We start from the raw sequence: 55949 nt of genomic DNA, 5'->3' as shown, positions 1-55949 counted from the left end.
ACGGCGCAGCGTTCGAGCCGCGGCAGACCGACCGGGAGGGAGAAGGACGGTGTCTCGCTCATGCGCCCGCCCCGTTCCGCTCGGCAGGGGCCTGGGCCCGTGCGCGCCTTCCGGTGATCCGCTCGCTGCGCTCGCTCATGCTCCCCATTATCGAACGAGGCCCCCGCCGGGGATTCCCGGCAGGGGCCTCGTTCACGGCTGCGGTGCCTCAGGCGGCCTCGGTGACCTCTCGGGTCGACGGGACCGGCATCAGGCCCTCCCGCTGGCGCTTGCGGCCGAAGCGCGGCATGCCGAGGGTGATGAAGGCCTCCGCCTGCATCGCGGCGAAGCCGATCCGCGGCAGGTCGCGGGTGTTCGGGAAGACCAGGAAGCGCGGCTCCCACTCGGGCTGGAACTTGGCGTTGAACTTGTACAGCGACTCGATCTGGAACCAGCGCGACAGGAACACCAGCAGTCCGCGCCAGGCACGCAGCACCGGGCCCGCGCCGATCCGCTCGCCGCGGGCCAGGGCCGAGCGGAACATCGCGAAGTTGAGCGACACCCGGCGGACGCCCAGCGCGGGCACCGCCTGGAGGGCGGCGACGATCAGCAGCTCGTTGAGGCCGGGGTCGGCGGCGCGGTCGCGGCGCATCAGCTCCAGCGAGATGCCGTCCGGCCCCCAGGGCACGAAGTGCAGCACGGCCTTCAGGTCGTCGCCGCTCTCGCCCTCCTCGGGGTCCTTGTGCGCGGTGACCACCACGCAGTCGTCGTCGAGCGGGTCGCCGAAGCGGCCCAGCGCCATCGAGAAGCCGCGCTCGGTGTCCGTGCCGCGCCAGCGGGCGGCGGCGTCGGCGATCCGGTACTTCTCCTCCGCGGTGAGCTCGGAGACCCGGCGCACCTTGCAGGAGTAGCCGTTGCGCTCGATGCGCTTGACCATCTGGCGGACGTTGCGCATGGCCCGGCCGGCGAGCGAGAAGGTCGAGGTGTCGACGATCGCCTCGTCGCCCAGCTCCAGCGCGTCCAGGCCCGCCTCGCGGGTCCAGACCTCGCCGCCGACCTCGCTGCAGCCCATCACGGCCGGCACCCAGGCGTGCTCGCGGGCCTCGGCCATGAACACCTTGATCGCGCCCGGCCAGGCCTCGACGTCGCCGACCGGGTCGCCGGAGGCCAGCATCACGCCGGAGACCACCCGGTAGGAGATCGCGGCCTTGCCGGTGGGCGAGAACAGCACGCTCTTGTCGCGGCGCAGCGCGAAGTAGCCGAGCGAGTCGCGCTCGCCGTGCCGCGCGAGCAGCTCGCGGACCTTCTCCTCGTCCTCCGCGGTGAGCTCGGGCTTCGGCTTGCCCGGGCGCAGCGCCAGGTAGGCGGTGGTGAAGGCGGTCAGCAGCCCGAGCCCGCCGAGCAGGTAGGCGACCAGGTCGGACATCCGGATGTTGGTGTACCGGATCGGGCCCTCGAAGCCGAGGAGTCCGTAGCCGACGTGCTCCAGGCGCTGGGTCAGGCCCGGGTGGCCGATCTCGTACTTGGTCCGGGTGCTCACGATCAGCAGGCCGAGCAGCACGCTGAGGACGCCCATGACGACCAGGTTGGCCAGCGCCCGCCAGCGGGTGCGCGGGTCGGCCTTGGCGTAGAACTCGCGCCGGTGGAGGAGCATCACGGCGAGGACGACCAGCGAGACGACCGCCGGGCCGATCTGGTGCCAGCGCACGATGTGCAGCGCCGCGCTGAGCGGCAGCAGCACGCAGACCACCCGCCAGGCCCGACGCTTGCGGCGGCGCAGCGCGTGGGCGAGCGGCACCAGCAGGATGCCGACCATCAGCGTGCCGACCGCGGCCAGGCTGGTGGTACCGCCCGGCAGCTGCCCGGCGACCGTGTGCATCTTGGTGTGCCGGAGCTTGGGGAACACCGCGCTGGCGATGTCCACCAGCCCGATCAGCAGACAGGCGTAGCCGACCGCGCCCGGGAGCCAGGCCCTCGGAACAGCGGCTGCCTGGGTGCGCAGCGTCTGCAGGCCGCGGCGACGACGCGGCGGCTGCTCGGGGCTCGGCTCAACGGACACGGGAACGCTCATGGAAGCTCAGCGTAGAGGCTGCGGTGCGGTGTCCCGTCACTCCGGGGGAGGACGCGTGATGGACCTTCATGCCTATTCCTTCATCAGGCAATGCGCATACCAAGGACCCGGAAACGGTCGGTAAACCGGGGCCGTGGACGCGCTGCGGGGTTGAGCCGGCGGTGGGAGCAGGGGGGTCGCAGCAGCGTGGCGCGGCGACACCCCCCGGGACGCGTTACGTACGGTGGACGCCGCATTCTAGGGCGCCGGTTGCCTGCGACTTCCCCCCCGCCCTTCCGGCCCCCGCCCGGGCGCCCGGACAGCCTAGCTGCGGTGGCCCGATCTGATGGGCCACCAGACGATGAAGCCTGCCCCGCCAGTGTCCCACCGGAAGGCCGACCGCATGGAACTGACCAGCGACGCGTTGATGAACTCGCTGCTCGCACTCGGGACCGCGGCCCTGGTCACCACCCTGTGGGTCTGGCCCCGGCTGGCCAGGCAGCGCCCCCTGCCCGTGCTCGGCCGGATCGGCCTGCTGACGGTCGTTCAGGTCTCGATCGTGGCCGTGCTCGCGCTGTCGGTGAACAACTCCTTCGGGTTCTACACGTCCTGGAACGACCTGCTCGGCCACAGCGGCGCCAAGCTCGCCCTGACCAGCAACGAGAACCACAAGGGCGGCACCCCGGTCGCCGACGCGCTGATCCAGCCCACCACCGAGGGCGGCCTGGAGACCGTCACCAACCTGCCGAAGGGCACCCCCGAGGAGGTCGGCAAGGTCGAGTCGGTCCAGGTCAGCGGTAAGGAGACGGGCTTCTCCGACCAGATGTTCGTCTACCTGCCGCCCGAGTACTTCGACCCGAAGTTCGCCCTGGTCCGCTTCCCCGTCCTGCTGGCCATCGCGGGCTACCCGGGCACGGCGCTGAACCTGGTCAAGGACCTCTCCCTCCCCCAGACGGCGTACGAGCTGGAGCGCTCCGGCAAGATGCCGCCGACCGTCCTGGTGATGGTCCGCCCGGGGGTGGTCCCGTCCCGGGACACCGAGTGCGTGGACGTCCCCGGCGGGCCTCGCACCGAGGCCTGGTTCGCCAAGGACGTCCCGGAGGCCGTCCTGAGCACCTACCGGGTCGGCCGCACGGCCGGCTCCTGGGCCACCTTCGGCTACTCCACCGGGGGCAGCTGCGCGCTGCGCCTGGCGATGCGCTTCCCGAACGTCTTCGGCACCGCGGCCAGCCTGCACGGCGACTTCACCGTGCGCCAGGACGGCTACACCGGCGGTGACCTCTTCAGCGGCGACAAGGCGCTGACCCAGCAGCACGACCTCGGCTGGCGGCTGCAGAACCTGCCGGTGCCGACGCTCAACGTCCTGGTGGTCTCCACCCGCAAGGAGTCGGACTACCCGCAGACCGTCCAGTTCGTCGACCAGGCCACCCAGGTCGCGGCGGCCAACCCGCAGTTCAAGGTCGACTCGCTCTACCTGGAGGACGGCGGGCACAACATCGACAGCTGGACCAAGGAGCTGCCGGCCTCGCTCGAATGGCTGGGCACGCACCTCGGCTAGCGCGTGTGAGTGATTACCCGCCGGTCGGCCCGGGCGGCCGACGGCCGGGGGGAACGCATCGAGGCCGTCCCGCCCGCCGCCCAGGCGGGCGGACGTCCCGGATCCGCGCAGGAGGCGCAGTGCTGAGCACCCGATCGCTCTTCAACGAGATCTACCGGAACGACCAGGCCTACCAGCTGTTCTGCAGCATCGCGGCCGGCGGTGAGGACCAGGGCGGCTGGGAGAACGAGCGGATCACCACGCTCACGCGGGACCCGGTCCTCGCCCCGAAGGTCGCCCGGCACGGCGCCGACGAGCGCAAGCACGGTCGGATCTTCACCCAGCTGCTGGCCAAGCGCGGCCTGCCCAAGGTGCCGGTCCCGGACGAGGCCGACTACTGCATGCTGCTGGAGCGCCAGGGCGTCGGCCTCTCCCACGAGCGGCTGAACAGCGACCTCCCGCTGACCGAGCGCGAGATCATCACCTACCTCGCGCACAGCCGGGTCACCGAGCAGCGCGCCGCCGAGCAGATGCGCCAGCTGGTCAAGGTGTACGGGGACAACCCCGACCTCGGCCGGGCGATGAGGATGATCTCCGCCGACGAGGACAACCACCTGGCGTACTGCCACGAGGAGCTGCTGCGGCTCCGGGCCGAGGGGCACGGCCCGTACATCCGGCACACCCTGGAGACCAGCGCCCGCGGCGAGATCCGCACCCACCGGGACGTCGGCCTCGCGGTCACCTCCCGGATGGCCCGGATCCTGCGCTGGCCGCGCTGGCAGCTGGCCCTGGTCACCCTCGGGGTGCACGCGCTGTACCTGTACGACCGCGCCTACGGCTGGCGCCGGATGGTCACGCTGCGGATGCCCGAGCGCCGCAACGCACTGGGCACCCCGGCTCCGCCGCACGCGGAGCACGAGGTGCCCTGAGAGCCGTTCCCGGCCGCTCGGCCGGCCCTACCGGCGCTACCGGCGCTACCGGCCGATGATGAGGCTCATCGCCTCGGCCCGGGTGGCCGGGTCGCGCAGCTGGCCGCGCACGCAGGAGGTGATGGTCTTGGCGCCGGGCTTGCGGATGCCGCGCATCGACATGCACATGTGCTCGCACTCGACCACGACGATCGCCCCGCGCGGCTCCAGGATCCGCATCAGCGCGTCGGCCACCTGGCTGGTCAGCCGTTCCTGCACCTGCGGCCGGCGGGCGTAGACGTCGACCAGCCGGGCGAGCTTGGACAGCCCGGTGATCTTGCCGCTGGGGGACGGGATGTACCCGACGTGCGCCACACCGCGGAACGGCACCAGGTGGTGCTCGCAGACCGAGGTCAGCTCGATGTCCTTGACCAGCACCATCTCGTCGTGACCGAGGTCGAAGGTGGTGGTCAGGACGTCCTCGGGCTCCTGCCACAGGCCCGCGAATATCTCCTTGTAGGCCCGTGCGACCCGGGCCGGGGTCTCCAGCAGGCCCTCGCGGTCCGGGTCCTCCCCCACGGCGAGCAGCAGCTCACGGATGGCGTTCTCGGCCCGCTTCTGGTCGAAGGTCCCGACGGCGGGCGGACCGTCGAGCGTCACCGGGTCGATCATGCGGGCCTCGCTTACATGTGGGAAGACTCTGGCTGAACAGCACGGATGCCGCGCCTCCAGGGTACAAACCCTGGTGACGCGGCATCCATTCCCTACGGAACCGGGGGTCAGCCCTCGACCGGCGGCTCGGAGGCCGGCAGCGGCGGGAGCTTCACGACGTCCACCGGAGCGGTGTCCCCGGAGACGGCGCCGTTGGTGAGCGCCAGCTCCTTGGGGGACTGCACCGGAGGCCGGGTGGACGGCGTGCGACGGGTGGAACCCGTCCAGGCCGGCCGGGTCGGGCGCTTGACGATCGGGGCGAAGATCTCGGCGATCTGCTCCTTGTTGAGGGTCTCCTTCTCCAGGAGCTCCAGCACCAGGTTGTCGAGCACGTCGCGGTTCTCGACCAGGATCTCCCAGGCCTCGTTGTGCGCGCTCTCGATGAGCTTCTTGACCTCTTCGTCGACCAGCGCGGCGACCTCTTCCGAGTAGTCGCGCTGGTGGCCCATCTCACGGCCCAGGAACGGCTCCGAGTTGTCGGAACCGAACTTGATCGCGCCCAGGCGCTCGGTCATGCCGTACTGGGTGACCATGGCCCGCGCCGTGGCGGTGGCCTTCTCGATGTCGTTCGAGGCGCCGGTGGTCGGGTCGTGGAAGACCAGCTCCTCCGCCGCGCGCCCGCCCAGCATGTAGGCCAGCTGGTCGAGCATCTCGTTGCGGGTGGTGGAGTACTTGTCCTCGTCCGGCAGCACCATGGTGTAGCCGAGGGCCCGACCGCGGGACAGGATGGTGATCTTGTGCACCGGGTCGCTGTACTGGCAGGCCGCCGCGACCAGGGCGTGACCGCCCTCGTGGTACGCGGTGATCTTCTTCTCCTTGTCGGACATGATCCGCGTGCGCTTCTGCGGACCGGCCACGACGCGGTCGATCGCCTCGTCCAGGATGCCGTTGTCGATCAGCTTCTTGTCCGAGCGGGCGGTCAGCAGCGCCGCCTCGTTGAGGACGTTCGACAGATCGGCACCGGTGAAGCCGGGGGTGCGCTTGGCGACGGCCGACAGGTCGACGTCGGGCGCGATCGGCTTGCCCTTCTGGTGCACCTTGAGGATGTCCAGTCGGCCCTGGAGGTCGGGGCGCTCCACCGCGATCTGGCGGTCGAAGCGGCCCGGGCGCAGCAGCGCCGGGTCCAGGATGTCGGGGCGGTTGGTCGCGGCGATCAGGATCACGCCGCCCTTGACGTCGAAGCCGTCCATCTCGACCAGCAGCTGGTTGAGGGTCTGCTCGCGCTCGTCGTGGCCGCCGCCGAGACCCGCACCGCGGTGCCGGCCGACGGCGTCGATCTCGTCGACGAAGACGATCGCCGGGGCGTTCGCCTTGGCCTGCTCGAAGAGGTCGCGGACGCGGCTGGCGCCGACACCGACGAACATCTCGACGAAGTCCGAGCCGGAGATGGAGTAGAACGGCACCCCGGCCTCGCCCGCGACGGCGCGCGCCAGCAGGGTCTTGCCGGTCCCGGGCGGGCCGTAGAGCAGCACGCCCTTCGGGATCTTGGCGCCGACGGCCTGGAACTTGGCCGGCTCCTGCAGGAACTCCTTGATCTCGTGGAGCTCCTCGACCGCCTCGTCCGCGCCCGCGACGTCGGCGAAGGTGGTCTTCGGGGTGTCCTTGGTGAGCAGCTTGGCCTTGGACTTGCCGAACTGCATGACGCGGGAGCCGCCGCCCTGCATCTGGTTCATCAGGAACAGGAACACCAGGACGATGATCACGATCGGCAGCATCGACAGCAGCAGGCTGACGAAGGTGCTCTGCTTCTCGGGACTGACGGTGTAGCCCTCGGCGAGGGTGTTCGAGTCCTTGTCGTTGACCTGGGCCTGCAACTTGTCGGCGATCGCGACACCCTGGTCGCCGATGTACGAGGCCTGGAACTTGGTGCCGGACGGGGTCTTGCCCGTACCGGCGCTGGGCAGCGTTGCGCCGTCCTTCAGCTGGATCTTGATCGTGTTCGAGTCACCGGTGGTGATCTGCGCCGACTTGACGTTGTGCGCGTCGATCGCCGCCACGACCTGACCGGTGTCCACCGTCTTGTAGCCGTTCGAGTCCGAAACGACCTGCATCAGTACGATGACGGCGAGGACGGCCAGCACGATCCACATGATCGGCGCACGGAAGTATCGCTTGACGTCCATCCATGCGGGGCGTTGCCGCCCCGTCCCTCCTGCCACTCAACGGCGCCGTGTGGCTGTCGGCCGCGGCGCATCCGGTCGGTGCTCATGTGAAGAGCGGTTTTATTGGACCGTACCGCAGTCGGACCCACCGATGGCGGGAGCGCAGCGACACGGCTTGGTTCTTCGATCCCCCGGTCCAACGGGCGGGAACGACCCACTGTTCCCGCCCATAGCCCGAACGGAGCCCTCAGCCGCCGTAGACGTGCGGGGCGAGGGTGCCGATGAAGGGGAGGTTACGCAGCTTCTCCGCGTAGTCCAGGCCGTAGCCGACCACGAACTCGTTCGGGATGTCGAACCCGACGTACTTCACGTCGATCTCGACCTTGGCCGCATCCGGCTTGCGCAGCAGCGTGCAGACCTCCAGCGAGGCCGGACCGCGCGAGCCCAGGTTGCCCAGCAGCCAGGACAGCGTCAGGCCGGAGTCGATGATGTCCTCGACGATCAGGACGTCACGGCCGGCGATGTCGGTGTCCAGGTCCTTCAGGATCCGCACCACGCCGGAGGACTTGGTGCCCATCCCGTACGAGGAGACGGCCATCCAGTCCATGGTGACCTGCGAGTGCAGGGCCCGGGCGAGGTCGGCCATGACCATGACGGCACCCTTGAGGACGCCGACGATCAGCAGGTCCTTGCCTGCGTAGTCCCGGTCGATGCGCTCGGCCAGCTCAAGGAGCTTGGCGTCGATCTCGTCCTTGCTGATGAGCACCTTCGCGAGGTCAGCGCCCATGTCGTTCTGGTCCACCGGGGATACGTCCTCAAACGTTCGGGGTCTGTGTGGCCGGCGGCCGGCTCCCCCGGGGCATGCCTCGCCCCTCAGTCGCCCTGCCGCCGAAAGACCAGCGTGCCACACCTGCGGGTGGCCTCGACGCCCCCGGGTAGGTGCAGCGGCCCCTGGCCGCGCCATCCGGTGACCAGCAGGTCGATCGTCTCCAGGTGCCGGGCGAAGAGGTCCCCGGCCGGACACCCCGCGCGCAGCGCGGCCCGGCGCAGCACCCGGCGCCGGACGGCCGGCGGCAGTTCGGCCAGTTTCACGGCGTCCAGGGCGCCCTCGCCCGTACGGAGGTCGCGTTCGGCCAGGGCGGCCCACTGGTCGAGGGCGTCGGCGTCGTCGCGGAACAGCCGGGCCGTGCGGGCCAGCGCCTCGACCACGCCGCCGCCCAGGTGCTTCTCCAGCACCGGCAGCACCTCGTGGCGGACCCGGGAGCGGGTGTAGGCGGGATCACAGTTGTGGGGGTCGTCCCAGACCGGGATCGACTGGGCGGAGCAGGCCTGCCGGGTGGCGGCCCGGTCCAGTTCCAGCAGCGGGCGGCGGTAGCGGCCCTTCTGGGCCGGCATCCCGGCCAGCGAACGGGCGCCCGAGCCCCGGGCCAGGCCCAGCAGCACGGTCTCGGCCTGGTCGTCCCGGGTGTGGCCGAGCAGCACGGCGACGGCGCCGTGGCGTTCGGCGGCCTCGTCCAGGGCGGCGTAGCGGGCGTCCCGGGCGGCCGCCTCCGGGCCGCCGGCCCGGCCGACGCGCACCGGGACCGCCTCGACCGGGTCCAGGCCGAGCGAGCGCAGCCGCTCCGCCACCTGGTCGGCGCGCTCGGCGGAGCCGGGCTGCAGGCCGTGGTCGACGGTGACGGCGCCGACCCGCAGGCCGATCTTGGGGGCTTCGAAGGCGGCGGCGATGGCCAGCGCCATGGAGTCCGCGCCGCCGCTGACGGCGACCAGGACCAGCGGCGAACCGGGCGCGGCCGGGGTGCGGGGCAGCCCGGACGGGTGGCGCGCGGCGTTGCCGATCAGGGTGGTGCCGACGGCGGCACCCACCAGCGGCGCCCCTGCCGGGCGCTCGCGGGCCTCGCGCACGGGCGCGGTGAAGGTGGTACCGGCCTCGGCGGCGAGGTCGGCGAGCGTGCGGCGAACGGCCAGGCGTATCGCGGCGACGGCGGGGTGAGGGCCCACGGCGAAGTCTCCTCGACGGAGGGGGACAGGACTGCGGCGGGCGGCGGGGACCGCACACTGCGTGCGCGCCCTGTTACCGGGCGCTCACAGATGGTGGCAGAAAGGAGCGACCCGCTACGCCACCCGCGCCACCGGTACGACCACCGTCCCACGTTCGGGTGAATGAAGAAACGCTTCTTCACGCACCATCTGCCCGATTGGACCACTCGTACGAGCGGGTTTGACCGCCGCGCGCCGCTTGCCGTCCGGCTCGCGGCGCGCCTGCGTCACGACGGGGCGCTCAGCGGGCCACCCGGGCCACCCAGGCGGCCGGATCGTGGATCTCCTCCTTGGTCGGCAGGGTGTTCGGCGAGGTCCACACCCGGTTGAACCCCTCCATGCCGACCCGCTCCACCACCCCGCGCACGAACACCGCACCGTCCTGGTACTGGCGCAGCTTGGCGTCCATGCCCAGCAGCCGGCGCAGCAGCAGGTCGAGCCGGTTCGCACCGCGGTCCCGGCGCTGCTGGAACTTCTCCCGGATCTCCGCCACCGTCGGCACCACGGCCGGGCCGACGCCGTCCATCACCACGTCCGCGTGGCCCTCCAGCAGCGACATCACGGCCGTCAGCCGGGCCAGGATCTCGCGCTGCGCGGGCGACTGGACGATCTCCATCAGGTTCGACGAGGAGCCCTCCCGGCCGCCGACGCCCGGCAGCCCGCCGAGCGAACCCGCCGCGTCCCGCAGCCGGTCCAGCAGCGCACCCGGGTCGACGTCCGTCTCGGCGAGGAAGGACTGCACCTCGGACTGGATGTGGTCGCGCAGCCACGGCACCGCGGTGAACTGCGTCCGGTGCGTCTCCTCGTGCAGGCAGACCCAGAGCCGGAAGTCGGACGGGTCGACGTCCAGCTCCCGCTCGACGTGCACGATGTTCGGCGCCACCAGCAGCAGCCGGCCCGGCCCGGGACCGTCCGGCCCCAGCCGCGGCTTGTCGAACAGCGCCGCCGGACTGTCCGGCGCCTCCAGCGAGGGCTCCGCCGGCGCGAAGGTCTCGTACTGGCCCAGCACCTTCGTCGCCAGGAACGCCAGCAGCGCCCCGACCTCGATGCCGGTCGCCTTCTCCCCCACCGTGCCGAACACCCCGGCCGCCGCGCTGTTCGCCCGGCGCGCCTGCAGCTTCTCCACCAGCGGCTGGACGACCGTGCGGAAGCCCGCCACGTTGGCCCGCACCCACCCGGGGCGGTCCACCACCAGCACCGGCGTCGCCGCGGCCCGGGCCAGGCTCGACGACTGCATGCCGGTGAACGCCCGAACGTGCTCCTCCGCCTCCAGCGCGTGCCGGCGCAGCTCGGCGACCACCGCCGCCGCCTCCTCCCGGCTCACCTCCGGGCCCGGCCTCACCAGCCTGGTCGCAGTCGCGACCGCGAGGTTCCAGTCGACCATGTCAGCACCGCCACTCGCGCTCGTCATGCCCTCACCGTACGTGCTCCCCACCACCAACGGCAGCCACCCACCCGGAACACCTCGCCCCCGGCACCCCGGGGCGTGGCTGCCCGGCACCGGCCCCGACCCGGTCGGCACGCCAACTCCCGTGCCGCCCGGGAGCCGTGACGCTCCGCGCCGGGTGGACGGTGGGCACTCCGGGGGGCGCGGCGGGGGCACCCGGGGCCGCGCGCGGGAGGGGCGGCCCCGCGCCTGGTCGCCGCCGTCCGCGCGGGAGGACCACGGCGACCCGGGGGCCGGCGCCGGGCGGCACCGGCGGGGCGGGGACGGGCGGGTGGATCAGTGGCAGCCGCAGCCGGCGAGGTGGGCGGCTATGCGGTCCATGGCGGCGCGGGCGGTGTCGGCCGGGGCGGGTGTGCGGGTCATGACGGCGAAGGCGAGGAGGCGGCCGTCGGCGTCGACGACCGTGCCGGCGAGGGTGTTGACGCCGCGGAGGGTACCGGTCTTGGCGCGGATCAGGCCGGCCGCGTCGGCGGCGCCGGAGCCGGAGCCGTAGCGCTTGCCGAGGGTGCCGGTGAAGCCGGCGACCGGGAGGCCGGTGAGCACCGGCCGCAGGGCGGGGTGCTCCGCGGAGGCCGCCAGGGAGAGCAGCCGGACCAGCACGGCGGGCGGGATCGCGTTGCCCGTGTGCAGGCCGCTGCCGTCGTTGAGGACCACGTCGTCCATCGGCACGCCGAGCCGGGTGAGTTCCCGGGTGACGGCGGCCGCCGCCCCCTCGAAACTCGCCGGCTGGTGGGCCGCGAGCGCGGCCTGACGGGCGATCGCCTCGGCCAGCTGGTTGTCGGAGGTGGTCAGCAGGCGCTCGACCAGGCGGTCGAGCGTGGGCGAGTCGACCCGGCCGAGGACGGGCGCGTCGGCGGCGGCCGGCGCGGCGGCGGGCCCGGGCCCGCCCTGCACGGTGATGCCCTGGGCCTTGAGCAGGGCGGCGAAGGCCCCGGCGGCCGCGCCGGCCGGGTCGGGGACGCGGTCCGGCGCGTCCTCACGGCTCTTCGGGTCCGCCTTGGCCTCGTCCACCATCAGCGGGACGACCAGGGCGATGTTCTGCCCGTCGTGGTTGTTGTGCTGCGGGTTGCCGGCGTACATCGCCAGGTCGTAGTCCAGCTTGACCGTGGTGGTGCCGGCCGCGGCCAGGGCGGCGGCGGTCTGCCGGGCGAGGGCGTCCAGCGAGGCGGGGGCGGTGTCGGCGTCGACGGGCTGGCCGCCGATCTGCACCTGGTCGGCGGGCAGTGCGGTGAGCGTCGGGTCGCCGCCGCCGACCAGCGTGATCGTGCCCGGATCCGCGCCGCGGACCACCTTGGTGGTCAGCCGGGTGTCGCCGGGGAGCAGGGACAGGGCTGCGATCGAGGTGGCCAGCTTGGTGGTGGAGGCGGGGGTGGCCGGGGTGTTCTCGCCCGAGCCGTACAGGAGTCGGCCGTCGGCGGCGTCCGCGACGGCGAAGGTGACGTCACCGAGGTTCGGGTCGGCGACGGAGCCGGCGAGCGCCTGCCGGAGGCCCTGCGCGGTGGGGACGGCAGCCGTCGGAGCGCCGTCGGCGGAGGCCAGGACGTTGCCCGCCGCGGGGGCCGGGCGCGCGGCGGACGGGTCGCCACCGGTGTTTGCGGGCGCGGGGGCCGCGGAGGGCCCGGACCGGCGGGCGGGTGCGGCGCTCGGACTGTCGCCCGGCCCAGGCTTGGCGCCGCCCTTCCCGTGGTCACCCTTCTTGCTGCCGTTGCCGTCCCGGCCGCCGTCGCGGTCGTCGTCCTCGCCGTGCCCGGTGCTGTGCCCGCCCGGGGGCGGTGAGGGCTGCGCGTACGCACCGCCCGAGGTCAGGACCGTTCCGGCGACCAGCAGCGCCGCTCCGAACAGCCCCGCGGCCGTCCCCCTGCGGCGGCGGACCGCCCCTCCCCCAGCGCTCACCGACCGGCCCCTTTCCCGAGCACCCACTCCCGTAGGAGACACTTGGATTCTGTCAGTCCCTACCTTGGAGGAACCGTTGGAGTTCGACGTCCTTATCGAAATCCCGAAGGGCTCTCGTAACAAGTACGAGGTCGACCACGAGACCGGTCGCCTGCGGCTCGACCGGATGCTCTTCACCTCGACCCGCTACCCGGCCGACTACGGCTACGTCGAGGGCACGCTCGGCGAGGACGGCGACCCGCTGGACGCCCTGGTCATCCTGGACGAGCCGACCTTCCCGGGCTGCCTCATCAAGTGCCGCGCCATCGGCATGTTCCACATGACCGACGAGGCCGGCGGCGACGACAAGCTGCTCTGCGTCCCGGCGACCGACCCGCGCTGGGAGCACCTGCGCGACATCCACCACGTGTCGGAGTTCGACCGCCTGGAGATCCAGCACTTCTTCGAGGTCTACAAGGACCTGGAGCCCGGCAAGTCCGTCGAGGGTGCCAACTGGGTCGGCCGCGCCGAGGCCGAGGCCGAGGTCACCGCTTCGATCAAGCGCCTGGCGGAGCAGGGCGGCCACTGAGCCGTCGTTCCGATCTCGATCGATCAGGACCGTTCGAGGTAGGTCGGGACAGCCTGGGGCCGGGGTTCGCGGATTCGTCCGCGGGCCCCGGCCTCTGTCGTGCCCGGGGCCGGGCCGATCACTTCCGCTCGGGCCGTTCCGAGCCGTTCCGACCGGGGCCGTTCCGTTTCGCGGAGCGGTGGCCGGGCCGGCTTGCCAGACTGGTTGCCGACAGACTGTCGGCACGATGTGAAGTCAGGCTAGCCTAACCAAAACTGTCGGGGCCGGATCCGACCCGGCCGCATCCGATCGCTGGAGGCCGCATGCCCGCGCCCGCGCCCGTCCCGTTCTCCACCGTGCTCCGCACCGCCAGCAGCGAGGAGCACGAGGCCGCCGAACACTCCTCGTTCATGAGCCACCTGCTGAACGGGCGCCTCGGGATCGAGGCGTACGCCGACCTCACCGGCCAGCTCTGGCACGTCTACCGGGCGCTGGAGAGCCGGACCGGGCAGCTCGCGGAGCACCCGCTGGCCGGCCCCTTCATCGACGGCGCGCTGCTGCGCACCGCCGCCATCGAGCGCGACCTGGCGCACCTGCGCGGGCCCGGCTGGCGGGACGGACTGGCGCCGCTGCCGGCCACCGCCGCGTACGTCGCGCGCGTGGAGGAGCTGGCCGCCGAGTGGCCCGCCGGGTACATCGCGCACCACTACACCCGCTACCTGGGCGATCTGTCGGGCGGCCAGATCATCCGGGGCGTGGCCGAGCGGACCTGGGGCTTCGCGCGCAAGGGCGACGGCGTGCGGTTCTACGTCTTCGAGGAGGTCGACAACCCGGCAGCCTTCAAGCGCGAGTACCGGGCCAAGCTGGACACGGCCGGGGCCGCGATGGACGAGGTCGAGCGGCGCCGGGTGGTCGAGGAGTGCAAGCGGGCCTTCGTGCTCAACGGAGCGGTCTTCCGCGACCTCGACTCGCGCTACCCGCTCAGCGCGTAGGCGCCGCCCTCCGACGGCACCGGAGGCGGACCGGCCCCGGCGAGCGACCGCCCGCCGGGGCGACGGTCACGGACGGGGCCGGCCGCCGAGGTGCTGCGCGCACCGCTGCCCGGCCGGGTGGGCGGCCACCCGGTGGAGGTGCCGGCGCACCCGCGCACCGGGGTGCCGCCGGTGCTGCCGCGGCACGGCTGAACCGGGTCAGTCCTCCAGCCGGAAGCCGACCTTGATGCAGACCTGGTAGTGCTTGATCCGGCCGTCCTCCAGATGCCCCCGGACCTGGGACACCTCGAACCAGTCGAGGTTGCGCAGCGTCCGGGCGGCCCGCTCCACCCCGTTGCGGATCGCGGCGTCGATGCTCTCGGTCGAGGACCCGACGATCTCGGTCACCCGGTACACGTGGTCGGTCATGGCGGACTCCCTCAGCTGTGCGACGGTCCCCCGGTCCACCGTGCACCGCCCCCGCCCCGCCCGCACCCCGACGGGCCGCCGCCGCCCCCGAGCCGGGCCCCGGGACTCCGGGGCCCCCGCCCGGGCGGGGGCCCCGAGGGCTCCCGGAGTGGGGCGCGGACGACCGGCCCCCGGGCGTCGGGCCGGGCTCCCGGGCGCCGGGCCTAGAAGGCCGCCCGCACCTGTCCGACCGGCGCGCCGCCGCCGAACAGCGGGGCCGCGCCGATCCGCTCGACGGTCTCGTCCGCCCCGGCCACCCCGAGCCGGCGCAGCGCGGCCGCCAGCACCGGGCCGCGGGCGCGCTCACCACCGTCGTCGATCTTGAAGGCCAGTGCCCGCCCGTCCGGCAGCGCCACCACCTGAACGGCCTCGGCGCCCATCTTGGACAGCGCGCCCGGGATCGCCCGCATCAGCCAGGTGTCGGCTCGGCGCGTGCCGGCCACGTACTCGGGGTGGGCGCGCATCGCGTCGGCCACCCGGCGCGGCGCGGACCCCTCGGCGGCCAGCACCAGGCCGCGGTAGCCGCGGGCCAGGCCGGTCAGCGTGACGGCCAGCAGCGGGGCTCCGCAGCCGTCCACCCCGGCGTGCGCGGGCGTCTCGCCGGTGCCCTCCTCCAGGGCCTCGCGGGCCAGCAGCTGGATCGGGTGGGACGGGTCGAGGTAGCTCCCGGTGTCCCAGCCGTTGGCGACGCAGGCGGCCAGCCAGCCGGCGTGCTTGCCCGAGCAGTCCATCAGGATCGGGGCGCGCCGACCGCCGGCACCGAGCAGCAGCTCCGCCTCGGTCTCGTCCAGCGGCAGGTCGGCCGGGGTCCGCAGGGCGGACTCGTCGAGCCCGGCGGCGCCGAGGATGGCTCTCACACCGGCCAGGTGAAACGATTCTGCAGAGTGGCTGGAGGCGGCCAGCGCCAACAGCTCGGCGTCGATCGACAGCCCGGCCCGCAGGGTGGCCACCGCCTGGAACGGCTTGGCCGTCGACCGCGGGAAGACCGGTGCGTCCGGGTCGCCCAGCGCGAACTCGACCGAGCCGTCGGCGGCGAGCAGCACCAGGGAACCGTGGTGGTGGCCCTCGACGAAGCCCGATCGTATGACCTCGGCGAGCACGGGCACGGTGGCGAGCTGGGGCATGGGGTTGAGCCTTCCGGGGCGAGGGTGAGCCGGGAGCGAGCCGGGCTCCACCCGCCCGCAGCGACTCACCCGGTCAGAGCGGCCCCCCTGCGAGCAGGTCGTCGACCCGTGCTTCCCCATCACGGTACCTGCGGGTGATCTCGGCATTGCAACCGTCGGCCGTGCGCAGCAGCAGCTGTCGCCGTCCGGACACCTCCCGCTCGTGCGCCCGCAGCCGCTCCAGGGCGGCCAGCAGTTCCTCGGCCGGGTGCGCCGCCAGGTCGGCGAGCTGGACGTCGCCCATGAGCGCGTCCGCCTCCAGCCCGGACTCCCGGGTGCGCGGCGGGCCGAGGGTCACGTGCCGGGCCGAGCGCCGCACGGTGGAGGGCGCGTCGGTCAGGATGGCCGGCAGCCGGTCCAGCAGGTCGCCGGGGGCCGGGTCGGGGCCGGGCACGCCGGCCGCCCGGACCGGGCCGCCGCCGGGGCGCCAGTCGAGCTCGGCGCGCAGGATGTCCATCCGCCCGTGCAGCAGCCGCCGCAGGTAGGACAGGTCGGCCTCCTGCTCCAGGGTCTCCCGGCGCAGCACCCGCAGCTGGTCCAGGCCCAGCCCCTCCAGATCGGGCTCGTCCCCCGCGTCCGCCACCGGACCGCACGGGCCCCCGGGGGCCGGCGCCATCCGCCCGGACCGGTCCCGCGCCGCGCTGCTCGCGTCCATCACCCAACCCACCTGCCGTCGTCGATCCCGCCCGCTCGCGGCAACCCCGTCCCTGCCGCCGGTCCGGCCCGTCCCCAGACGGGCTCGGCGTTCCGTCCCCCGGCACGCCCGGGAGCCCCCCGGAGGTTCCGCTCCCCGGTCGCGACCACCCGTCGGGGCGACACCACCAGAACGCCTGACCCACCGACTCGACCGCCCGGCCGAACCCGGGCCCGGCGCGGCGGACCTCCTGGCGCCCCGGACCCTTCGTACGGTCCACAGCGTGCCACCCCACCCGGCGCGCGCGCACCGCCCGTGCACCCGAACGGCCCCCTGGCGAACGGGGGTGGCTGATATGACCGGCCCTTTCCGCAGGAAGAGCAGCGCCCGAACCGGCGCAGGCGCCTGCCTAGCAGCGCGCGCAACCACCGCACGCGCCCCTCGTCTGCGCCCAGGGACGACCTCTGTGACGCACGTGGGGGATGCGGCGCGACGGGCGGCGGCCGCACGGGCAGCGGCGTGCGGAAGCGGATGCCGAGGGACGGGCGGACCGCCCGCGCAGCGCCCGTGGGGGCGCGCGACCGCAGGCGGAGCGCAGGACGGCAGGGCGGGCGCCGTCTCCGCACCGCCCACACCGCCCGGCCGTCGCCCAGCCGCCGGGAGCGCCCGGGAGCCCCGTACCGGGGCCCCTCCGGTGGCGGCACCGCCCTCCGGCACAATGGCGGCATGCGAGCAGTGGTGCAGCGAGTGACCGAGGCCCGGGTGACCGTGGCCGGTGAGACCGTCGGCGCGATCGAGGGGCCGGGGCTCTGCGTCCTGGTCGGCGTCACCCACGACGACACCCCCGCCAAGGCCGCCCAACTGGCCCGCAAGCTCTGGACGCTGCGGCTGCTGCCCGCCGACGAGGAGGGCGTCGAGCAGAGTTGCTCCGACCTCGGCGCCCCGCTGCTGGTGATCAGCCAGTTCACGCTCTACGGCGACGCCCGCAAGGGCCGCCGCCCCACCTGGAACGCCGCCGCCCCGGGCCCGGTCGCCGAGCCGCTGGTGGACGAGGTGGTCGGGGCGCTGCGGGCGCTGGGCGCCAAGGTGGAGACGGGCCGGTTCGGCGCCGACATGCAGGTGGCGCTGGTGAACGACGGCCCGTTCACCGTCCTCGTCGAGGTCTGAGGCCGGAGCCCCGCTCCGGCTACTGCGGGACGATCACGTCCTGGGTGCCCGGCACCGTCCCGGCCAGCAGCACCGCGTCCACCGGGACGTTCCGCTTGACGATCGCCAGCGCGATCGGCCCCAGCTCGTGGTGGCGGGCCGAGGAGGTCACGAAGCCCAGCGACCGCCCGTCCGGGTCGGTGGCCAGCCGGACCTCGGTGCCGTGCGGGGGCAGCGACTCCTCGGTGCCGTCCAGGTGCAGGAAGACCAGTCGGCGCGGCGGCCGGCCCAGGTTGTGCACCCGGGCGACGGTCTCCTGGCCGCGGTAGCAGCCCTTCTGCAGGTGGACGGCGGTGCGCAGCCAGTCCACCTCGTGCGGGATGGTCCGGTGGTCGGTCTCGAAGCCGAGCCGGGGCCGGTGGCCCTCGATCCGCAGGGCCTCGTACGCCCAGATCCCGGCCGCCGGACCGTACCCGGCGGTGAGCTTCTCCAAGTCGGCACGCGGCACGAACAGGTCGCGCCCGTAGGGGAGTTCGCGGACGGCCGCGGCGCCCTCGACGGAGCCGGTGGAGCCGGCCGGCAGGTGGACCACCGCGTACTCGGCGGTCGCGTCGGCGACCTCCACCCGGTAGAAGAACTTCATGCTCTCCAGGTAGGCGACCAGCGCGCCCTGGGTGCCCGGCTCGACGTGCGCCCAGGTGGTGGTGCCGTCGTCCACCAGGTAGAGCGCGTGCTCGACGTGCCCGTTCGGGGAGAGCACCAGCGCCTCGGCGGCCTGCTGCGGGGGCAGCTCGCTGACGTGCTGGGTGAGCAGCAGGTGCAGCCAGGCGAGGCGGTCGGCGCCGGTGACGGTGAGGACCCCGCGGTGCGAGAGGTCGACGAAGCCGGTGCCCTGCGCGAGGTGGCGTTGCTCGCGGAAGATGTCGCCGTAGTGGGCGGCGACGCCCTCGTCGGCCCCCTCGGCGGGGACGGCTCCGGGCAGGGCAAGCAGCGGGCTCTTCACACCGGTCATACCGGCCAGCTTACGACCGGCCCTCGGCGAGCTTGGCGGTGCAGTCGGCGCAGCGGCCGAAGATGGCGAAATGCTTGAGGTCGGTGTCGAAGCCGTGCTGCGCGCGCAGGCTGTCGATCAGCGGCTGGGCGATCTCGGTGCCGGTCTCGGTGACCTTCTCGCAGTCCCGGCAGACCAGGTGCAGGTGGTGGTGGCGGCCGGCCAGGTGGTAGGTCGGGGCACCGTGGCCGAGGTGGGCGTGCGAGACCAGGCCCAGCTCCTCCAGCAGCTCCAGGGTCCGGTAGACGGTGGAGATGTTGATGCCGCTGGCGGTCCGCCGGACGTGGCAGAGGATGTCGTCGGGAGTGGCGTGGTCGAGGACGTCGACGGCCTCCAGCACGAGCTGCCGCTGCGGGGTGAGGCGGTAGCCGCGCTCGCGCAGGTCGGCCTTCCAGCCGTCGGAGAGGTGCCAGTCGCCGGAGAGCTGCCAGTCGGTGGTGCCGGTGTCCGCCACGGTGCTGTCCCTGCCAAGGAAAGATGGAAAGTCGGGGGTCCTGATGCAAGTGTAGGGACCGGCCCGGGGCCGGTCCCTACACTTGCACGGACTGCGCTGTCGCCGGAGCCGTGCCTACTTGAAGAACGCGATGCCGTCGTCCGGCAGGTCGTTGATGTCCTTGATCAGCTGGGCCGGGCTGAGCACCTTCTTCAGCTGCGCGGACATGTACGGGCGCAGCGGCACGCTCGGGGCGGCCTTCTCGCCGACCCAGAGCAGTTCGCCGTTGACGAAGCCGTACAGCCGCTTGCCGCCCGAGTACTCCGGCGAGCCCTCGATCCGGGCGACCGCGTCGGTCGAGACGTCGACCTGGGGCTTGCCGTCGGCCAGCTCGCCGTACCAGATCTCGACCGTGCCGTCGTCGCGGACGGAGGAGATCTCGATCCCCCGGGCGCCGCTGGTGCCGTCGGGGTTGCTCGTGATGCGCCAGAACGCGTGCTCGTTCTCCAGCGGGCGGACCTTCTCGCCGTCGTTGTCCAGCACCCAGGTGCGGGAGCGGAACTCCAGGAAGGGCCGGCCGTCGTGGCGGATCACGATCTCCTGGCCGAAGTTGCACTTCTCCGCGCCCGGGCCCCCCTCACCCGGCAGAGGGGCGTAGACGCCCGCGCCCTCCCAGGTGCCGAGGAGGAAGGCGAGCGGCACGACGTCCTTGTGGAGGTCAGAGGGGATCTCGATCATGTTCCTGGTCGCTGTCGTCGTCGGTGTGGGGCTGCCTCAACCGTACGGCAGGCTCAGCGCTGACCCTGGTACAGCTTCATCACCGAGAAGATGGCGAACCAGGTGATCAGCACGGCCATGAGGGCCAGCAGACCGTCGAAGAACATTTCCAGACCGGACACGGGGGGCTCCCAGGCGGCGACAGTGTGGTGGATTTTGCTCCGCTCACTCTATCCGTCGGGCTACGGCCGGTCGCGGTGAGCCCCACCACGTCGCTGTTCGCGCCGGGGTTACCACGCCGCCCGAGCTTTCCCCACGGGTTCCCGGGATGACGGCCGACGGGGGTGGCGGGACCTCTAAGGTGGCGCCATGTCGAAGAAACTGGTCATCAAGGTCACCGCAGGGGCGGACGCGCCGGAGCGGTGCTCGCAGGCGTTCACGGTGGCGGCGGTGGCCGTCGCCAGCGGGATCGAGGTCTCGCTCTGGCTGACCGGCGAGTCCTCCTGGTTCGCGCTGCCGGGCCGCGCCGCGGAGTTCGAACTGCCGCACGCGGCGCCGCTGCCGGACCTGCTGGATTCGATCCTGGCGGTCGGTTCGGTGACGCTCTGCACCCAGTGCGCGGCCCGGCGCGGGATCGAGCAGAAGGACACCGTCGAGGGTGTCCGGATCGCGGGCGCGCAGGTCTTCGTCAGCGAGATCATGGCGGACGGCGTCCAGGCGCTCGTCTACTGACCGCTCCCGCACCCACCGACCGATGGCGGACGGCGTCCAGGCGCTCGTCTACTGACCGCTCCCGCACCCACCGACCGATTCCGGGCCGGGGGTCACGGACGCTGTTCGTGGTCGGGGCGGTCCCGGTCGTGGCCGGGCTCGTCCCACTTCGGGTCGTCCCAGCGCGGGTCGTTCCACCAGTCGTCGTCCGGGTCGCGCTTGTTGGCGAACACCGCGGCGGCCGGCGGGATCACCATCGCGACCAGGCACATGCCGATCGCCGCGCCCACCGAGAAGAACCGCACCACGCCCCAGGCCATGACGAACAGGCCCACGCACACGCCCATCATGGCGAAGTAGTAGCGACGCCGCCGTCTTGCCTGCACCCCTCCACGGTACGGCCGAGGGCCCCTGCTCGGCAGGGGCCCTCGGGGTGTCGTCCGCACTCCGGTCGACGCGCTCGCTCCGGAGCGGCCGACCCGGTCGGCCGCTCCGATCGACCGATCCGGTCAGACCGCGATCGCGACCTCGACGGCGGTGCCCTGGGAGGCCACCACCTGGCGGTCCACGGTCTGGCCCGGCACCAGCGCGCGCAGGGTCCACTTGCCCGGGCGGGCGAAGAACCGGAACTGGCCGGTCGCCGAGGTGGGCACCTCGGCCGTGAACTCACCGCCCTCGTCCAGCAGTCGGACGTAGCCGTTGACCGGCTCACCGTCGCGGGTCACCGAACCCTGGATGATCGTCTCGTTCGCCACGTCAACTCCTGCCAGGTCCGGGCCGCCGGCCTTCGCACCGCACATGTCTGTCTTCCCTTCTGACTTACGGGTCGAGCCGGGGCTCAGTTGCCGAGCTCGATCGGCACGCCGACCAGGCTGCCGTACTCGGTCCACGAACCGTCGTAGTTCTTGACGTTCTCCTGGCCGAGCAGCTCGTGCAGCACGAACCAGGTGAGCGCGGAGCGCTCGCCGATGCGGCAGTAGGCGATGGTGTCCTTGGCCAGGTCGATGCCCTCGGCCTCGTACAGGGCCTTGAGCTCGTCGTCGCTCTTGAAGGTGCCGTCGTCGTTGGCGTTCTTGGCCCACGGGATGTTGCGGGCGCTCGGCACGTGGCCCGGGCGCTGCGACTGCTCCTGCGGGAGGTGGGCGGGGGCCAGCAGCTTGCCGGAGAACTCGTCGGGCGAGCGGACGTCGACCAGGTTGAGGTTGCCGATGGCGGCGATCACGTCGTCGCGGAAGGCGCGGATCGACGAGTCGGCGGCCTGCGCCGTGTACTCGGTGGCGGGGCGGGCCGGTACCTCGGAGACCAGGTCGCGGGAGTCGAGCTCCCACTTCTTGCGGCCGCCGTCCAGCAGGCGGACGTCGCCGTGGCCGTACAGCTTGAAGTACCAGTAGGCGTACGAGGCGAACCAGTTGTTGTTGCCGCCGTACAGGACGACGGTGTCGTCGTTGGCGATGCCCTTGGCGCTGAGCAGCGCCTCAAAGCCGGCCTGGTCGATGAAGTCGCGGCGGACCGGGTCCTGGAGGTCCTTCTTCCAGTCGATCCGGACGGCGTTGCGGATGTGGTTCTTGTCGTAGGCGGAGGTGTCCTCGTCGACCTCGACGATGACGACCTTCGGGTCGTCCAGGTGGGCCTGGACCCAGTCGGCGTCGACCAGGACGTCGCTGCGGCTCATGGTGGTGTTCTCCATCCGAGGGCGGTTGGCGGAAGGTGCTGCTCAGGAGGTGCTGCAGGGGCACCCGGGCGGATGCGGGTCCGAATCGCTGTCCGAATAATGGGACGCGGCGGGTGGACCGGGGCGGCCGGGCAGGAGACTGCGGAGTACATCGGCGCCGACCCGCGAGCACAGCCGGGCACGGTCACCGGGAAGATCGGCGGCGAGCATCAACTGCCCTGCCTGGATGCCGAGTCAGCGCATTCGACACAGACAGGCGGCCACGCGGCACAGGTCTACCGCCCGCCGCTTCGTGAGGTCCGTCTGTCGCTTCATGCCGACGATGCTAGGGACACCGACGGCCCGCTGTCATCAGCGTATCGAATAATGAGATCAAAACGGCCGCATCGCGAGATTTGGCCTCCGCGCGGCCTCTGCCCGGCCCGTCCGCCCCGGCCGAGCCGCCTTCCGGTGGCGCACAACGGGCGGAAACGACACCGCTCCGCGGTCCGCGCTGGACAGCGCGTCTCGCGGAGCGGAACGTTTCGGCGATCGGACGACGGGTCGATCCCGCGACGGCGGGGCGGGCCGGTACGGACCGGACCGGCAGGGGAAATCAGCCGAGGAGCTTGACGCCCTTGCCGTCGAAGGTCAGCTGGAGGCCCTCCGGCAGCGGCGTCACACCGTCCTTGTCACCGTCCTTGGCGGCCAGCTTCAGCCCGGCCGGCAGCGTGTCCAGCGTGAAGCTCATCGGCTCTATCTGCTGGTTGGTGATCCCGGCCATCATCCCCGCCAGGGCGCTCAGCCGGAAGCCGTCCACCGTGACGGTGTTCCCGTCGTTGTGCACGGTGCCCTCGCCGATCGCGATCGGCCCCAGCGAGGCCTTGACCTTGCCCGGCCCGCCGTACGACAGGCTCAGCCGCGTGCTGCTGCCCACCGGCAGCTTGGTGCCGTGCAGCAGCTGGGAGGCCGGGGGCAGCAACTGCGCGAGGTCCGGGTACGAGATCACCCCGCTGCCGGTGCCGCTGTCCACCGTGGCGCTGTTCATGCTGTCGCTCACCTTGACCCCGGCGAGCTCGGCCTTGAACGAGTGCAGCGCGACCTGGTGGCTGCCGTCGCCGACGGTCAGGCCGTCGGCGGAGATCCGGACGTCGTCCAGCTTCATCGACAGCACCTGGGTGAGGAACGGGAAGCCGTCGATCGAGACGTCCGGCCGCTGGCTCATCCGGCCGCTCTTCACGATCCGGTCGGCGGCCTCGTCCTCGGCCACGCCGACCGCGATGCGGTCGGCGCCCACCAGGAGGCCCGAGAGCACCACCAGGCCGATCGTGGCCTTCAGCCATCCGCGCATCGTGTCCCCCGTCGTCGCCGGTCGCTGTGGTCGTTCGCTTCGTTCGCTGTCGTTCGCTGTGGTCGTTCGCTGCTGTCCGCTGTCGGTCGTTCGCTGCCGTTCGTGGTCCCGCGGCGGCCACCGAACGCGGCCGCCCCGCACGACGGTACGACGTCCCGCCCCGGAGCATGGTTCCGGGGCGGGACGTCGTGGGGAAGGAGCGGCTCGACGCCGAGGAGCGTCAGGCCAACAGGTCGGTGGCGATCCAGATCAGCGGTGCGGCCACCGCCAGCGGCAGCGCCACGCCCGCCGTCATGTGCACGAAGCGGGACGGGAAGTCGTACGCCGCGACCCGACGGCCGACCAGCGCCCCCAGCCCGGCGAGCGCACCGAGTGCCACCGGCGCACCCACCAGCAGGCCCAGCGCCACGGCCGCGACCAGGCCCAGGACCGGGCCGAGCTGCTTCGGGCCGGGCAGCGGCGCCGCGGCCAGCACGGTGGCCAGCGCGACCGCGCCCACCCCGGCCGGCACCCAGTCGGCCAGCAGCAGCATGGTGCACAGCGCCGTCACCACGGTGGCCGAGCCCAGCACCGTCAGCGCGTAGAACCGCTCCTTCGGGTCCGAGGGGCGGAACGTCTGCAGCACCAGGACCAGCAGGAAGAACCCGCCCAGGGTGCCCACCACCGCCGCCACGCCGCCGTCGGACTCCGCCAGCAGCACCGCGGCATCCGCGGTGAAGCCGGCCAGCGCGGCGAGCAGGATGCCCTGCCGGGCCGGCCACATGCCGTTCAGCCGGAACCAGCCGGCCGCCGTCAGCAGCTGCAGCAGCGCGACCACCAGGGCCAGCGCCACCTGCCCCAGCGCGGCGCCGCCGGCCAGCAGCGCGGCCGCGCCGGCGGTGATCAGGGCCGGCTGCAGACCCGGGTCGATGATCGGAGAACCGGTCCGGCCCGCCGGACCGGCGGGCGGCACGGGCTGCACGGGCGGGAAGGGCTGCGCCGGGACGGCCGCGAACGGCGGCGCGCCGACGGCACCCGGTGAGCCCGCCGGACCCACCGGGCCGGGGGCGGGCGGGCGCTTGAGCGTCATGGTCGGCGGGTCGAAGGCCTCCGCCGACGGCTGCGCGGCGGCGGGCTGCGGCGCCTGAGCCGCGTGCCGGGCCCGCGCCCGGGCCGGCGGCTGCTGCGGCGCGTGCTGCGGCTGCTGCTGCTGCGCGTGCTGCGCCGTGTGTGGCGGCTGCTGGGCGTACTGCGGCACCGGCGGCTGGTACTGCGGAGCCGGGGCCTGGTGCCGCCCCGGAGCCTGCCCCGGGTGGCGCGGCGCCCCGGCTGGCACCGGGCCGGTGGCCGTCACCGGCGGCAACAGCGTGGTGGCCGCGGCGTCGTCCATCGCGGGTACGGGCGGCAGCAGCGTCGTCGCCGCCGGGTCGTCCATCGCGGGAACGGGCGGCAACAGGCTGGTCGCGGCCGCGTCGTCGAAAGCCGGCACGGGCGGCAGGACCGTGGTCGCCGCGGCGTCGTCCACCGGGTAGCCGTACGGCGGCTGCTGCGCGTGCGGAGCCTGCGGCGGGTACGGCTGCTGAGCCTGCGGCGGGTACGGCTGCTGCCCGTGCTGCGGGTACCCCTGCGGGGCCTGGGGGTGCCGGGGCTGCTGCGGCCACTCGCCGTAGGGGCCGCGGTTCGGGTCGTTCGTGTCGGTCACGCCGCTCACCCTCCCGCGAACGGCGGGAGGACCTCGACCGTCCCGCCCTCGGTCAGGGCGACGGTCGCGTGGTCCCGGCCGCCCACCTGGGCGCCGTCGACCAGGTACGAGCTGTGCCCGAACAGCCGGACGAGCTTCGGCTTGTCGGCGTGCCGCTCCTTGGCCGCCGCCAGCGCCTCCGCCAGGGTCGCCGCCTCGTACGGCTCCTCGGCCAGCCCGGCCTCGGACTTCGCAGCCGCCCAGTAGCGGATCGTCCCGCGCACCCGGGCGCCGCTCGCGGGCTCGGTGGTAGCGCCCATCGGGCCACCCCTTCTCGTCGTCCTCGCCCGGCCCCGGTGACCCGGTCCGGCTCGCCACCGGGGCGGCCGCCCGACCACCCGAACGATGGACCCGCGCTGCGCCGCCGATGTGCGTCCCATGATGGCGTGTCCGTCGCCACGAGCGGCAATCGCCCTGGCTCCACCGGTGCGGAGCGGCGCTCGGAGCTGTGTCCAGGCTCACCCGGCGCACGCCCGAAATAGGTGAACCGCCGGATTCGAACACTCCCGGCGCGGCGGGAGGTCGGCTATCCTCGACCACCAAGAGGGATCCGGGCAGAGTCGCCCCCGGGTCCTTTTGTGCTTTCAGGACGCCAGTACGGACGTTCTTGCGATTCGTCGGCCCACCCCCGGCGCAGCGCGGGAACCGCCCCGTCCGTCGCGGCACAACGACGTGCCGCGGTCGGTCGGGACGTCGCCACCGGGCACCGGGCCGCCGCCCGGGGACCGGAACCAGACCGGAGGGTTCACGGTGATGGACAGGGCAGGAACGGTGCACCAGGGGTTGCGGGACCCCCGGCGGGTCCGCCATTCCTTTTCCTCCGACTCCTCCTTCGCCCTGCACGCCCTCCGCTCCCCCGGTACGCCCCAGGCGCCCGTCCTCCTCTCCTCCCCCTCAGCACGTGCGCCATCCGGCTGTGGCGGCAGCCGTAACGCGACCGCGACGACCCGGAAAGGGGACCACCGGGTATGAGTTCTCTCCTCCTCCTCACCAACGCACTGCAACCGTCGGCCGAGGTACTGCCCGCCCTCGGCCTGCTGCTGCACAACGTCCGGGTGGCCCCCGCCGAGGGCTCCGCCCTGGTGGACACGCCCAGCGCGGACGTCATCCTGGTCGACGGCCGACGCGACCTGCCGCAGATCCGCAGCCTGTGCCAGCTGCTGCGCTCCACCGGCATCGGCTGCCCGCTGATCCTGGTGGTGACCGAGGGCGGCCTGGCCGCCGTCACCGCCGAGTGGGGCATCGACGACGTCCTGCTGGACACCGCCGGCCCGGCCGAGGTCGAGGCCCGGCTGCGGCTGGCCCTCGGCCGTCTCCAGGTCACCACCGACGACAGCCCGATGGAGATCCGCAACGGCGAGCTCTCGGTCGACGAGGCCACCTACTCCGCGAAGCTCAAGGGCCGGTCGCTCGACCTCACCTTCAAGGAGTTCGAGCTGCTCAAGTACCTCGCCCAGCACCCCGGCCGGGTCTTCACCCGGGCCCAGCTGCTGCAGGAGGTCTGGGGCTACGACTACTTCGGCGGCACCCGGACGGTGGACGTCCACGTCCGCCGTCTGCGCGCCAAGCTCGGCGTGGAGCACGAGCAGCTGATCGGCACCGTGCGCAACGTCGGCTACCGCTTCGTCGTCCCGGAGAAGCCCGAGAAGGGCGAGCGCCCGGAGCCGGCCCAGCGGCCCCCCGCCTCCCTGGAGGCGTGACCGGCGAGCCGGGCGGGCCGTCACCCGCCCGGCTTGTCCGGTTCATCCCGGAGCCGCCCGCCGTCCACCGACGGCGTCCCCCGGTCCCACTGCCGCCCCGGTGACCACCCGCGTAGACTCCACTCGTGGCCAAAGTGACGCGCGACGATGTAGCCCGGCTGGCTGGTACCTCGACCGCGGTCGTCAGCTACGTCATCAACAACGGACCGCGCCCGGTCGCGCCCGCGACCCGGGAGAAGGTCCTCGCGGCGATCGAGCAGCTCGGCTACCGGCCGAACAGCGTCGCCCAGGCGATGGCCTCCCGCCGGACCAACCTGATCGGCATGGTCGTCCCGGACGCCCGCCAGCCCTTCTTCGCCGAAATGGCGCACGCCGTCGAACGCGCCGCCTCCGAGCGCGGCAAGCTCGTGCTGATCGGCAACTCCGACTACGTGGACGACCGCGAGGTCCACTACGTCCGCGCCTTCCTCGGCATGCGCGTCTCCGGCCTGATCCTGGTCAGCCAGGGCCCCTCGCAGCGTGCCGCGGAGGAGTTCGCCGCGATGGAGGGCGCCAAGGTGGTGCTGCTGCACCGCCGCCCCGAGGCGATCGACGACGTCGCGGTGGTCACCGACGACGTGGGCGGCGCCGAGGCCGTCGTCCGCCACCTGCTGGAGGTGCACGGACACCCGTACGTCGCCTGCTTCGGCGGCCCGGTCGAGTCCCCCGCCCCCGGCGACCCGGTCATCGACCACGTCGAGGGCTGGCAGCGCGCCATGGACGCGCACGGCGTCCCCACCGAGCCGCACCTGATCGACGCGCCCTTCCACCGCTACGGCGCCTACGAGGTCGCCCTCTCCGTACTGAGTTCGCCGGACCGGCCGCGGGCGGTCTTCTGCTCCACCGACGACCAGGCCATCGGCGTGCTGCGGGCCGCCCGCGAGGTCGGCCTGCGCGTCCCCGAGGACCTCGCCGTGGCCGGCTTCGACGACGTGCCGGAGGCCGCGCTCGCCGACCCGCCGCTGACCACCGTCGCCTCCGACCGCGACGCGATGGCCCGGGCCGCCGTGGACCTGGTGCTGGACGACTCGCTGATGGTGCCCGGTTCGGACACCGAGCGGGTCCGCAAGTTCCCCTCCCGCCTGGTCATCCGCCGCTCCTGCGGCTGCGACGGGGCGGCGCCGGGCGCGGGCACCGCCGCGCAGTAGCGGGCGCAGAAGACCGGCAGTAGCACGCGGACCCGAGCGGCGGGTCGGGCCGGAGCGCACCCGGAGCCGTCGATTCCGCTCCGCAGGGTGCCTGACCAGGCTTTATGAGAACCCAACGGGCTTCTCTCCCCGTTCTGAGCCGGTTCTCATCCGGTCCTCATCCACCGGGCGGAGCTTGGTCGGCATGAGCGAACAGCAGCAGCACCCCGACGACCGGTACCGCGACCAGTACGGCCCCTACGAGCCCCGGGTGATCGAGGGCACCGTGCTCGGCAGCGGCCCCGCGGGCAGCACCGACCCGGCCGGGTACGCACACCACCAGGACCACTCCGGCGGCAGCTTCGACGGACCGCCGCCTCCCCCGCCCATCCCGCCCGAGCCGCCGACCGTGCTCGGCCCCGGCTTCCCCGACGGTCCCGACGGCCACGGCCGCCGCAGCCGGGCCCGGAGCGGCCTGCTGCGCGGCCGACTCGCCCTGGTGACCGCCGTCGCCGCGGTCGCCGCCGTCCTCGGCGGGGTCACCGGCGGGGTGGTCGCCGCCGACCGGCAGTCCGCCGACACCCGGGTCGCCACCGTCGCCAGCCCGGTCTCCGCCCGCAGCGACGGCAGCGCCGACGTGCCGGCCATCGCCGCCGCCGTCTCGCCCAGCGTCGTCCAGATCACCGTGAAGAGCGGCAACGGCACCGCCACCGGCACCGGCGTCGTCCTGGACAAGGACGGCCGGATCCTCACCAACTACCACGTGATCGACACCGCCGGCGCCGGCGGCCGGATCACCGTGACCTTCAAGGACGGCTCCACCGCCCAGGCCACCGTCACCGGCACCGACAAGGCCCTCGACATCGCCGTCATCACCGCCACCGGCGCCGGCAACCTCACCCCCGCCGCCCTCGGCGACTCCTCCTCCGTGGCCGTCGGCGACCCGGTCGTCGCCATCGGCAACCCCGACGGGCTCACCGGCACCGTCACCTCCGGCATCATCAGCGCCGAGAACCGCGACGTCACCGTCCAGCTCGACGAGGGCAGCACCAGCACCAACGGCGGCTTCGGCCTCCCCTTCCTGCCCGGCACCCGCGGCACCGCCCCGCAGTCCGGCAGCAGCACCACCTACAAGGCCTTCCAGACCGACGCCGCCCTCAACCCCGGCAACTCCGGCGGCCCGCTGATCAACGCCAACGGCCAGGTCATCGCCATCAACTCGGCGATGTACGCACCCAGCGGCAACGGCAACGGCTCCGGCGGCAGCAGCTCGGCCGGCAGCGTCGGCCTCGGCTTCGCCATCCCGATGAACGACATCAAGCAGGTCCTGCCGAAGCTCGAAGCCGGACAGAACCTGTAAGCCACAATCCCTACGACGGACAATTGGCCCCAGCAGGCCCTCCACCCGACGAGAAAGGGCACCCGCCCATGACCCCGTCCGCCGACGACCGCACCCCCGCCGAGCCCGGCCACCCCGCCGCCCGGCTCCTCGTGGTCGACGACGAACCCGCCCTCCGGGACGCCCTGGAGAGCAGCCTCGCCTTCGAGGGCTACGAGGTCTCCACCGCCACCGACGGCTACGAAGCCCTGGAAACCGTCGAACGCGAACGGCCCGACCTCGTCCTGCTGGACATCATGATGCCCCGGATGGACGGCCTCACCGCCGTCCGCCGGATGCGCTCGCGCGGCGACACCGTCCCGGTGCTGATGCTCACCGCCCGCGACGCCGTCGGCGACCGCGTCACCGGCCTCGACGTCGGTGCCGACGACTACCTCGCCAAGCCCTTCGAGCTCGACGAACTCCTCGCCCGCGTCCGGGCCCTGCTGCGCCGCAACGCCCTCGCCGCCGAGGCCGCCGCCCGCGCCGCCGCCGAGGACGAGAGCGAGGTGCTCTCCTTCGCCGACCTGCGGATGAACACCGCCACCCGCGAGGTCACCCGGGCCGGAAAGCCCATCGAACTCACCCGCACCGAGTTCATGCTGCTGGAGATGTTCCTCTCCCACCCCCGGCAGGTCCTCACCCGGGAGCAGATCCTCAAGGCGGTCTGGGGCTTCGACTTCGAGCCCTCCTCCAACTCCCTGGACGTGTACGTGATGTACCTGCGCCGCAAGACCGAGCAGGGCGGCATGCCCCGTCTGATCCAGACCGTGCGCGGCGTCGGCTACGCCCTGCGCGCGGCCGCCGGCGTCGGCGCGTGAACGAGCACGCCGAGCGGGCCGAGCAGGGCGTCCGGAGCGGCAACGTCCCGCCCCCGCCCCTGGCCCCGCCCCGCTCCCCCGTCCGCCGACGGCGCCTGGTCCACTGGCTCCGCTCCCGCTCGCTGCGCAGCCGCCTCACCTTCCTGAGCGCGGCGGCGGTGGCGGTGGCCATCGCGCTGTCCGCGCTGGCGTGCTGGTTCATCGTGGAGAAGCAGCTCTACAACCAGGTCCGGGCCGATCTGGCCAGCGCACCGCTGCCCATGCCTCCCCGGGGGGCCGGTCTCAACTGCTACAGCACCCCGGAACAGGCCCTGGACCACCAACCCGTCAGCAGTCTCCAGGAGATCAGCGGAGCGGCCCCTCGGGACACCCAGTTCCTCGCAGAGGGGAAGGGGGTCTGCCTGCCCCCCGGCGCGACCAAGGCGATCGTCACCGTTCCGGGGGACACCGCCGTGTTCCGCATCAAGCCCGGCCAGTCGATCATCCGGGAGGGCCGGTTCACCAACGGGGATCCCGCACTGGTCCGGCTCACCAACGACCCCAGGTACCTGGTGCCGGTCGTCGTCATGGTGGCCACCCCCACCCAGTCCGTCGAGGAGTCCCTCCAGGGCCTCGCCATCCTCCTCGGATCCGTCTCCGTCGGCGGCATCCTCCTCGCCGCCATCGCCGGCCGCCTGGTCGCCCGCTCCGCCCTGAAGCCGGTCGACCAACTCACCGACGCCGTCGAGCACATCGCCCGGACCGAGGAGGTCGGCACCACCATCCCCGTCCACGGGCACGACGAGATCGCCCGGCTCTCCACCTCGTTCAACTCCATGAGCACCTCCCTCGCCAACTCCCGCGAGCGGCAGACCCGGCTGATCGCCGACGCGGGCCACGAGCTCCGGACGCCGCTCACCTCGCTGCGCACCAACGTCGATCTGCTGATCCGCAGCAATGACACCGGCCGCCCGCTCCCCCCGGCGACCAAGACCAAGCTGCTCGGCAACATGAAGGCGCAGATGCAGGAACTCACCGTCCTGATCGGCGACCTGCTGCAGCTCTCCCGGCCCGACTCCCCCAAGGCGGGCCCGAACCTCGCCGTCGTCGCCCTGCACGAGATCGCCGGGCGGGCCGTGGAGCGGGCGAAGCTGCGCGGCCCGGGGCTGGTCTTCGAGACGAGCACCGAGCCCTGGTACGTGCACGGCGACGCCGCCGGGCTGGAGCGGGCCGTGATCAACCTGCTGGACAACGCGGTCAAGTACAGCCCGCCCGGCGGGACGGTCGAAGTCCTTTTGCAGCAGGGCGTGTTGACCGTCCGGGACCACGGCCCGGGCATCCCGCCCGACGAGCTCCAGTACGTCTTCGACCGGTTCTGGCGCTCGCCGTCCTCGCGGCAGCTGCCGGGCTCGGGCCTCGGGCTGTCGATCGTCGCGCAGAGCGTCCGGGAGGCGGGCGGCGAGGTCACCCTCGGCCCGGCCGCGGACGGCGGTCCGGGCGCGCTGGCCACCGTCCGGCTGCCCGGCGGCCCCGCCCCCGAGTAGGCCCGCCCCGAGCCGGAGCGGCCCGGACAGGGAAAGGGGCGGGTGGGGCGCCCCGACAGCGCCCCACCCGCCCCTCAGGGCCGGCTCACGGTCAGTCGATGTCGCTGCCCGGGCCGATGATCTTGATGCGGTCCTGCGCCGGGGCCTGCATCGGCGCGCTCGCCGAGCTGTGGGCACCCAGGTAGGCCGTGAACAGGTCCAGGTCGGAGGCGCCGACGAGCTTGTCGGTGCCGGCTGCGAAGGCCGGGAAGCCGTCGCCGCCGCCGGCCAGGAACTCGTTGGCCGCGACGCGGTACTTGGCAGCCGGGTCGATCGGCGCGCCGTTCAGCCGGATCGAGTCCACCAGGACCCGGTCCGCGCCGGTCTTGCGCATGTCCAGGGTGTAGTGCAGGTTCGACGACACCTGGAGGACCTTCGGCGCGGCGTCGTTGGAGCCGCTCACCTGCTGCTGGAGCAGCTGGACCAGCTGGGCCCCGGTCAGCGTCTTGACCTGCATCATGTTGGTGAACGGCTGGACGGTGAACGCCTCGCCGTAGGTCACCACGCCGTCGCCCTCGCTGCCCGAGGCCTTGTAGACCAGGTCGGAACGGATGCCGCCCGGGTTCATGAAGGCGACCTGCGCACCGCCCTTGTCGGCCGGGGTCAGCCCCGCCAGCTGCGCGTCGGCGATCACGTCACCGAGCGGCTTCTCCAGGTCGCTGCTGCCGCGGCCGTTGATGTCCGAACCGATCCAGCCGATCGGCCGGTTGGCGATCGGGGCGGCCAGCTTCTGGTAGTGCTCGACCAGCGCCGTCATGTCGGGCGCCTTCTCGACCGTGCGGCGCACCACGTGGTTCTCGGCCTTGACCGAGGGGCGCACGATCTCGCCGGTGGTCTTGTCCAGCTTCATGTCGATCTCGGTGAAGAGCCGGCCGAAGGAGGCGGCACTGGTCACCGAGCGCGGAACGCCGTTCGGGTCGGGGATGGTGCAGGCGTACGCGTTGTGGGTGTGGCCGGTGACGATGGCGCCGACCGCCGGGTCGATCTTCTTCGCGATGTCGACGATCGGGCCGGAGACGCCCTGGCCGGCCGCACCGCAGTCGTAGTTGTAGACGGAGCTGGCCGGGTAGCCGCCCTCGTGGATCAGCGCGACGATCGAGTTGACGCCCTTGGCCTTGAGCTCGGCGGCGTACTTGTTGATCGTGGTGACCTCGTTGGCGAACTTCAGGCCCTTGACGCCCTCGGCGGTCACGATGTTCGGCGTGCCCTCCAGGGTGACGCCGATGAAGCCGACCTTCACGCCCTGGGACTTGGTGATCCAGTACGGGGCGAGCAGCGGCTTGCCGGTCTTCTCGTCGGTGACGTTCGCCGACAGGTAGTTGAAGTTGGCGCCCTTGAAGGTCCGGCCGGGCTCGTAGCAGCCGTCGGTCGGGTGGCAGCCGCCCTCCTGCATGCGCAGCAGCTCCTGCGCGCCCTCGTCGAACTCGTGGTTGCCCACGGAGGTGACGTCCAGGCCGAGCTTGTCCATCGCCTCGATGGTCGGCTCGTCGTGGAAGAGCGCCGAGGTGAGGGGGCTGGCGCCGACGATGTCGCCGGCCGCGACGGTGATCGAGTCGTCGGCCGGTATCCGCGCCTTGCGCAGCTCGGTGGCCAGGTACTCGATGCCGCCGGCCGGGGTGGCGACCTCCTTGCCGGTGGCCGGGTCGATCTCCTTGATCGTGCCGGACGAGCCGGCCGGAGGCTCCAGGTTGCCGTGGAAGTCGTTGATCGCCAGCAGCTGGAGGTTGACGGTCTTGTGACGCTTGGAGTTGGCGTCGGCGGCCTGGGCGGCCGTCGGCACGACCACCGTGCCGAGCAGACCTGCGGCGGCGACGACGGCGAGCGCCGTCCGTCGGGATCTGACGGTGAGCATGAGAGGGGTCCCCTGCACCTCGGAGGAGCACCGGCTGTGGGACAGCATCGGCGTACGGGCATGTGTTGCGCGTGTGAAGCCTAGGGTCAACGCGCGTAGCTGTCAGGACGTCGAACGTAACGAGAGGATTACCTCCTGACGAACCGTCGCCGTCCGCGGGGTGCGGAGACTGCGCAGGGGCGGGCCTCAGACCCCCGGCTCGGCGGCCAAGTGCCGCTCCGCGCGCACCCGTTCGGCCACCGCGTCCTCGGTCATCGCCCGGTCGGTGTACACCAGCGGCCGCTCGGTCTCGGTGATGATGTGTTTGACCACCTGGACGTTCCCGTTGACGTCCCAGACCGCGATGCCCGGCGAAAGTGTGGGAATGATCTCCACCGCCCACCGCGGCAGACCCAGCACCCGGCCGGTGGCCCGCGCCTCCTCGGCCTTCTGCATGTAGATCGTCCGGGTGGAGGCCATCTTCAGGATCGCCGACGCTTCCTTGGCCGCCGCGCCGTCCACCACGTCCGACAGGTGGTGCACCACCGCGACGAAGGAGAGCCCGAGCCGGCGACCGAACTTCAGCAGCCGCTGGAACAGCTGCGCCACGAACGGGCTGTTGATGATGTGCCAGGCCTCCTCGACCAGGAAGATGCGCTTCTTCCGGTCCGGCCGGATCCAGGTGTGCTCCAGCCACACCCCGACGATCGCCATCAGGATCGGCATCGCGATCGAGTTGCGGTCGATGTGCGAGAGGTCGAAGACGATCAGCGGCGCGTCCAGGTCGATGCCCTCGGTGGTCGACCCGTCGAACATGCCGCGCAGGTCACCGTCGACCAGCCGGTCCAGCACCAGCGCCACGTCCAGGCCCCAGGACTGCACCTCCTCCACCGCCACGCCCAGTGACTCCACCGAGGACAGGTCGGGGTTGCGCAGGGTGTCGATGATGTCGTCCAGCACCGGCTGGCGGTCCGTCACCGAGGCCACCACGTGGGCGTGCGCCGCCTTCAGCGCGAAGCCGGCCCGCTCCTCCAGCCCGCGCCCCATCGCCACCTCGATGATGGTGCGCAGCAGCGAGAGCTGGCCGGTCTGGGTGATCGCCGGGTCCAGCGGGTTGAGCTTCACCCCGCCGTCCCGGGCGGCCATCGGGTCCAGCCGGATCGACTTTATGCCCAGCGCGTCGGCGATCAGGTTCCACTCGCCGACGCCGTCCTCGCCCTGCGCGTCGAGCACCACGACCTGGCGGTCGCGGAACCTCAACTGCCGCAGCACGTACGTCTTCTCCAGCGCCGACTTGCCGTTGCCGGACTCGCCGAGCACCAGCCAGTGCGGGGCCGGCAGCTGCTGCCCGTACAGCTGGAAGGGGTCGTACACGTACCCCTTGCCGCTGTACACCTCACGGCCGATGATCACGCCCGAGTCGCCCAGCCCCGGTGCGGCGGTGGGCAGGTAGACCGCCTGCGCCTGGCCGGTGGAGGTGCGCACCGGCAGGCGGGTGGTCTCCACCTTGCCGAACATCAGGCTGGTGAACGCGTCGGTGAGGTTGCCGAGCGCCATGTGCGGCCTCCCTGAGTCGGCGGAACGGTCGGACGGTTGCGGAGGTCCGCGGCGGTGTCGGCGGCCGCGGAGTCCGCGGCGGCGTCAGCGGCGGATGCCGGTGGCGAACGGAAGGGTGTTGACGAAGGCCCGGTGGTGCTCGCGGTCGCACCACTCCAGCTTGAGGTAGCTCTTGCCGGCCGAGGCCCGGATGGTCCGCTTGTCGCGGGCCAGCGCGTCGGGGTTGCGCGAGGAGACCGTGATGTAGCCGACCAGGTTCACCCCGGCCGCGCCGGAGGCCAGGTCGTCACCGCGCTGGTCCACCCGGCCGGTGTGGGCCAGGTCGCGCGGGTCGACCGTCCGGTTCATCTTGGCGGCGCGGCTGGCCTCCGCCTCGTCGTTGGTCTTCTCGGTCAGCATCCGCTCGATCGCGACGTCGGTGGGCTCCAGGTCCATCGTCACCGCGACCGTCCGGATCACGTCCGGGGTGTGCACCAGCAGCGGCGCCAGGAAGTTGACGCCCACCGGGGTGAGCGGCCACTCCTTGATCCACGCGGTGGCGTGGCACCACGGCTCCCGGGTCGCCGACTCGCGGGTCTTCGCCTCCAGGTACTGCGGGTTGGTCGCGTCCAGCTCGGCCGGCCAGGCGTTGCGCCGGGACATCGCCTGGATGTGGTCGATCGGGTGGTCCGGGTCGTACATCGAGTGCAGCAGCGAGGAGAGCCGGGCCTGGCCCAGCGGCTGGCGCACCCGGATGTCCGCCTCGGCCAGCCGGGCGCAGATGTCGGTCAGCTCGCGCGCCATCACGGCGGCCAGCCCCTCGTCGTCCCGGGCCCGCCGGCCGGTGGCCGTGCGGCCCATCGCGTGCGCCTCCGCGGCCAGGTCACGGGTGTAGTGCATGCAGGCCACCAGGTACGCCCGGTGCTGCTCGGACGACGTCGACACCATCGACTGCAGCTGGTCGTAGGAGTCCTGCAGCCAGCGGGGCGAGGACGGGTCGCCGCGGCGCTCCACGTCCTTGGCGTGCGCGTCAGGGTCGGCCGGCAGGGTCCGGGCCAGGATCTGCAGCCGGGTCACGAAGCCGTCCCCGTTGGCGACGTGCTTCAGCAGCGTGCCGAACCGGTCGACCAGCGCCTCCTGGTCCTCCGAGTCGCGCAGCCCGACACCCGGGCCCTCGATCTCGATCGCGGCCGTCACCGTCCGCCGCTCCAGGTGCATCAGCACTCCGACCTCGTCCGGTCCGAACGGCGCGGTCAGCCAGCGCAGCCGCCCGACCCCGGGCGGCGGCCCGACCTCCACCTCCCGGCCGTCCATCCGGGTGCCGGCGTCCATCACGTCCGAGCGCCACACCGCCCGCCCGCTGCGGATCGTCCGGCGGTAGGTGCGGTTGATCTCCACCCACTTGTAGAACGTCCGCTTGCGGTACGGCACGTACACCGCCGCGATCGCGAGCGCCGGCAGGCCGACCAGACCGCCGATCCGCAGCGGCAGGATCGGCATCAACAGGCCCCAGAGCATGCCGAGGAACGCCCCGAAGATGATCAGCAGGATCTCGCCGGACTCCCGGTTCCGGCCGATCGGCGCGTTCGGGCGGGCCTTGCCGATCAGGTAGGTGCGGCGCTGGTGCACGTACGGCTGGGCGTACTGGGCACCGTAGTGGCCGAGCGGTTCGCTGCTCACTTACCCGTCACCCTCCCTTCGCTGGATTGCTGTCGCGGATCGGAACCGGGGCGGCCTGCGGCGGCCCGGCCTGCGGCGGTGGGGCGGGCGTCCGGCCGGCGTGGGCGGCGATGCCCGGCGCGACCGAGCCGCCGCCCGCGCCACCACCGCCGCCACCCGCGCCCGCCGGCCCACCGCGGTCGCCGTGGGTGGTGATGCCCTGCTTCATCAGGTTCGCGGTGCCGTTGATCATCGCCGAACCCGCCTGCACCGCGTTGGCCCGGGCCTGGCGCATGTTCAGGATCTCGTCGCCGAAGCCCGGCACGAAGCGGTAGATCGCGGCACTGGCGAAGATCGACAGGAACAGGATCGCCAGCCCCGACAGCACCCGGGCGAAGTCGTCGCTCGCCCCGGCCCCGCTCGCCACCGCGCCCGCCAGGCCCAGGATGATCACGATGATCGGCTTCGCCAGGTCCACCGCCAGCATCACCCCGGCCCACCGGCGCACGTGCTTCCACAGCTGCTTGTCGACCAGCCCCGCGTACACCGCCGTCCCCAGCAGCGCGCCCACGTACAGCATCGCCGCCCGGATCAGCAGCTCGATCCAGAGCACGGCCGCCGCCAGCACCGCGACCAGCGACACCAGCACCAGGATCAGCGGACCGCCGCCGACGTTCCCCTTCTCCAGGGTGTCCGCGAACCCGCCCAGGTACGACCCGGTGTCCGTCTTCGTGCCGACCGCGATCGCCTTGGTCAGCCCGTCCGTCACGCTCACCACGGTGTAGAGGATCAACGGCGTGAACGCGGACGCCACCACCGTCAGCCACAGGAAGCCGATCGCCTCCGAGAACGCCGTCGTCAGCGGCGCCCCCCGCACGGCCCGCTTCGTCACCGCCAGCAGCCACAGCACCAACGTGATCACCGTCGACACCGCGAACACCACGGCGTACTGCTGCAGGAACGACGCGTTGGTGAAGTCCACCTGCGTCGTCCCGTCGATCGCCCCCGACAGGTTCCGCACCACCCACGCCGCCGCCTGCGCACAGCTCTTCGCCAACGCCCCGAGCGGATCGGTCACATTGCTGACGGTGTTGCCGCCGGGAATGACGACCGCACCCCCGGGGGCGCACCCTGCCTCGCTACCGGGGATCGGAAGATCCACCTTCTGGCAGGTGGGAGTAGCGGTGGGCGCCGGATCGGCGAACACCCGCTGGGCGGCGAGCATCGCCGTCACCTGCAGAGTGGCCAGCACGCCGGCCAACGTGCCCGCACGGCGTGCGGTCCTTCCGCGCGAGGTCTGGTCAACGGGCATAGCGGAACCCCCCGAACTGCTGCACGGCGCCGGTGATCTCCTCGGCGGTTGCGGCCTGCTGGTCTCCGGGCATCGGCGCGGGGCCCTGCCTGCTGGTGAAGTCGGTGAGCTTCCAGTCGCCGCCCGTCCAGTGCAGCGAGAGCGTGAGGGTGAACCAGTTCGTGGTCACCGGCTGGACGGAGCGCTCGCCAGCGAGGCCGGTGAGGCCGGTGCACCACACCTCGACCTTGGCGTCGCTGTCGGTGTAGCCGGTCGACTTGGTGCCGACCGGGACGGTGCGGCTGACGAAGGTGAGGCCCTTGGGGGCGCGGCCCTGGGCGTCCAGTCCGTAGCGGGTGACGGTGTCGCCGCCGAAGCCCTGGTCCAGTCGGCTCTGCAGGGTCGGCGCCGCTCCCGGGTCGGCGATGGTGGCGACGATGGTGTGGCGACTGTCCGCGCGGAACATGTCCGCGGAGCCGATCGCCACCGCGTAGTTGGCCGCGGCGGACTGGGCGCCCTGGTCGCTGTGCGGGAAGCCGGAGGCGATGCCGTTGACGGTGGTGCCGACGGGCTGGTCGCCGCTGGGGGCGGGGCCGGCGCCGGAGGGTGCGCTGGGGGCGGCGTGGTCGGCGGAGCGGCCGCCGTCGCGGCCGGTACCGGGCTTGCCGCGGTTGGCGATGGCGATGGCCACGACGAGCAGGGTGACGACGACGAGGACGGTCAGCAGGGTGCGCAGCGGTCGTGACTGACGGAGGCTCGGCTGCGGGGAGGGCTGTTCGCCGACCGGTAGCCGCGTACGGGTGTGCGGCTGGTCGTCGGACAACGGCACGGCGGCCCTCCTGGTGCGGGGAGCCGGGGCGGCTCCGGGGGCCCTCCACCCGGGGGCGGGCGCGGACGGAGGGTGGGAACGGGGGTGGAGTCCTGGCGGGCCGGCCGCTGGAGGGGGTCCGGACGGGGACCCGACCTCGGACGGGCCGGACTACTGCTGTCCGATCGTCAGATCGCCATGCCGTAGACAATGGTGAACAGAGTGCCGAGTGATCCGATGATGAACACGCCGGTCAGTCCGGCCACGATCAGCCCCTTGCCCTGTTCGGCTCCGAAGCTGTCGCGCATCGCGGTCGCACCGATCCGCTGCTTGGCGGCGCCCCAGACGGCCAGGCCGAGGCAGACGAGGATGGCGACGGCCATGATGACCTCGACCATCACCCGGGCCTCCGACCCGAGGCTCGCGAACGGGCCCCAGTCCGGGGCGATCCCGCCGATGATGGTGTCGATATTCGGCTTCTTCGGTGGGTCATCGGCCAGGTGGCCGACCGCATAGGTGTGCACGCTGCTCAGGTTCATTTCCATCTCACCGCCCGATCAGGCAAATTCAAGGGCCCGGACCCCGCCCGCGCGAAGGGTCGGTGCCTATTCTTGGCCAGATCTGATGTCGACTTGGCTACTTCTCGCGGATTGGTCGTGAGGCATCGGACACGTACGCGAGGATGTCCACCGTACGAAGGATAGCGCTCACTCCTTGTATCTCTGATGATTGCGGTGAGCAACGCCTTCCGGGACACTTCGACTGACGAATCGTCGGGATGGTGCTGATGGTACTCCGGAAGGCCGGTGCGGCCGCCGTCGCTGCGGGAGTTGTCTCGTTCGGGCTCATCGGGCTGGTGACGATGGGGACTTATGCGGCGAGTGGGACTTCGCAGCAGGCGGCGAATCGTTCCGCCCTCTCGCCCGGAACGGTCCCCGCGGCCTACCAGGACGCGATCCAGAAGTGGGGCGCGCTCTGCCCGGAGATCTCCCCGCCGATGCTCGCGGCGCAGCTGTACCAGGAAAGCGGATTCGACCCCAAGGCCCGCTCCGGTGTCGGGGCACAGGGAATGGCGCAGTTCATGCCGGGGACCTGGGTGACGTACGGAACGGACGGGAACGGTGACGGCCGGAAGGACGTCTGGGACCCGTACGACGCGATCGCCTCGGCGGCGGCCTACGACTGCGCGCTCGCCAAGGACGTCTCGAACGTCCCGGGAGACCCGCAGGCCAACATGCTGGCCGCCTACAACGCCGGTCCGTACGCGGTGACGAGCAACCGGGGCATCCCGCCGTACAAGGAGACCCAGGGCTACGTGCGGAGCATCCAGGCGATGGCGCGCAGCTTCACGGCGCCGACCGCGCCGTTGGAGGTGTCCGCGCAGTCGGCGGCGGCGATCTACTTCGCGCAGACCAAGCTCGGCACCCCCTACCTGTGGGGCGGCGAGGGCCTGCCCTCGCAGAACGGCCGGTTCGACTGCTCGGGCCTGACCCAGGCGGCGTACGCCAGCGTGGGCATCACGCTTCCCCGGGTGGCCAACGACCAGTGGTACGCGGGCCCGCACCCGTCGCGCGATCAGTTGCGGCCCGGGGACCTGGTGTTCTTCGCGACGGACCTGAGCGACCCGCGGAGCATCCACCACGTGGGGATCTACGTCGGCGGCGGCTACATGATCAACGCTCCGCACACCGGCGCGGTGATCCGCTACGACAAGATCGACACCAAGGAGTACATCGGCGCGACCCGGGTCACCTCGGACGGCGCCCAGGCGCTGCCGAGCCGGAACAACGACGGATCGGTCAACGCCCCGAGCCGGCCCGGTTCGACGGCGCCGGCGAGCCCCGTCTCGAACCAGGGCGGAACCCAGGGCGGCACCCAGGGCGGCAGCCAGGCGGTCTCCGCCCGGCCCGCGGCGGCGGCCCCGCCCGCGCCGACCGGACCGGCCCCCGCCGGGGCGGGCCGGTAGGCCGCGGTGCGGCCGGGCCGCCCGGGACCTGTGTGCGCACTGTGGACGCTGAGTCAAGTTTCGATAACCGCGCGTTTCCGTGGAACGCTGTATCCCGGAAATGACGTTTCTTCCGGTGGCCCCTCGTCAGCAGTCCGCGCCGGGCGGGCCCCGGCGGGAACCCACAGGTGCAGCGGACCAGAAGGAGGTGCGGCGTGCCGACGCCGCTTGCCGACACGACCAACCCCGACCTCGGCCTGCTCTACGCCGTCAACGGTCTGGCCAAACGCTCCCCGCAGTGGCTGGACCACCTGGTCTCGTGGATCGGCGAGTACGGCATCCTGATCGGCCTGGGCATGCTCGGTCTGGTGGCCTGGCTGCAGGCCAGACGCCGCCCGGACGCGCCGGTGGCGGTCGCCGGGCTGCTCTGGGTGCCGCTCTCGGTCGCGATCGCCGAGCTGGCCAACCTGCCGATCGCCGCGATCGTGAACCGTCCGCGCCCGTTCGTCGACCACCCCGGGCTGCTGGTGCTGGTGGACGGCAAGGCCGGCACGCACTCCTTCGTCAGCGACCACTCGACGATGACGATGGGCGTCGCGGTGGCGCTGTTCCTGGTGAACCGGAGGCTCGGCTGGATCGCCGGCGGCCTGGCCCTGTTGCAGGGCTTCTGCCGGATGTTCATGGGCGTCCACTACCCGACCGACGTGATCGGCGGCTTCGCGCTGGCCGTCGCCGTGGTGCTGCTGCTGGCGCCGATCGCGATGGCGGTGCTGGTCCCGTTCTGCCACGCGCTGAGCCGGACGGCCGTCGCCCCGCTGATCCGGGCACCGGAGCGCGCGGACGCGGCCCGCGGCGGGGCTGCTCCGCGCGGCCGTCGGCGCGGGCGCGGGCCGGTGCGGGCCGAGGAGCAGCCGCCGGAGTCCGACCTCGCGGCCTGACCCACCGCACCGGTGGCACGGCCGGGAAACCGCCCGGCCCGGGAACGGTCCGGCCGTCCCGGTCGGTCACTCCGACGCCGTGCCGTTCTCGGCCAGGTGGCCGGCCCCCTCTCGGCGGGCGAGGTCGCGGGAGCGGCGGGCCGGGGAGTACCAGCCGCAGCTGCACGTCGCGTAGGCGAAGGAGCCGCGCTCGCTGATGGCGACGCGGTGTTCGGGCATCCGGGTGCCGGGCGCGGCCGACAGCTCGCTGTGCACGTAGTTCACCGTAACGCGCCGGACGCCCGGTGCGCGACGCCCTCCGGCCGGCGGGCACCCGTAACCCTTTCCGGCCCAACTCGTTTGCCCGGAAAGAGCTCTGCCCACCCGGTGGTGTCCCGGCAGGGCAGTCGGGCCCGAGGGGGTTGTCGCGAGGATGAAGATGACCGACCAGCAGCGCACCGGGCGGCCAGCGCGCCGTCCGGGTCCGCACCTGCGCTCGGCGGCCGGGGCCGCCCTGCTCGCCGCCGCGCTCGCGGCGGGCGCGGCCGGCTGCACGGGATCCGGCGGCGGTTCCTCGGACCAGCAGTCGAACGCCCCCGACCAGCTCGCCGCGGACCCGCTGACGGCGGTGCGCAACGCCGCCGACATCACCGGCCGCACCGGCTCCGCGCACACCGCCACCGAGCTGGTCACGGAGTCCGCCGAGAAGAAGGCCTCGTTCAGCGGCACGGGCGGCTACGACTACGTGAAGCGGATCGGCCGGCTGGAGGTGCAGGTCCCGCCGGGCGCCGCGACCACCGGGAAGATCGTCGAGGTGGTCCTGCCCGGCACCGTGTACCTGCAGAACAGCGGCGCCAAGGTGCCCGAGGGCAAGTGGGTGAAGCTGGACGTGCGCCAGCTGCCGGACGGCAACCTGGTCAGCAGCGGCGCGACCGACCCGGCCTCGGCGGCGGGGGCGCTGCGCGGGGCGCAGAAGGCGGACGCGGTGGGCACCGAGACGGTCGACGGCGTCGCACTGCACCACTACCGCGGCACCCTGGACCTGGCCAAGGCCGCCGACGCGACCGGTGGCCGGGGCGGGGACGGCCTGCGGATGGGCGCGCAGACCTTCACCGTCAAGGAAGTCCCGTACGACGCCTGGCTGGACGACCAGGGCCGGCTGCACAAGGTGGTCGAGGTGTTCACCTTCGCCGGGGTGGCCGGGTCGAAGGAGGCCAAGGACCAGGTGAAGGTGACGTCGACGACCTCGCTGGCGGACTTCGGCAAGCCGGTCGAGGCGGCCGAGCCGTCGGCCTCGGACATCTACCAGATGAAGCCCACGGAGAGCCCCAAGTAGGTCGCCCGGGCAGCGCTCCGGCGCCGGGGCGAGACGGGGTGCCGTCGGAGCGGGTGGCCGTCCGGGGAGCGGCGGTCACCCGTTTCGGCGGCGCCGAGATGGCCCGTCCGTGCCATGTGGACGGGCCCCGGAGTGCCTAGGCTGGACGTCGGGTGGCTGCCGCCCGGGCTGGCGAGGCACTGAAGGGGTGGTGCAGGTGGTGTCGTCCACGGGCGGCCGCAGCGGCGGCCACGACGACGCGGCCCTCGACGAGATCGAGCTGGCCGGCGAGCTGATGATCGCCGCGACGGCCAGCTCCGGCGAGCGGCTGCCGACCGAACGGATCGACGAGGTGCTGCTCGACCGGGCCGACCCCCGGTCCGCCGACCGGGAGGCCGACGGCTAGCGGGGCGGCCCGGACCACCCGCAGGGCCGTGGGGCCGTGGGGTCGCGGGGCCGCGGGCTCAGCTGCGCAGCAGGCGGCTGATCGCGGCGGTGGCCTCCGCAACCTTGGCGTCCAGTTCGGCCCCGCCCTGCTCGGCGGCGGCGGCGACGCAGTGCCGCAGGTGCTCCTCCAGCAGGGAGAGCGCGAAGGACTGCAGCGCCTTGGTGCTGGCCGAGACCTGGGTGAGCACGTCGATGCAGTAGACGTCCTCGTCGACCATCCGCTGGAGGCCGCGGATCTGGCCCTCGATCCGGCGCAGCCGCTTGAGGTGCGCGTCCTTCTGGGCGCTGTAGCCGTGCGGGCCGTGCCCGCCCTGGTGTCCGGCGGCGGCCGCGGGTGCGGCGTGGCCGGCGTGCGGGTCGGCCCCGTGCGCGTGATCCGGCTCGGTGCGCGCTTGCGTCGTGGTCATCGGCCCCGCCTTCGTCTGAGTGCCTGGTGGCTGCGTCGGCCACCAGTGTCCAACACCGGGGCCTCCGGTGGTGTTCCGGCGGCCGATGCGGCATGTGCCGCCGAGCTCGGGCGGGGCCGTCCGGCGGGTTCACCCGTCTGAGCGGCGACCCGGCCCCCCGTGCGCACGACGGGGACAATCCGGGCGAGGTTCCGTCAGACTGGGGGCCCGCGTCCGTACGTGGCGGTGCGGCCGGGCCGGCTGGTGCAGCAGCCGAACGGAAGGGGAGGCTCCGGCTCCGAGCTCGGCACCCCGTTTGCGTGATTGCGCTCGGTTGCACCTAGCATCGTTCAGTCCCTACCCCGCACATCGGAGATTTCCGTGCGTTTTAGCCTGACCCCGAAGGAGACGAGCTTCTACGACATGTTCGCCGCCGCGGCGGAGAACCTCGTCGTCGGATCGAAGCTCCTGCTGGAGCTTCTGGGATCGGACGTGTCGGCCCGCACGGAGATCGTCGAGCGCATGCGCGCCGCCGAGCACGCCGGGGACGACACCACCCATGCCGTCTTCCACCAGCTGAACTCGTCCTTCATCACGCCCTTCGACCGCGAGGACATCTACAGCCTCGCCTCGTCGCTGGACGACATCATGGACTTCATGGAGGAGGCCGTCGACCTGGTCGTCCTCTACGACATCCAGACCCTGCCGAAGGGGATCGAGCAGCAGATCGAGGTGCTGGCCCGGGCCGCCGAGCTCACCGCGGCGGCGATGCCGAACCTGCGGAGCATGTCGAACCTCACCGAGTACTGGATCGAGGTCAACCGGCTGGAGAACCAGGCCGACCAGATCCACCGCAAGCTGCTCGCCCACCTGTTCTCCGGTCAGTACGACGCCATCGAGGTGCTCAAGCTCAAGCAGATCGTGGACGTCCTTGAGGAGGCGGCGGACGCGTTCGAGCACGTCGCCAACACGGTGGAGACCATCGCCGTCAAGGAGTCCTGACCCTCGTGGACATGGCAGCACTCATCGCCGTCATCGGCGTTGCGTTCTTCTTCACCTACACCAACGGCTTCCACGACTCGGCGAACGCGATCGCCACGTCGGTCTCCACCAGGGCGCTCACCCCGCGGGCCGCGCTCGCGATGGCCGCGGTGATGAACCTGGCCGGCGCCTTCCTCGGCAGCGGCGTGGCGCACACCGTCTCGCAGGGGATCATCGACACCCCCTCGGGCAACCAGGGCATGACGATCCTGTTCGCCGCCCTGATCGGCGCGATCGCCTGGAACCTGGTCACCTGGTACTTCGGACTGCCCTCCTCCTCCTCGCACGCCCTGTTCGGCGGCCTGGTGGGCGCCGCGCTGGCCGGCGGCACCGGGGTGATCTGGAGCGGAGTGATCGACAAGATCATCATTCCGATGGTCGTCTCGCCGGTGGTCGGCCTGATCGGCGGCTACCTGGTGATGCTGGCGATCCTGTGGATCTTCCGCCGGGCCAACCCGCACCGGGCCAAGCGCAACTTCCGGGTCGCCCAGACCGCCTCCGCCGCCGCGATGGCACTGGCGCACGGCCTCCAGGACGCCCAGAAGACCATGGGCATCGTGGTGATGGCCCTGGTCATCTCGGGCCAGCAGGCCACCTACGACATCCCGGTCTGGGTGAAGATCTCCTGCGCGACGATGCTCTCGCTGGGCACCTACGCGGGCGGCTGGCGGATCATGCGGACGCTCGGCCGCAAGATCATCGAGCTGGACCCGCCGCAGGGCTTCGCGGCCGAGACCACCGCCTCGATCGTCATGTACATCACCTCGTTCGTCTACAAGGCGCCGATCTCCACCACCCACGTGATCACCTCGGCGATCATGGGCGTGGGGGCCACCAAGCGGATCCGCGCGGTGCGCTGGGGCGTCGCGAAGAACATCGTGCTCGGCTGGTTCATCACGATGCCGGCGGCCGCCATCGTCGCAGCGCTGGTGTACTGGTTCGTCCACCTGTTCTGGGGCTGATCCCGGAGGGACCCGCCGGACACCGGTCCCGGAGGCCCCCGGACGACACCGGGAACGTGACAGGGCCCGCCCCCACATCTCGGGGGCGGGCCCTTCTTCATGTCCCGCGGCGGCACCGCCATGCAGCACCACGGGACAGCTCGCGTTCCGCCGTTCGCCGCGCTTGCGCGCGTGGCGGGGTCCGGTCTAGCCGAAGCGGCCGGAGATGTAGTCCTCGGTCGCCTGGACCGACGGGTTGGAGAAGATCCGCTGGGTGTCGTCCAGCTCGATCAGCTTGCCCGGCTGGCCGACGCCCGCCAGGTTGAAGAAGGCGGTGCGGTCGCTGACGCGGGCCGCCTGCTGCATGTTGTGGGTCACGATGACGATGGTGAACTGCGACTTCAGCTCGCCGATCAGGTCCTCGATGGCGAGGGTGGAGATCGGGTCGAGCGCGGAGCAGGGCTCGTCCATCAGCAGGACCTGCGGCTCGACCGCGATGGCGCGGGCGATGCACAGACGCTGCTGCTGACCGCCGGAGAGACCGGCACCGGGCTTGTTCAGCCGGGTGTGGACCTCCTTCCAGAGGTTGGCGCCCTTGAGCGAGCGCTCCACCACCTCGTCCAGGACGGCCTTCTTCTTCACGCCGGCGAGCCGGAGGCCGGCGACCACGTTGTCGTAGATCGACATGGTCGGGAACGGGTTCGGGCGCTGGAAGACCATGCCGATCGAGCGGCGCACGGCGACCGGGTCGACGTTGGCGGCGTACAGGTTCTCGTCGTCCAGGAGGACCTTGCCCTCGACGCGGGCGCCGGGGATCACCTCGTGCATCCGGTTCAGGGTGCGCAGGAAGGTGGACTTGCCGCAGCCGGAGGGGCCGATGAAGGCGGTCACCGAGCGGGGTTCGATGCTCATCGAGATGTCCTCGATGGCCTTGGTGGTGCCGTAGTAGGCCGACAGTCCGCTGACGTCGATGCGCTTGGCCATGATCGTTGCTTCTCTCGTCTGTCTCGTACGTCAGTCTGGTCAGTGGCCGGTCTTGGGCGAGCGCCAGCGGGCGATACCCCGGGCGATGAGGTTGAGCCCCATCACGAAGGCGATCAGCACCAGCGCCGCACCCCAGGCTCGGGCGTAGCCGTACTGGTTGTTCACCTGGGAGTACTGAGTCCAGATGTACATCGGCAGGGACTGCTGCGGACCGTCGAACGGGTTGTTGTTGATGTAGTCGGCGCCGAACACCAGCATCATCACCGGGGCGGTCTCGCCCGTGATGCGGGCGACCGCGAGCATCACACCGGTGGTGATGCCGCCGATCGCGGTGGGGAGGACGATCCGCAGGATGGTCTTCCACTTCGGCACGCCGAGCGCGTACGAGGCCTCGCGCAGCTCGTTCGGGACGAGCTTGAGCATCTCCTCGGTGGACCGGACCACGACCGGCATCATCAGGATGGCCAGCGCGAGGCTGCCCGAGAAGCCGGAGTAGCTGAAGCCCAGGGCGAGGTTCCAGAGCGAGAGGATGAACAGACCGGCGACGATCGACGGGATGCCCGTCATGACGTCGACGAAGAAGGTGACCGCCTTGGCGAGCTTGCCGCGGCCGTACTCGACCAGGTAGACGGCGGTCAGCAGCCCGATCGGGGCGGCGATGGCGGTCGCCAGGGCGACCTGCTGCAGGGTGCCGATCAGCGCGTGGTAGATGCCACCGCCGGGACCGGACTGGAGCACGCCCTTCATCGAGTGGCTCAGGAAGTTCCCGTTGACCACCTCGATGCCCTGCTGGACGGTGTACACGGTCAGGGCGACCAGCGGGACGACCGCCAGGATGAAGGCGACCCAGACCACCGAGGTGGCGAGCCGGTCCTTGGCCTGTCGGCGGCCCTCGACCCAGGCCGAGGCGCCGTAGCTGATCAGGAGGAACAGCAGGCCCGAGATCAGGCCCCACTGCAGGTGGCTGGCGAGGCCGGCGGCAGCGCCGATCCCGCAGCCGAGGGCGATCGAACCGACCGCGACGGCAGCCGGGGCCCACTTGGGCAGCCGGTTGGCGGTCAGCGGACGGCCGGCGGGCCGGGCGTCCTCGACGACGGCGGTGGCGGTCATGCGTTGGCCCCCGAGTACTCCTTGCGGCGGGCGATGATCAGTCGCGCGGCACCGTTCACCAGGAGGGTGATGACGAACAGGACGAGGCCGGAGGCCATGAGCGCGTTGCGGCCGTTCTCGCCGGCCTCGGCGAACTTCAGCGCGATGTTCTGCGCGAAGGTTCCGCCGCCCGCGTCGAGGATGTGCAGCGACAGGACGTTGCTGGAGGAGAGCACCACCGCGACCGCGATGGTCTCGCCGAGCGCGCGGCCGAGGCCGAGCATCGAGGCCGAGATGATGCCGGGGCGGCCGAACGGCAGCACCGCGGTGCGGATCATCTCCCAGCGGGTCGCGCCGAGCGCGAGCGCCGCCTCCTCGTGCATCCGCGGAACCTGGCGGAACACCTCGCGGGAGACCGCGGTGATGATCGGCAGGACCATGATCGCCAGCAGGATGCCCACGGTGAACAGGTTGCGCGGGGTGCCGGACTTGGTCTGGTCGAAGATGTACGTCCAGCCCAGGTACTCGTTGAGCCAGCTGGTCAGGCCGTCCATGTGCGGGACGAGGAAGAGCGCGCCCCACAGGCCGTAGACGATGCTGGGGACGGCGGCGAGCAGGTCGACCAGGTAGGCGAACGGCTGGGCGATCCGGCGCGGCGCGTAGTGCGAGATGAACAGCGCGATCCCGATGGCCACCGGGACGGCGATCGCCATCGCGATGACGGCGCTCACGATGGTGCCGACGACCAGCACCGCGATGCCGAAGACCGGCTTCGGCGCGTCCGGCGCCCACTCGAAGGTGGTGAAGAAGTTGCCCTCGTTCTTGCTGAGGGCCAGGCCCGAGCGCCAGGTCAGGAAGCCGGCGATCGCGGCCATGATGACCAGCAGCAGGATGCCCGATCCCCGGGCGAGGTTCATGAAGATCTTGTCGCCGAACCGGCTGTCACGCGGTCGGCGTTCCCTGCCTCGCGGGGCGGCAGGGGGGGATGAAGTCATTGGTCTACTCCGGTCTGGTGATGCCGCCCCGGAAGGGGGACGGCACCATGGCGGCGGTGCCCCGGACGTGGTGCTGGGTTTGGTGCGTTCCGGTGGGGCGGCCCCGGCCCCCCTCGCTCACGGGGCCGCTCCACCGGTGGTCCTGTCGGATCAGGCCAGGGTCGGGATGACGGCGTTGACCTTGTCGGTCAGCTCCTTCGGCAGCGGGACGTAGCCCTTCTCGCCGGCCGCCTTCTGGCCCGCCTCGCTGGCGGTGTAGGTCAGGAAGGACTTCAGGGTGTCGACCGTCTCGGCCTTGTTGCCCTTGTCGCAGACGATCTCGTAGGTGACCAGGACCAGCGGGTACGAGCCCTCGTCCTTGGTCGCATAGTCGAGCTTCAGCGCCAGGTCGCTGCCGGTGCCGGCGATCTGGGCCTTGGCGAAGGTGTTGGCGGCGTTGGCGGCGGTGGCCTCGACCGGCTTGGAGGCGCCGGTGTTGATGGCGGCGCTCTTCAGGCTGTTGGTCTGGGCGTAGGCCAGCTCGACGTAGCTGATCGAGTTCTTGACCTGCTTCACCTGGGCCGCGACGCCGGCGCTGCCGTTGGCCGACTGGCCGCCCTTGGCCGCCCAGGTCTTGCTGGACGGGTAGGACCAGGCGCCGTTGCCGGCGGCGGCGAAGTACTTGGTCAGGTTGTCGGTGGTGCCGGAGTCGTCCGAACGGTGGAACGACTGGATCTCGGCGTCCGGCAGCTTGGCGCCCGGGTTCAGGGCGACGATCGCCGGGTCGTTCCACTTGGTGATCTGCGAGTCGAAGATCTTGGCGGCGGTCGGGCCGTCGAGGACCAGGTTGTCGACGCCCTCCACGTTGAAGACCAGCGAGATCAGACCGCCGGCCATCGGCAGGTCGATGCCCTGGCCGCCGGTGCAGACCGCCTTGGAGGCGTCGACCTCGGCCGGCTTCAGGGCCGAGTCGGAACCGGCGAACTGGACCTTGCCCTGGGTGAACTGCTGGATGCCCGCGCCGGAGCCCACGCCCTGGTAGTTGATCGTGGTGCCGGAGCAGGCGCCGCTGAAGTTGGTCTTCCACACGTCGATCGCGGTGCCCTGCGCGGTCGAACCGGCGGCGATCAGCGAGCCCGGCTTGCCACAGTTGATCGAGGCAGCGGGAGCGGCGGAGCCGGAGCCGCCCGAGGCGGTCGTGTTGTTGTTGTCCGAGCCGCAGGCGGCGAGCGACAGCGAGCTGACGAGCGCCACGGCACCGATGGCGAGGGCCTTGGAGCGGCCGTTCCGCTGGAGCTTCACAGGGGTGTCCCTTTCTGAGGCATTGCCCGCTGCGCGTGCCGTACGGGTACGGCACAGCACGGGTTTCTGCTGTGGTCCGGGGCCCGTTCGGCCCTCCGGTGGTCCCGAAGTTAGGCCGGGTAAGTGACACGACAGCCGGTCGCAAGTGAACGGGGAGTGAACCTCGAAGGGATGGCAGGAAACTACGTCAGGTAGTAACGGTTGCGTCACGGCAAGGGCGCGGGAAGATCACTTCCACGGTTCCTTCACCGGGGCGCGCCGGCCGAGCGCACCGGCTTCGCCCCCAGGATCACCAGCAGCGCATCGATCAGCAACCGGTCGTGCTCGTACGTGAGCCGGGCGCGCGCCTTCCCGGCCGGCAGCCACTCCAACCGGTCCACCTCGCGGTTAGGCCGGAAGGCGCCGCTCGACGGCACCGCGGCCCAGTAGCGGACCTCCTTCGGGCGGCCCTGCACCTGGTAGTGCTGGGCGGGCAGCTCCGGGCCGAGCAGGCACCGGAAACCGGTCTCCTCCCACACCTCGCGCAGCGCCGCCTCGACCACGCCCTCGCCGGGGTCGAGCTTGCCCTTCGGCAGGCTCCAGTCGTCGTACTTGGGCCGGTGGATCACCGCGATCCGCGGCCGCCCCAGCCGGCCGCTCTTCTTCGGCCGGCCCGGCAGCCACAGCACCGCGCCCGCCGCCATGACCACCGTCGCGCGCACCGCCCCGGTCGTGCTCCCCGCCGCCGCCCGCCCGGCTCCCGGGCGCCCGCCCAACTCAGACCGTCCTCGGTGCGGCGGAGTGGCCCCAGCCCTCGGCCGGGAACTCCAGCCAGCCGTCCGGGCCGGGCATCAGCTCGGGCCACCGGCGGCCGAAGGCGTACCGCGCCGACTCCACCTCCAGCCGCTGGTCGGCGTGCACCACGCCCAGCACGTACGCGGTCGCGGGGGTGATCCGCGGGGTGCGCGCCGCGGTGGAGGCGGTGACCGCGGCGTCCGCGGCCTCCTGCTGCCGGGCCAGCACCGCGTCCAGCTCGTCCAGGTCGGAGGACGGGCGGCCGCAGACCTCCAGCGCGTACCTGCCGCGCTTCACCAGGATCCGCAGCCGGGCCCAGGGCGCGTCGTCGGCCGCCAGTGCCGAGTCCGCGTCCACCGCGCCCCGGGCGGCCGGGACGGCGCCCAGCCGGCGCATCCCGTCCCCGCCGTACGGCGTCGCGGCCCGCTGCAGCGGCAGCTGCTGGGCGGTCGCGGACAGCGCGGCGAAGGCCGCGGCCGCGTGCGGCAGAAGCACCGCCGACGCCCGGCCGTCCGCCGAATCCAGCAGCGGCGCCTCGCCGACCAGCAGCGTCATCCGGTCCGCCAGGGCGTGCAGCCGGGCCGAGCGGAGCTCCTGGAGGACCGTGGAGTGCGCCCGGGTGCGGGCCAGGGTCAGCTGCCGGTCCAGCAGCGCCCGCGCCTTGGGGGCGCCCGCGTGGCCGGCCAGCATGCCCGTCCCCTCCGGGTCGCTGCCGCTCAGCGAGTCCAGCGCGCCCAGCAGCCGGGCCGAACGGCGGACGTACCCGGGTTCGAGCGCCAGCAGGTTGAGCAGCCAGCGCAGCTCGGTGCGCGACTCCTGCGCCCAGGTCTGCTCGAAGACCGAGCCGAAGGTGTGCAGCAGCCCGCCCGTCCGCCGGACGGCCCGCAGCAGGTCGGCGGTACCCGCCGCCGGGACGACCGAGGCGGTCCCGGGTCTGGCGCCGACCTCGCCCACCGCCAGCGGCAGGGCGCGCAGGAAGGCGCCGGCCTGGGCGGTGAGGTGGCGGGAAAGGATGTCCCCGGCGGTCGCGGTGGAGGCCGCCTGGGCCGTCATCGGCGCATCGGTCATGGCGTGGTAGATCCCCGTTCCTCCGGGGTCGTTCCCCGGAGCTGGTGGCCGACCGCCGGACCGGCTGCCCTCGGGAGTCTCCAGGGCCCGCCGTTCCGGCAGCTTCGCATCAGTGGACGCGTCAGCGCGTGGTGGCGGCCCGGCGGCGCTGGCGCGAATCGATCAGGAGGTCCTGGATGTGCCGCAGCTGTCGGCCCTCGGCGTCCTGCGAGTGGCGGGTCCAGGAGCCGTCCGGTCCCAGGTGCCAGGACTCGGTCTCGTCCGACACCCCGAGGTCGATCAGCCCGGACAGCTCGGCGCGGTGCGCCGGATCGGTGATCCGCAGCAGCGCCTCGATCCGGCGGTCCAGGTTGCGGTGCATCATGTCGGCGCTGCCGATCCAGACCTCCGGATCGCCGTTGTTGCCGAACACGAAGATCCGGGAGTGCTCCAGGAAGCGCCCCAGGACGCTGCGGACCCGGACGTTCTCGCTCAGTCCCGGCACGCCCGGGCGGATCGCGCAGATGCCGCGCACCCAGACGTCCACCGGCACCCCGGCCTGCGAGGCCCGGTACAGCGCGTCGATCACGGCCTCGTCGACGATCGAGTTGACCTTGAGCTTCACGTACGCCGGGCGGCCCGCCTTGTGGTGGGCGATCTCGTTGTGGATCCGCGCGACCAGTCCGTCGCGCAGGCCGCGCGGGGCGGTCAGCAGACGGCGGTAGGACTCGCGGCGCGAGTATCCGGAGAGCCGGTTGAAGAGGTCCGACAGGTCGGCGCCGACCTGCGGGTCGGAGGTCAGCAGGCCGAGGTCCTCGTAGAGCCGGGCCGTCTTCGGGTGGTAGTTGCCGGTGCCCACGTGCGAGTAGCGGCGCAGGGTGTCGCCCTCCTGGCGCACCACCAGCGACAGCTTGCAGTGCGTCTTCAGCCCGACCAGGCCGTAGACCACGTGACAGCCGGACTCCTCCAGCTTGCGGGCCCACTTGATGTTGGCCTGCTCGTCGAAGCGCGCCTTGATCTCGACCAGGACCAGCACCTGCTTACCGGACTCGGCCGCGTCGATGAGCGCGTCCACGATGGGCGAGTCGCCGGAGGTCCGGTACAGCGTCTGCTTGATCGCCAGGACGTCGGGATCGGCGGCGGCCTGCTCCAGGAAGGCCTGCACCGAGGTGGAGAAGCTGTCGTACGGGTGGTGCAGCAGGACGTCCCGCTCGCGCATCGCGGCGAAGATGTCCGGCTGGGAGGCCGACTCGACGTCGGTCAGGCCGCGGGCCGTGCCCGCCACGAACTTCGGGTACTTCAGCTCCGGCCGGTCCAGCTCGGCGATCCCGAACAGCCCGGTGAGGTCCAGCGGCCCGGGCAGCGGGAAGACCTCCGCCTCGGTGATGTTCAGCTCCCGCACCAGCAGGTCCAGGATGTAGGGGTCGATCGACTCCTCGACCTCCAGCCGCACCGGCGGGCCGAAGCGCCGCCGCATCAGCTCCTTCTCCAGGGCCTTGAGGATGTTCTCGGTGTCGTCCTCCTCCACCTCCAGGTCCTCGTTGCGGGTGACGCGGAAGGCGTGGTGGGCCAGCACCTCCATCCCGGGGAAGAGCTCCTCCAGGTGCGCGCCCATCACGTCCTCCAGCGGGACGTACCGCTGGGGCGAGGCCTCCAGGAAGCGCGCCAGCGACTGCGGCACCTTCACCCGGGCGAAGTGCTTGTGCCCGGAGACCGGGTTGCGCACCACGACGGCCAGGTTGAGCGAGAGTCCCGATATGTACGGGAAGGGGTGCGCCGGGTCGACGGCCAGGGGGGTCAGGACGGGGAAGATCTTCTGCCGGAAGAGCGTGTGGAGCCGCGCCTGCTCCTTCTCGGCCAGCTCCGACCAGCGGACCACCTCGATGCCCTCGGTGGCGAGGTCCGGCAGGACCTCCTGCTGGAAGGCCGCGGCGTGCCGGGCCATGAGCTCGCGGGAGCGGGTCCAGATCAGGTCGAGCACCTCGCGCGGCTGGAGGCCGGACGCGCTGCGCTGGGCCACGCCGGTGGCGATGCGGCGCTTGAGGCCGGCCACCCGGACCATGAAGAACTCGTCCAGGTTGCTGGCGAAGATCGCCAGGAACTTGGCCCGTTCCAGCAGCGGGATCCCGGGATCCTCGGCGAGTTCGAGGACGCGCTCGTTGAACGCGAGCCAGCTCCGCTCGCGGTCGAGGAAGCGCCCCTGCGGCAACGCTTCGAACTCCTGCTCGTCCGTGGCCGGCAGCTCGGGCGGGATGCCCAGCGCACCGGACATCCGGGCCGTCGGCGACAGCGCGGCAGAGACGGGGCGGGGGATGCTCATGGGCTCCAGCTCCTCCAGCAGCAGGACGGCGTCCGGACGCGAATGGCTCTGCGGGCCGTCGCCCTCGCCCCGGGGCGATCCCGGGAACAGCGCCCATCCGCCGGGCGCGGTCCGTACAGGACCGGCCGCCGTGGGGCGGTCGACTCTGCACGAGCGAGACACTACGGACTTCATCCTGTGATCTTCGCGGCAGCAATTGAATCCACGGTAAACACCGCATGGCCAGGAGGAAAGCTGAGTCGGTCGGGGCAAGGGCCGTTGCCGTTCCGGCCACTCGCCCGCGACCGCTCCGGGCCGACTTCACCACCTCCGGGAGGCGGCCGGACCGTGGGGTGAGGGGGTCAGGCCGACCGGTTCTGCTCCTGGTACCGGGCTCGGTACATGAGGTCCACCTCGTGAATGGTGAATCCCAGTCGTTCATATACCCGCACGGCGGCCGGATTGTCGGCGTCGACGTAGAGGAGGACGGTTTCCAGTCCTCGCTCGTCCGGGCCGGAGCCGGTCAGGTGACGCAGACCCGCCGCGGTCAGCGCGCGGCCGAGGCCGCTGCCCTGCTCCGCAGGGTCCACCCCGACCACGTACACCTCGCCGCGCTCCGGCTCGGTGACGGTGGCCGGGTGCACCTTGGTCCAGTGGAAGCCGACCACCTTGCCGTCGCGGGTGGCGAGGAAGAAGCCGGCCGGGTCGAACCAGGGCTCGGCGATCCGCTCCGCCAGGTCCTGCTCGGTCCAGGCGCCCTGCTCCGGGTGGTGGGAGAAGGCCAGCGCGTTCAGCCGCAGCCACTCGGCGTCGTCCTCCCCGGGACGGAAGGTGCGGAGCTCGACGCCCGCGGGGAACGCCACCTCCTCGGTCTGCCGACCGGTGCGGCGCATCTGCCGCAGCTCGCGGACCAGCTCGGCGCCGTACGACCCGGCCAGGTGCCGGGCCGCCGGGTGCCCGCCGTGCACCCAGAAGTCCACCGCGTCGTGCCCCGCCCGGTGGGCCCGGGCCAGTACGGCGTCCACCAGCGGGCGGGCCAGTCCGCGGCCGCGGGCGGCCGGGTCGACGACCAGCTCGGCGGCGGGGGCGGCGGACTGGTCGGCGGCGGGGGCGGCGGACTGGTCGGCGGCGGGGCCCTGCGGGATCTCCAGCTGGCCGTAACCGAGCACGACCCCGGGCTCGGCTTCGGTCGCGGCTTCGGTCTCGGCTTCGGTCTCCACGAAGTGGGTGACCCCCGGGCGCGCGCTCTCCGCGGCACGCAGCCGGAGCCGGCCCTGCTCCGAGACGGCGGACCGACCGTCCACCGCCTGGGCCTCGGCCAGGACACGCAGGGCGCCGTCGCGCTGCCCGGGGTGGAGCACGTTGTTCGCAGTGACTGCCGTCTGATCGTCCATGCACTGACGATACGTCACCGGAAATGCAAAGAACCCCTGATCCGAGTGGATCAGGGGTTCTTTGGAATGATTGTTCGGCGGCGTCCTACTCTCCCACAGGGTCCCCCCTGCA

Annotated in this window: 54 protein-coding genes (1 of these 54 running past the window's edge); 17 read left to right on the top strand and 37 right to left on the bottom strand. The window is 72.3% G+C overall.

Annotated features, from left to right (window positions below; all coding sequences use genetic code 11):
* Nucleotides 1–62: the beginning of a dihydropteroate synthase gene (gene folP, locus ACZ7KX_RS31215; RefSeq protein ID WP_402808578.1), read on the bottom strand. Its footprint begins 811 nt before the window's first position; the window shows 62 of its 873 coding nt (coding positions 1–62); the start codon lies at nucleotides 60–62; the stop codon falls past the left edge of the window.
* 146 nt (nucleotides 63–208) lie between these two features.
* The gene (locus ACZ7KX_RS31210) at nucleotides 209–2050 is read right to left on the bottom strand and encodes a phosphatidylglycerol lysyltransferase domain-containing protein (protein WP_470329384.1); all 1842 of its coding nucleotides are present in this window, start codon (nucleotides 2048–2050) and stop codon (nucleotides 209–211) included.
* Between the two features lie 382 nt (nucleotides 2051–2432).
* Between ACZ7KX_RS31210 and ACZ7KX_RS31205 the strand changes: the two genes are divergently transcribed.
* Both ACZ7KX_RS31205 and ACZ7KX_RS31200 read left to right on the top strand, forming a co-directional pair.
* Nucleotides 2433–3587 carry an alpha/beta hydrolase gene (locus ACZ7KX_RS31205; RefSeq protein WP_470329383.1) on the top strand — a complete coding sequence of 385 codons (1155 nt, stop codon included), beginning with the start codon at nucleotides 2433–2435 and terminating at the stop codon, nucleotides 3585–3587.
* 119 nt (nucleotides 3588–3706) lie between these two features.
* The gene (locus ACZ7KX_RS31200) at nucleotides 3707–4495 is read left to right on the top strand and encodes a ferritin-like domain-containing protein (protein WP_350525674.1); all 789 of its coding nucleotides are present in this window, start codon (nucleotides 3707–3709) and stop codon (nucleotides 4493–4495) included.
* A gap of 45 nt (nucleotides 4496–4540) precedes the next feature.
* Here the strand turns inward: ACZ7KX_RS31200 and folE are convergent, their stop codons facing one another.
* The 6 genes from folE to dacB all read right to left on the bottom strand — a co-directional run bounded on the left by folE (nucleotide 4541) and on the right by dacB (nucleotide 12667).
* A complete protein-coding gene (gene folE / locus ACZ7KX_RS31195) occupies nucleotides 4541–5146 on the bottom strand; it encodes a GTP cyclohydrolase I FolE (protein WP_093861483.1) in 606 nt (201 codons plus the stop codon).
* 107 nt (nucleotides 5147–5253) lie between these two features.
* Nucleotides 5254–7308: an ATP-dependent zinc metalloprotease FtsH gene (gene ftsH / locus ACZ7KX_RS31190; RefSeq protein ID WP_350525676.1), complete on the bottom strand. Its 2055-nt coding sequence runs from the start codon at nucleotides 7306–7308 to the stop codon at nucleotides 5254–5256.
* Nucleotides 7309–7534: 226 nt separating this feature from the next.
* A complete protein-coding gene (gene hpt / locus ACZ7KX_RS31185) occupies nucleotides 7535–8089 on the bottom strand; it encodes a hypoxanthine phosphoribosyltransferase (protein WP_030059589.1) in 555 nt (184 codons plus the stop codon).
* A 71-nt stretch (nucleotides 8090–8160) separates the two neighbouring features.
* The gene (gene tilS / locus ACZ7KX_RS31180; RefSeq protein WP_470329382.1) at nucleotides 8161–9288 is read right to left on the bottom strand and encodes a tRNA lysidine(34) synthetase TilS; all 1128 of its coding nucleotides are present in this window, start codon (nucleotides 9286–9288) and stop codon (nucleotides 8161–8163) included.
* Between the two features lie 280 nt (nucleotides 9289–9568).
* A complete protein-coding gene (locus ACZ7KX_RS31175) occupies nucleotides 9569–10738 on the bottom strand; it encodes a zinc-dependent metalloprotease (protein WP_470329381.1) in 1170 nt (389 codons plus the stop codon).
* Between the two features lie 312 nt (nucleotides 10739–11050).
* Complete coding sequence (gene dacB, locus ACZ7KX_RS31170) at nucleotides 11051–12667, bottom strand: D-alanyl-D-alanine carboxypeptidase/D-alanyl-D-alanine endopeptidase (RefSeq protein ID WP_470329380.1); 1617 nt, start codon at nucleotides 12665–12667, stop codon at nucleotides 11051–11053.
* A 76-nt stretch (nucleotides 12668–12743) separates the two neighbouring features.
* Between dacB and ACZ7KX_RS31165 the strand changes: the two genes are divergently transcribed.
* Both ACZ7KX_RS31165 and ACZ7KX_RS31160 read left to right on the top strand, forming a co-directional pair.
* Nucleotides 12744–13235 (top strand): inorganic diphosphatase, encoded by a 492-nt coding sequence (locus ACZ7KX_RS31165; protein WP_030059594.1) that lies wholly within the window; start codon nucleotides 12744–12746, stop codon nucleotides 13233–13235.
* A 302-nt stretch (nucleotides 13236–13537) separates the two neighbouring features.
* On the top strand, nucleotides 13538–14206 hold the full coding sequence (locus tag ACZ7KX_RS31160) for a biliverdin-producing heme oxygenase (RefSeq protein WP_470329379.1): 669 nt from the start codon (nucleotides 13538–13540) through the stop codon (nucleotides 14204–14206).
* Between the two features lie 198 nt (nucleotides 14207–14404).
* On the opposite strand, the gene ACZ7KX_RS31155 is transcribed toward ACZ7KX_RS31160, so the two are convergent.
* The 3 genes from ACZ7KX_RS31155 to ACZ7KX_RS31145 all read right to left on the bottom strand — a co-directional run bounded on the left by ACZ7KX_RS31155 (nucleotide 14405) and on the right by ACZ7KX_RS31145 (nucleotide 16471).
* Nucleotides 14405–14614 carry a dodecin gene (locus ACZ7KX_RS31155; RefSeq protein ID WP_350525681.1) on the bottom strand — a complete coding sequence of 70 codons (210 nt, stop codon included), beginning with the start codon at nucleotides 14612–14614 and terminating at the stop codon, nucleotides 14405–14407.
* Between the two features lie 203 nt (nucleotides 14615–14817).
* Nucleotides 14818–15777 (bottom strand): asparaginase, encoded by a 960-nt coding sequence (locus ACZ7KX_RS31150; protein ID WP_470329378.1) that lies wholly within the window; start codon nucleotides 15775–15777, stop codon nucleotides 14818–14820.
* A gap of 73 nt (nucleotides 15778–15850) precedes the next feature.
* A complete protein-coding gene (locus ACZ7KX_RS31145) occupies nucleotides 15851–16471 on the bottom strand; it encodes an RsiG family protein (protein ID WP_470329377.1) in 621 nt (206 codons plus the stop codon).
* A 705-nt stretch (nucleotides 16472–17176) separates the two neighbouring features.
* Between ACZ7KX_RS31145 and dtd the strand changes: the two genes are divergently transcribed.
* Nucleotides 17177–17617 (top strand): D-aminoacyl-tRNA deacylase, encoded by a 441-nt coding sequence (gene dtd, locus ACZ7KX_RS31140; RefSeq protein WP_350525684.1) that lies wholly within the window; start codon nucleotides 17177–17179, stop codon nucleotides 17615–17617.
* Between the two features lie 19 nt (nucleotides 17618–17636).
* Here dtd and ygfZ read toward each other — a convergent pair whose 3' ends face one another.
* The 3 genes from ygfZ to ACZ7KX_RS31125 all read right to left on the bottom strand — a co-directional run bounded on the left by ygfZ (nucleotide 17637) and on the right by ACZ7KX_RS31125 (nucleotide 19818).
* Nucleotides 17637–18599, bottom strand: a complete 963-nt coding sequence (gene ygfZ / locus ACZ7KX_RS31135; protein ID WP_470329433.1) for a CAF17-like 4Fe-4S cluster assembly/insertion protein YgfZ — start codon at nucleotides 18597–18599, stop codon at nucleotides 17637–17639.
* 19 nt (nucleotides 18600–18618) lie between these two features.
* Entirely contained in the window at nucleotides 18619–19101 is a 483-nt protein-coding gene (locus ACZ7KX_RS31130; protein ID WP_350525685.1) for a Fur family transcriptional regulator, read from the bottom strand.
* A gap of 114 nt (nucleotides 19102–19215) precedes the next feature.
* Nucleotides 19216–19818, bottom strand: a complete 603-nt coding sequence (locus ACZ7KX_RS31125; RefSeq protein WP_350525686.1) for a heme-binding beta-barrel domain-containing protein — start codon at nucleotides 19816–19818, stop codon at nucleotides 19216–19218.
* A gap of 348 nt (nucleotides 19819–20166) precedes the next feature.
* On the opposite strand from ACZ7KX_RS31125, the gene ACZ7KX_RS31120 reads away from it, so the two are divergent.
* Nucleotides 20167–20529 (top strand): DsrE family protein, encoded by a 363-nt coding sequence (locus ACZ7KX_RS31120; protein ID WP_470329376.1) that lies wholly within the window; start codon nucleotides 20167–20169, stop codon nucleotides 20527–20529.
* Between the two features lie 92 nt (nucleotides 20530–20621).
* Here ACZ7KX_RS31120 and ACZ7KX_RS31115 read toward each other — a convergent pair whose 3' ends face one another.
* From ACZ7KX_RS31115 to ACZ7KX_RS31085, 7 genes are all read right to left on the bottom strand, one after another.
* Nucleotides 20622–20894 (bottom strand): DUF3099 domain-containing protein, encoded by a 273-nt coding sequence (locus ACZ7KX_RS31115; protein WP_350525688.1) that lies wholly within the window; start codon nucleotides 20892–20894, stop codon nucleotides 20622–20624.
* Nucleotides 20895–21017: 123 nt separating this feature from the next.
* On the bottom strand, nucleotides 21018–21308 hold the full coding sequence (locus ACZ7KX_RS31110) for a DUF1416 domain-containing protein (RefSeq protein ID WP_030059605.1): 291 nt from the start codon (nucleotides 21306–21308) through the stop codon (nucleotides 21018–21020).
* 38 nt (nucleotides 21309–21346) lie between these two features.
* On the bottom strand, nucleotides 21347–22180 hold the full coding sequence (locus tag ACZ7KX_RS31105; RefSeq protein WP_396549307.1) for a sulfurtransferase: 834 nt from the start codon (nucleotides 22178–22180) through the stop codon (nucleotides 21347–21349).
* Nucleotides 22181–22414: 234 nt separating this feature from the next.
* A complete protein-coding gene (locus ACZ7KX_RS31100) occupies nucleotides 22415–22495 on the bottom strand; it encodes an Ms5788A family Cys-rich leader peptide (RefSeq protein ID WP_350517234.1) in 81 nt (26 codons plus the stop codon).
* Between the two features lie 280 nt (nucleotides 22496–22775).
* Complete coding sequence (locus tag ACZ7KX_RS31095) at nucleotides 22776–23510, bottom strand: LmeA family phospholipid-binding protein (protein ID WP_402808559.1); 735 nt, start codon at nucleotides 23508–23510, stop codon at nucleotides 22776–22778.
* 220 nt (nucleotides 23511–23730) lie between these two features.
* Nucleotides 23731–25191: a hypothetical protein gene (locus ACZ7KX_RS31090; protein ID WP_470329375.1), complete on the bottom strand. Its 1461-nt coding sequence runs from the start codon at nucleotides 25189–25191 to the stop codon at nucleotides 23731–23733.
* A gap of 5 nt (nucleotides 25192–25196) precedes the next feature.
* Nucleotides 25197–25490, bottom strand: coding sequence for a MoaD/ThiS family protein (locus tag ACZ7KX_RS31085; protein ID WP_350525692.1), 294 nt, complete (start codon nucleotides 25488–25490; stop codon nucleotides 25197–25199).
* 708 nt (nucleotides 25491–26198) lie between these two features.
* Here ACZ7KX_RS31085 and ACZ7KX_RS31080 point away from each other — a divergent pair.
* The 5 genes from ACZ7KX_RS31080 (at nucleotide 26199) to ACZ7KX_RS31060 (ending at nucleotide 31818) form a co-directional block, all read left to right on the top strand.
* Entirely contained in the window at nucleotides 26199–26930 is a 732-nt protein-coding gene (locus tag ACZ7KX_RS31080) for a response regulator transcription factor (protein WP_396549302.1), read from the top strand.
* 125 nt (nucleotides 26931–27055) lie between these two features.
* Nucleotides 27056–28117, top strand: coding sequence for a LacI family DNA-binding transcriptional regulator (locus ACZ7KX_RS31075; RefSeq protein WP_350525694.1), 1062 nt, complete (start codon nucleotides 27056–27058; stop codon nucleotides 28115–28117).
* Between the two features lie 184 nt (nucleotides 28118–28301).
* The gene (locus tag ACZ7KX_RS31070) at nucleotides 28302–29456 is read left to right on the top strand and encodes a S1C family serine protease (protein ID WP_470329374.1); all 1155 of its coding nucleotides are present in this window, start codon (nucleotides 28302–28304) and stop codon (nucleotides 29454–29456) included.
* A 68-nt stretch (nucleotides 29457–29524) separates the two neighbouring features.
* Nucleotides 29525–30295: a response regulator transcription factor gene (locus ACZ7KX_RS31065; protein ID WP_350525696.1), complete on the top strand. Its 771-nt coding sequence runs from the start codon at nucleotides 29525–29527 to the stop codon at nucleotides 30293–30295.
* A complete protein-coding gene (locus ACZ7KX_RS31060) occupies nucleotides 30292–31818 on the top strand; it encodes a sensor histidine kinase (protein WP_470329373.1) in 1527 nt (508 codons plus the stop codon). Before ACZ7KX_RS31065 ends, ACZ7KX_RS31060 begins: the two co-directional genes overlap by 4 nt.
* Nucleotides 31819–31909: 91 nt before the next feature.
* On the opposite strand, the gene ACZ7KX_RS31055 is transcribed toward ACZ7KX_RS31060, so the two are convergent.
* The 6 genes from ACZ7KX_RS31055 to ACZ7KX_RS31030 form a co-directional block, all read right to left on the bottom strand.
* Nucleotides 31910–33709, bottom strand: coding sequence for a bifunctional metallophosphatase/5'-nucleotidase (locus ACZ7KX_RS31055; RefSeq protein ID WP_470329372.1), 1800 nt, complete (start codon nucleotides 33707–33709; stop codon nucleotides 31910–31912).
* Nucleotides 33710–33895: 186 nt separating this feature from the next.
* Nucleotides 33896–35245, bottom strand: coding sequence for an ATP-binding protein (locus ACZ7KX_RS31050; RefSeq protein WP_396549292.1), 1350 nt, complete (start codon nucleotides 35243–35245; stop codon nucleotides 33896–33898).
* A gap of 84 nt (nucleotides 35246–35329) precedes the next feature.
* Nucleotides 35330–36904, bottom strand: coding sequence for an SCO6880 family protein (locus ACZ7KX_RS31045; protein ID WP_470329371.1), 1575 nt, complete (start codon nucleotides 36902–36904; stop codon nucleotides 35330–35332).
* Between the two features lie 7 nt (nucleotides 36905–36911).
* The gene (locus ACZ7KX_RS31040; RefSeq protein ID WP_470329370.1) at nucleotides 36912–38195 is read right to left on the bottom strand and encodes a hypothetical protein; all 1284 of its coding nucleotides are present in this window, start codon (nucleotides 38193–38195) and stop codon (nucleotides 36912–36914) included.
* A complete protein-coding gene (locus ACZ7KX_RS31035) occupies nucleotides 38185–39003 on the bottom strand; it encodes a DUF8175 domain-containg protein (RefSeq protein WP_470329369.1) in 819 nt (272 codons plus the stop codon). Before ACZ7KX_RS31035 ends, ACZ7KX_RS31040 begins: the two co-directional genes overlap by 11 nt.
* A gap of 167 nt (nucleotides 39004–39170) precedes the next feature.
* Nucleotides 39171–39521 carry a hypothetical protein gene (locus ACZ7KX_RS31030; RefSeq protein ID WP_350525702.1) on the bottom strand — a complete coding sequence of 117 codons (351 nt, stop codon included), beginning with the start codon at nucleotides 39519–39521 and terminating at the stop codon, nucleotides 39171–39173.
* 248 nt (nucleotides 39522–39769) lie between these two features.
* Here ACZ7KX_RS31030 and ACZ7KX_RS31025 point away from each other — a divergent pair, with 248 nt between their 5' ends.
* Nucleotides 39770–40948: a C40 family peptidase gene (locus ACZ7KX_RS31025; RefSeq protein WP_470329368.1), complete on the top strand. Its 1179-nt coding sequence runs from the start codon at nucleotides 39770–39772 to the stop codon at nucleotides 40946–40948.
* A gap of 194 nt (nucleotides 40949–41142) precedes the next feature.
* Entirely contained in the window at nucleotides 41143–41865 is a 723-nt protein-coding gene (locus tag ACZ7KX_RS31020) for a phosphatase PAP2 family protein (RefSeq protein ID WP_470329367.1), read from the top strand.
* A 66-nt stretch (nucleotides 41866–41931) separates the two neighbouring features.
* Here the strand turns inward: ACZ7KX_RS31020 and ACZ7KX_RS31015 are convergent, their stop codons facing one another.
* On the bottom strand, nucleotides 41932–42120 hold the full coding sequence (locus ACZ7KX_RS31015) for a hypothetical protein (protein ID WP_470329366.1): 189 nt from the start codon (nucleotides 42118–42120) through the stop codon (nucleotides 41932–41934).
* 163 nt (nucleotides 42121–42283) lie between these two features.
* Here ACZ7KX_RS31015 and ACZ7KX_RS31010 point away from each other — a divergent pair, with 163 nt between their 5' ends.
* Together ACZ7KX_RS31010 and ACZ7KX_RS31005 are read left to right on the top strand one after the other, a co-directional pair.
* Complete coding sequence (locus ACZ7KX_RS31010) at nucleotides 42284–43180, top strand: SCO4651 family lipoprotein (RefSeq protein ID WP_470329365.1); 897 nt, start codon at nucleotides 42284–42286, stop codon at nucleotides 43178–43180.
* Nucleotides 43181–43376: 196 nt separating this feature from the next.
* Nucleotides 43377–43565 (top strand): hypothetical protein, encoded by a 189-nt coding sequence (locus ACZ7KX_RS31005; RefSeq protein ID WP_396549282.1) that lies wholly within the window; start codon nucleotides 43377–43379, stop codon nucleotides 43563–43565.
* Between the two features lie 58 nt (nucleotides 43566–43623).
* On the opposite strand, the gene ACZ7KX_RS31000 is transcribed toward ACZ7KX_RS31005, so the two are convergent.
* A complete protein-coding gene (locus tag ACZ7KX_RS31000) occupies nucleotides 43624–44013 on the bottom strand; it encodes a metal-sensitive transcriptional regulator (protein ID WP_470329364.1) in 390 nt (129 codons plus the stop codon).
* Nucleotides 44014–44373: 360 nt separating this feature from the next.
* Here ACZ7KX_RS31000 and ACZ7KX_RS30995 point away from each other — a divergent pair, with 360 nt between their 5' ends.
* The gene (locus tag ACZ7KX_RS30995) at nucleotides 44374–44994 is read left to right on the top strand and encodes a DUF47 domain-containing protein (RefSeq protein WP_350525709.1); all 621 of its coding nucleotides are present in this window, start codon (nucleotides 44374–44376) and stop codon (nucleotides 44992–44994) included.
* Nucleotides 44995–44999: 5 nt separating this feature from the next.
* Nucleotides 45000–45995 carry an inorganic phosphate transporter gene (locus ACZ7KX_RS30990; protein WP_350525710.1) on the top strand — a complete coding sequence of 332 codons (996 nt, stop codon included), beginning with the start codon at nucleotides 45000–45002 and terminating at the stop codon, nucleotides 45993–45995.
* A gap of 186 nt (nucleotides 45996–46181) precedes the next feature.
* Here the strand turns inward: ACZ7KX_RS30990 and pstB are convergent, their stop codons facing one another.
* The 8 genes from pstB to mshD all read right to left on the bottom strand — a co-directional run bounded on the left by pstB (nucleotide 46182) and on the right by mshD (nucleotide 55837).
* Nucleotides 46182–46958, bottom strand: a complete 777-nt coding sequence (gene pstB, locus ACZ7KX_RS30985) for a phosphate ABC transporter ATP-binding protein PstB (protein WP_470329363.1) — start codon at nucleotides 46956–46958, stop codon at nucleotides 46182–46184.
* Between the two features lie 39 nt (nucleotides 46959–46997).
* Nucleotides 46998–48068 carry a phosphate ABC transporter permease PstA gene (gene pstA, locus ACZ7KX_RS30980; RefSeq protein ID WP_350525712.1) on the bottom strand — a complete coding sequence of 357 codons (1071 nt, stop codon included), beginning with the start codon at nucleotides 48066–48068 and terminating at the stop codon, nucleotides 46998–47000.
* Entirely contained in the window at nucleotides 48065–49042 is a 978-nt protein-coding gene (gene pstC / locus ACZ7KX_RS30975; protein WP_470329362.1) for a phosphate ABC transporter permease subunit PstC, read from the bottom strand. Before pstC ends, pstA begins: the two co-directional genes overlap by 4 nt.
* Before the next feature lie 150 nt (nucleotides 49043–49192).
* Complete coding sequence (gene pstS / locus ACZ7KX_RS30970; RefSeq protein WP_470329361.1) at nucleotides 49193–50323, bottom strand: phosphate ABC transporter substrate-binding protein PstS; 1131 nt, start codon at nucleotides 50321–50323, stop codon at nucleotides 49193–49195.
* A 245-nt stretch (nucleotides 50324–50568) separates the two neighbouring features.
* Nucleotides 50569–51006, bottom strand: a complete 438-nt coding sequence (locus ACZ7KX_RS30965; RefSeq protein WP_396549435.1) for an NUDIX hydrolase — start codon at nucleotides 51004–51006, stop codon at nucleotides 50569–50571.
* Nucleotides 51007–51079: 73 nt separating this feature from the next.
* The gene (locus tag ACZ7KX_RS30960) at nucleotides 51080–52165 is read right to left on the bottom strand and encodes a CHAD domain-containing protein (protein WP_470329360.1); all 1086 of its coding nucleotides are present in this window, start codon (nucleotides 52163–52165) and stop codon (nucleotides 51080–51082) included.
* Between the two features lie 121 nt (nucleotides 52166–52286).
* Nucleotides 52287–54464, bottom strand: coding sequence for an RNA degradosome polyphosphate kinase (locus ACZ7KX_RS30955; RefSeq protein ID WP_470329359.1), 2178 nt, complete (start codon nucleotides 54462–54464; stop codon nucleotides 52287–52289).
* Between the two features lie 341 nt (nucleotides 54465–54805).
* On the bottom strand, nucleotides 54806–55837 hold the full coding sequence (mshD, locus tag ACZ7KX_RS30950; RefSeq protein WP_470329358.1) for a mycothiol synthase: 1032 nt from the start codon (nucleotides 55835–55837) through the stop codon (nucleotides 54806–54808).
* Nucleotides 55838–55949: the final 112 nt, after the last annotated feature.

The sequence above is a fragment of the Kitasatospora sp. NPDC038210 genome (assembly GCF_055600605.1).
The sequence above is the reverse complement of the archived record's forward strand: the minus strand, read 5'-3'. Positions and strand labels throughout refer to the sequence as shown.

Bases quoted from the DNA above. Each gene is read 5' to 3' on its own strand.
- pstC (WP_470329362.1), bottom strand. From the start codon at position 49,042: ATGACTTCATCCCCCCCTGCCGCCCCGCGAGGCAGGGAACGCCGACCG.
- ACZ7KX_RS31160 (WP_470329379.1), top strand. From the start codon at position 13,538: ATGCCCGCGCCCGCGCCCGTCCCGTTCTCCACCGTGCTCCGCACCGCC.
- dtd (WP_350525684.1), top strand. From the start codon at position 17,177: ATGCGAGCAGTGGTGCAGCGAGTGACCGAGGCCCGGGTGACCGTGGCC.
- ACZ7KX_RS31055 (WP_470329372.1), bottom strand. From the start codon at position 33,709: ATGCTCACCGTCAGATCCCGACGGACGGCGCTCGCCGTCGTCGCCGCC.
- ACZ7KX_RS31000 (WP_470329364.1), bottom strand. From the start codon at position 44,013: ATGACCACGACGCAAGCGCGCACCGAGCCGGATCACGCGCACGGGGCC.
- ACZ7KX_RS31145 (WP_470329377.1), bottom strand. From the start codon at position 16,471: ATGGACGCGAGCAGCGCGGCGCGGGACCGGTCCGGGCGGATGGCGCCG.
- pstB (WP_470329363.1), bottom strand. From the start codon at position 46,958: ATGGCCAAGCGCATCGACGTCAGCGGACTGTCGGCCTACTACGGCACC.
- pstA (WP_350525712.1), bottom strand. From the start codon at position 48,068: ATGACCGCCACCGCCGTCGTCGAGGACGCCCGGCCCGCCGGCCGTCCG.
- ACZ7KX_RS31095 (WP_402808559.1), bottom strand. From the start codon at position 23,510: ATGCGCGGATGGCTGAAGGCCACGATCGGCCTGGTGGTGCTCTCGGGC.
- ACZ7KX_RS31070 (WP_470329374.1), top strand. From the start codon at position 28,302: ATGAGCGAACAGCAGCAGCACCCCGACGACCGGTACCGCGACCAGTAC.
- ACZ7KX_RS31210 (WP_470329384.1), bottom strand. From the start codon at position 2,050: ATGAGCGTTCCCGTGTCCGTTGAGCCGAGCCCCGAGCAGCCGCCGCGT.
- ACZ7KX_RS31080 (WP_396549302.1), top strand. From the start codon at position 26,199: ATGAGTTCTCTCCTCCTCCTCACCAACGCACTGCAACCGTCGGCCGAG.
- ACZ7KX_RS31100 (WP_350517234.1), bottom strand. From the start codon at position 22,495: ATGAAGCGACAGACGGACCTCACGAAGCGGCGGGCGGTAGACCTGTGC.
- ACZ7KX_RS31025 (WP_470329368.1), top strand. From the start codon at position 39,770: ATGGTACTCCGGAAGGCCGGTGCGGCCGCCGTCGCTGCGGGAGTTGTC.
- ACZ7KX_RS31175 (WP_470329381.1), bottom strand. From the start codon at position 10,738: ATGACGAGCGCGAGTGGCGGTGCTGACATGGTCGACTGGAACCTCGCG.
- ACZ7KX_RS31010 (WP_470329365.1), top strand. From the start codon at position 42,284: ATGACCGACCAGCAGCGCACCGGGCGGCCAGCGCGCCGTCCGGGTCCG.
- ACZ7KX_RS31110 (WP_030059605.1), bottom strand. From the start codon at position 21,308: ATGTGCGGTGCGAAGGCCGGCGGCCCGGACCTGGCAGGAGTTGACGTG.
- ACZ7KX_RS31050 (WP_396549292.1), bottom strand. From the start codon at position 35,245: ATGGCGCTCGGCAACCTCACCGACGCGTTCACCAGCCTGATGTTCGGC.
- ACZ7KX_RS31205 (WP_470329383.1), top strand. From the start codon at position 2,433: ATGGAACTGACCAGCGACGCGTTGATGAACTCGCTGCTCGCACTCGGG.
- ACZ7KX_RS31085 (WP_350525692.1), bottom strand. From the start codon at position 25,490: ATGGGCGCTACCACCGAGCCCGCGAGCGGCGCCCGGGTGCGCGGGACG.
- ftsH (WP_350525676.1), bottom strand. From the start codon at position 7,308: ATGGACGTCAAGCGATACTTCCGTGCGCCGATCATGTGGATCGTGCTG.
- ACZ7KX_RS30955 (WP_470329359.1), bottom strand. From the start codon at position 54,464: ATGAGCATCCCCCGCCCCGTCTCTGCCGCGCTGTCGCCGACGGCCCGG.
- ACZ7KX_RS31150 (WP_470329378.1), bottom strand. From the start codon at position 15,777: ATGCCCCAGCTCGCCACCGTGCCCGTGCTCGCCGAGGTCATACGATCG.
- ACZ7KX_RS31105 (WP_396549307.1), bottom strand. From the start codon at position 22,180: ATGAGCCGCAGCGACGTCCTGGTCGACGCCGACTGGGTCCAGGCCCAC.
- folE (WP_093861483.1), bottom strand. From the start codon at position 5,146: ATGATCGACCCGGTGACGCTCGACGGTCCGCCCGCCGTCGGGACCTTC.
- ACZ7KX_RS31120 (WP_470329376.1), top strand. From the start codon at position 20,167: ATGTCGAAGAAACTGGTCATCAAGGTCACCGCAGGGGCGGACGCGCCG.
- ACZ7KX_RS31125 (WP_350525686.1), bottom strand. From the start codon at position 19,818: ATGATCGAGATCCCCTCTGACCTCCACAAGGACGTCGTGCCGCTCGCC.
- ACZ7KX_RS30965 (WP_396549435.1), bottom strand. From the start codon at position 51,006: ATGGCGGCGGGCGCGGTGCTGTGGCTGCCGGGCCGGCCGAAGAAGAGC.
- ACZ7KX_RS31040 (WP_470329370.1), bottom strand. From the start codon at position 38,195: ATGCCCGTTGACCAGACCTCGCGCGGAAGGACCGCACGCCGTGCGGGC.
- ACZ7KX_RS30960 (WP_470329360.1), bottom strand. From the start codon at position 52,165: ATGACCGATGCGCCGATGACGGCCCAGGCGGCCTCCACCGCGACCGCC.
- ACZ7KX_RS31065 (WP_350525696.1), top strand. From the start codon at position 29,525: ATGACCCCGTCCGCCGACGACCGCACCCCCGCCGAGCCCGGCCACCCC.
- ACZ7KX_RS31155 (WP_350525681.1), bottom strand. From the start codon at position 14,614: ATGACCGACCACGTGTACCGGGTGACCGAGATCGTCGGGTCCTCGACC.
- ACZ7KX_RS31030 (WP_350525702.1), bottom strand. From the start codon at position 39,521: ATGAACCTGAGCAGCGTGCACACCTATGCGGTCGGCCACCTGGCCGAT.
- mshD (WP_470329358.1), bottom strand. From the start codon at position 55,837: ATGGACGATCAGACGGCAGTCACTGCGAACAACGTGCTCCACCCCGGG.